53 protein-coding genes (1 of these 53 running past the window's edge) are annotated in these 57,671 nt (G+C 58.1%); 17 read left to right on the top strand and 36 right to left on the bottom strand.

The window, feature by feature from the left end:
• From H8F23_RS21575 to H8F23_RS21550, 6 genes are all read right to left on the bottom strand, one after another.
• A protein-coding gene (locus H8F23_RS21575; RefSeq protein WP_194935710.1) for a hypothetical protein crosses the window boundary here: on the bottom strand, positions 1-1,607 show its 5' portion. The gene continues 532 nt to the left of window position 1, outside the view; 1,607 of the gene's 2,139 nt are visible here — the first part of the coding sequence; the start codon lies at positions 1,605-1,607; the stop codon falls past the left edge of the window.
• The gene (locus H8F23_RS21570) at positions 1,594-2,778 is read right to left on the bottom strand and encodes a DUF3142 domain-containing protein (RefSeq protein WP_194935709.1); all 1,185 of its coding nucleotides are present in this window, start codon (positions 2,776-2,778) and stop codon (positions 1,594-1,596) included. Before H8F23_RS21570 ends, H8F23_RS21575 begins: the two co-directional genes overlap by 14 nt.
• Before the next feature lie 141 nt (positions 2,779-2,919).
• On the bottom strand, positions 2,920-4,071 hold the full coding sequence (locus H8F23_RS21565; protein ID WP_194935708.1) for an acyltransferase family protein: 1,152 nt from the start codon (positions 4,069-4,071) through the stop codon (positions 2,920-2,922).
• Positions 4,061-4,990, bottom strand: coding sequence for a class I SAM-dependent methyltransferase (locus H8F23_RS21560; RefSeq protein ID WP_194935707.1), 930 nt, complete (start codon positions 4,988-4,990; stop codon positions 4,061-4,063). The genes H8F23_RS21565 and H8F23_RS21560 overlap by 11 nt, the downstream gene beginning before the upstream one ends.
• Entirely contained in the window at positions 4,987-6,291 is a 1,305-nt protein-coding gene (locus H8F23_RS21555; RefSeq protein WP_194935706.1) for a glycosyltransferase, read from the bottom strand. The genes H8F23_RS21560 and H8F23_RS21555 overlap by 4 nt, the downstream gene beginning before the upstream one ends.
• A complete protein-coding gene (locus tag H8F23_RS21550) occupies positions 6,285-7,865 on the bottom strand; it encodes a glycosyltransferase family 4 protein (protein ID WP_228759325.1) in 1,581 nt (526 codons plus the stop codon). The genes H8F23_RS21555 and H8F23_RS21550 overlap by 7 nt, the downstream gene beginning before the upstream one ends.
• Positions 7,866-8,279: 414 nt before the next feature.
• Between H8F23_RS21550 and H8F23_RS21545 the strand changes: the two genes are divergently transcribed.
• The 4 genes from H8F23_RS21545 to H8F23_RS21530 are packed head-to-tail and all read left to right on the top strand — an operon-like array spanning position 8,280 to position 12,195.
• Positions 8,280-8,783, top strand: a complete 504-nt coding sequence (locus H8F23_RS21545; RefSeq protein ID WP_194935704.1) for an NAD-dependent epimerase/dehydratase family protein — start codon at positions 8,280-8,282, stop codon at positions 8,781-8,783.
• Entirely contained in the window at positions 8,784-9,581 is a 798-nt protein-coding gene (locus H8F23_RS21540) for an ABC transporter permease (protein WP_194935703.1), read from the top strand.
• Positions 9,581-10,834 (top strand): ABC transporter ATP-binding protein, encoded by a 1,254-nt coding sequence (locus H8F23_RS21535; protein ID WP_194935702.1) that lies wholly within the window; start codon positions 9,581-9,583, stop codon positions 10,832-10,834. The genes H8F23_RS21540 and H8F23_RS21535 overlap by 1 nt, the downstream gene beginning before the upstream one ends.
• Positions 10,831-12,195, top strand: a complete 1,365-nt coding sequence (locus H8F23_RS21530) for a glycosyltransferase family 4 protein (RefSeq protein WP_194935701.1) — start codon at positions 10,831-10,833, stop codon at positions 12,193-12,195. Before H8F23_RS21535 ends, H8F23_RS21530 begins: the two co-directional genes overlap by 4 nt.
• A 210-nt stretch (positions 12,196-12,405) precedes the next feature.
• Here H8F23_RS21530 and H8F23_RS21525 read toward each other — a convergent pair whose 3' ends face one another.
• The 19 genes from H8F23_RS21525 to mnmG form a co-directional block, all read right to left on the bottom strand.
• Positions 12,406-14,436, bottom strand: a complete 2,031-nt coding sequence (locus tag H8F23_RS21525) for a pyridoxamine 5'-phosphate oxidase family protein (protein ID WP_194935700.1) — start codon at positions 14,434-14,436, stop codon at positions 12,406-12,408.
• 45 nt (positions 14,437-14,481) lie between these two features.
• Positions 14,482-15,108, bottom strand: a complete 627-nt coding sequence (locus H8F23_RS21520) for a glutathione S-transferase family protein (RefSeq protein WP_194935699.1) — start codon at positions 15,106-15,108, stop codon at positions 14,482-14,484.
• 105 nt (positions 15,109-15,213) lie between these two features.
• A complete protein-coding gene (locus H8F23_RS21515; RefSeq protein ID WP_194935698.1) occupies positions 15,214-16,140 on the bottom strand; it encodes a LysR family transcriptional regulator in 927 nt (308 codons plus the stop codon).
• 74 nt (positions 16,141-16,214) lie between these two features.
• Entirely contained in the window at positions 16,215-18,047 is a 1,833-nt protein-coding gene (gene glmS, locus H8F23_RS21510) for a glutamine--fructose-6-phosphate transaminase (isomerizing) (RefSeq protein ID WP_194935697.1), read from the bottom strand.
• Positions 18,048-18,049: 2 nt separating this feature from the next.
• Positions 18,050-18,826 (bottom strand): DeoR/GlpR family DNA-binding transcription regulator, encoded by a 777-nt coding sequence (locus H8F23_RS21505; RefSeq protein WP_007911964.1) that lies wholly within the window; start codon positions 18,824-18,826, stop codon positions 18,050-18,052.
• Between the two features lie 160 nt (positions 18,827-18,986).
• Positions 18,987-20,354, bottom strand: a complete 1,368-nt coding sequence (gene glmU / locus H8F23_RS21500; RefSeq protein WP_194935696.1) for a bifunctional UDP-N-acetylglucosamine diphosphorylase/glucosamine-1-phosphate N-acetyltransferase GlmU — start codon at positions 20,352-20,354, stop codon at positions 18,987-18,989.
• A gap of 118 nt (positions 20,355-20,472) precedes the next feature.
• Positions 20,473-20,898 (bottom strand): F0F1 ATP synthase subunit epsilon, encoded by a 426-nt coding sequence (locus H8F23_RS21495; RefSeq protein WP_007954164.1) that lies wholly within the window; start codon positions 20,896-20,898, stop codon positions 20,473-20,475.
• Positions 20,899-20,943: 45 nt separating this feature from the next.
• Entirely contained in the window at positions 20,944-22,323 is a 1,380-nt protein-coding gene (atpD, locus tag H8F23_RS21490; protein WP_016984062.1) for a F0F1 ATP synthase subunit beta, read from the bottom strand.
• A 27-nt stretch (positions 22,324-22,350) separates the two neighbouring features.
• Entirely contained in the window at positions 22,351-23,211 is an 861-nt protein-coding gene (gene atpG / locus H8F23_RS21485; RefSeq protein WP_007911960.1) for a F0F1 ATP synthase subunit gamma, read from the bottom strand.
• Between the two features lie 50 nt (positions 23,212-23,261).
• Positions 23,262-24,806 (bottom strand): F0F1 ATP synthase subunit alpha, encoded by a 1,545-nt coding sequence (gene atpA / locus H8F23_RS21480; RefSeq protein WP_016984064.1) that lies wholly within the window; start codon positions 24,804-24,806, stop codon positions 23,262-23,264.
• 21 nt (positions 24,807-24,827) lie between these two features.
• Positions 24,828-25,364 (bottom strand): F0F1 ATP synthase subunit delta, encoded by a 537-nt coding sequence (locus H8F23_RS21475; protein WP_007911956.1) that lies wholly within the window; start codon positions 25,362-25,364, stop codon positions 24,828-24,830.
• 12 nt (positions 25,365-25,376) lie between these two features.
• Positions 25,377-25,847, bottom strand: a complete 471-nt coding sequence (locus H8F23_RS21470; RefSeq protein WP_003229781.1) for a F0F1 ATP synthase subunit B — start codon at positions 25,845-25,847, stop codon at positions 25,377-25,379.
• 59 nt (positions 25,848-25,906) lie between these two features.
• Positions 25,907-26,164, bottom strand: a complete 258-nt coding sequence (gene atpE / locus H8F23_RS21465; RefSeq protein WP_003097235.1) for a F0F1 ATP synthase subunit C — start codon at positions 26,162-26,164, stop codon at positions 25,907-25,909.
• A 133-nt stretch (positions 26,165-26,297) separates the two neighbouring features.
• Positions 26,298-27,167, bottom strand: coding sequence for a F0F1 ATP synthase subunit A (atpB, locus tag H8F23_RS21460; RefSeq protein WP_007911917.1), 870 nt, complete (start codon positions 27,165-27,167; stop codon positions 26,298-26,300).
• Positions 27,168-27,183: 16 nt separating this feature from the next.
• Positions 27,184-27,591, bottom strand: a complete 408-nt coding sequence (locus tag H8F23_RS21455) for a F0F1 ATP synthase subunit I (protein WP_003229783.1) — start codon at positions 27,589-27,591, stop codon at positions 27,184-27,186.
• A 148-nt stretch (positions 27,592-27,739) separates the two neighbouring features.
• The gene (locus H8F23_RS21450; RefSeq protein ID WP_034152184.1) at positions 27,740-28,612 is read right to left on the bottom strand and encodes a ParB/RepB/Spo0J family partition protein; all 873 of its coding nucleotides are present in this window, start codon (positions 28,610-28,612) and stop codon (positions 27,740-27,742) included.
• Between the two features lie 9 nt (positions 28,613-28,621).
• On the bottom strand, positions 28,622-29,419 hold the full coding sequence (locus tag H8F23_RS21445) for a ParA family protein (protein WP_008084406.1): 798 nt from the start codon (positions 29,417-29,419) through the stop codon (positions 28,622-28,624).
• A gap of 18 nt (positions 29,420-29,437) precedes the next feature.
• The gene (rsmG, locus tag H8F23_RS21440) at positions 29,438-30,082 is read right to left on the bottom strand and encodes a 16S rRNA (guanine(527)-N(7))-methyltransferase RsmG (RefSeq protein ID WP_150774626.1); all 645 of its coding nucleotides are present in this window, start codon (positions 30,080-30,082) and stop codon (positions 29,438-29,440) included.
• A complete protein-coding gene (gene mnmG, locus H8F23_RS21435; RefSeq protein ID WP_093429552.1) occupies positions 30,079-31,977 on the bottom strand; it encodes a tRNA uridine-5-carboxymethylaminomethyl(34) synthesis enzyme MnmG in 1,899 nt (632 codons plus the stop codon). Before mnmG ends, rsmG begins: the two co-directional genes overlap by 4 nt.
• Positions 31,978-32,547: 570 nt before the next feature.
• Here mnmG and H8F23_RS21430 point away from each other — a divergent pair.
• The 3 genes from H8F23_RS21430 (at position 32,548) to H8F23_RS21420 (ending at position 36,557) form a co-directional block, all read left to right on the top strand.
• Complete coding sequence (locus H8F23_RS21430; protein WP_194935695.1) at positions 32,548-33,054, top strand: sigma-70 family RNA polymerase sigma factor; 507 nt, start codon at positions 32,548-32,550, stop codon at positions 33,052-33,054.
• Complete coding sequence (locus H8F23_RS21425) at positions 33,054-34,001, top strand: FecR domain-containing protein (RefSeq protein ID WP_194935694.1); 948 nt, start codon at positions 33,054-33,056, stop codon at positions 33,999-34,001. The genes H8F23_RS21430 and H8F23_RS21425 overlap by 1 nt, the downstream gene beginning before the upstream one ends.
• A 120-nt stretch (positions 34,002-34,121) precedes the next feature.
• Entirely contained in the window at positions 34,122-36,557 is a 2,436-nt protein-coding gene (locus H8F23_RS21420) for a TonB-dependent siderophore receptor (RefSeq protein ID WP_194935693.1), read from the top strand.
• Between the two features lie 44 nt (positions 36,558-36,601).
• On the opposite strand, the gene mnmE is transcribed toward H8F23_RS21420, so the two are convergent.
• The 5 genes from mnmE to rpmH all read right to left on the bottom strand — a co-directional run bounded on the left by mnmE (position 36,602) and on the right by rpmH (position 40,524).
• On the bottom strand, positions 36,602-37,972 hold the full coding sequence (gene mnmE, locus H8F23_RS21415; RefSeq protein ID WP_194935692.1) for a tRNA uridine-5-carboxymethylaminomethyl(34) synthesis GTPase MnmE: 1,371 nt from the start codon (positions 37,970-37,972) through the stop codon (positions 36,602-36,604).
• Between the two features lie 79 nt (positions 37,973-38,051).
• The gene (gene yidC, locus H8F23_RS21410) at positions 38,052-39,731 is read right to left on the bottom strand and encodes a membrane protein insertase YidC (protein WP_064389679.1); all 1,680 of its coding nucleotides are present in this window, start codon (positions 39,729-39,731) and stop codon (positions 38,052-38,054) included.
• Between the two features lie 2 nt (positions 39,732-39,733).
• Positions 39,734-39,979 carry a membrane protein insertion efficiency factor YidD gene (yidD, locus tag H8F23_RS21405; protein ID WP_010465488.1) on the bottom strand — a complete coding sequence of 82 codons (246 nt, stop codon included), beginning with the start codon at positions 39,977-39,979 and terminating at the stop codon, positions 39,734-39,736.
• Entirely contained in the window at positions 39,972-40,373 is a 402-nt protein-coding gene (rnpA, locus tag H8F23_RS21400) for a ribonuclease P protein component (RefSeq protein ID WP_042704971.1), read from the bottom strand. Before rnpA ends, yidD begins: the two co-directional genes overlap by 8 nt.
• 16 nt (positions 40,374-40,389) lie before the next feature.
• Positions 40,390-40,524, bottom strand: a complete 135-nt coding sequence (gene rpmH, locus H8F23_RS21395; RefSeq protein ID WP_003213577.1) for a 50S ribosomal protein L34 — start codon at positions 40,522-40,524, stop codon at positions 40,390-40,392.
• 566 nt (positions 40,525-41,090) lie between these two features.
• Here rpmH and dnaA point away from each other — a divergent pair.
• The 6 genes from dnaA (at position 41,091) to H8F23_RS21365 (ending at position 48,226) form a co-directional block, all read left to right on the top strand.
• Positions 41,091-42,617, top strand: coding sequence for a chromosomal replication initiator protein DnaA (gene dnaA / locus H8F23_RS21390; RefSeq protein ID WP_194935691.1), 1,527 nt, complete (start codon positions 41,091-41,093; stop codon positions 42,615-42,617).
• A gap of 39 nt (positions 42,618-42,656) precedes the next feature.
• Positions 42,657-43,760, top strand: coding sequence for a DNA polymerase III subunit beta (dnaN, locus tag H8F23_RS21385; RefSeq protein WP_007911887.1), 1,104 nt, complete (start codon positions 42,657-42,659; stop codon positions 43,758-43,760).
• 14 nt (positions 43,761-43,774) lie between these two features.
• Complete coding sequence (gene recF, locus H8F23_RS21380) at positions 43,775-44,878, top strand: DNA replication/repair protein RecF (RefSeq protein ID WP_038359568.1); 1,104 nt, start codon at positions 43,775-43,777, stop codon at positions 44,876-44,878.
• A gap of 5 nt (positions 44,879-44,883) precedes the next feature.
• Positions 44,884-47,301 carry a DNA topoisomerase (ATP-hydrolyzing) subunit B gene (gyrB, locus tag H8F23_RS21375; protein ID WP_194935690.1) on the top strand — a complete coding sequence of 806 codons (2,418 nt, stop codon included), beginning with the start codon at positions 44,884-44,886 and terminating at the stop codon, positions 47,299-47,301.
• Positions 47,302-47,619: 318 nt separating this feature from the next.
• Positions 47,620-47,868, top strand: a complete 249-nt coding sequence (locus H8F23_RS21370; protein WP_194935689.1) for a type II toxin-antitoxin system Phd/YefM family antitoxin — start codon at positions 47,620-47,622, stop codon at positions 47,866-47,868.
• A 13-nt stretch (positions 47,869-47,881) separates the two neighbouring features.
• Complete coding sequence (locus tag H8F23_RS21365; RefSeq protein WP_194935688.1) at positions 47,882-48,226, top strand: type II toxin-antitoxin system RelE/ParE family toxin; 345 nt, start codon at positions 47,882-47,884, stop codon at positions 48,224-48,226.
• 80 nt (positions 48,227-48,306) lie between these two features.
• On the opposite strand, the gene H8F23_RS21360 is transcribed toward H8F23_RS21365, so the two are convergent.
• Complete coding sequence (locus H8F23_RS21360) at positions 48,307-49,026, bottom strand: response regulator transcription factor (protein ID WP_194935687.1); 720 nt, start codon at positions 49,024-49,026, stop codon at positions 48,307-48,309.
• 169 nt (positions 49,027-49,195) lie between these two features.
• On the opposite strand from H8F23_RS21360, the gene H8F23_RS21355 reads away from it, so the two are divergent.
• Positions 49,196-50,728 (top strand): sensor histidine kinase, encoded by a 1,533-nt coding sequence (locus tag H8F23_RS21355; protein WP_194935686.1) that lies wholly within the window; start codon positions 49,196-49,198, stop codon positions 50,726-50,728.
• A 168-nt stretch (positions 50,729-50,896) separates the two neighbouring features.
• Here the strand turns inward: H8F23_RS21355 and H8F23_RS21350 are convergent, their stop codons facing one another.
• From H8F23_RS21350 to glyQ, 4 genes are all read right to left on the bottom strand, one after another.
• Positions 50,897-51,676 carry a lysophospholipid acyltransferase family protein gene (locus tag H8F23_RS21350; protein WP_194935685.1) on the bottom strand — a complete coding sequence of 260 codons (780 nt, stop codon included), beginning with the start codon at positions 51,674-51,676 and terminating at the stop codon, positions 50,897-50,899.
• 83 nt (positions 51,677-51,759) lie between these two features.
• On the bottom strand, positions 51,760-52,299 hold the full coding sequence (gene gmhB / locus H8F23_RS21345) for a D-glycero-beta-D-manno-heptose 1,7-bisphosphate 7-phosphatase (RefSeq protein ID WP_194935684.1): 540 nt from the start codon (positions 52,297-52,299) through the stop codon (positions 51,760-51,762).
• Between the two features lie 4 nt (positions 52,300-52,303).
• The gene (gene glyS / locus H8F23_RS21340) at positions 52,304-54,358 is read right to left on the bottom strand and encodes a glycine--tRNA ligase subunit beta (RefSeq protein WP_093429544.1); all 2,055 of its coding nucleotides are present in this window, start codon (positions 54,356-54,358) and stop codon (positions 52,304-52,306) included.
• On the bottom strand, positions 54,355-55,308 hold the full coding sequence (gene glyQ, locus H8F23_RS21335) for a glycine--tRNA ligase subunit alpha (protein WP_003187265.1): 954 nt from the start codon (positions 55,306-55,308) through the stop codon (positions 54,355-54,357). Before glyQ ends, glyS begins: the two co-directional genes overlap by 4 nt.
• 81 nt (positions 55,309-55,389) lie before the next feature.
• On the opposite strand from glyQ, the gene H8F23_RS21330 reads away from it, so the two are divergent.
• From H8F23_RS21330 to H8F23_RS21320, 3 genes are all read left to right on the top strand, one after another.
• Positions 55,390-55,947, top strand: a complete 558-nt coding sequence (locus H8F23_RS21330) for a DNA-3-methyladenine glycosylase I (RefSeq protein WP_194935683.1) — start codon at positions 55,390-55,392, stop codon at positions 55,945-55,947.
• 40 nt (positions 55,948-55,987) lie between these two features.
• Complete coding sequence (locus tag H8F23_RS21325) at positions 55,988-56,875, top strand: lysophospholipid acyltransferase (protein WP_093429542.1); 888 nt, start codon at positions 55,988-55,990, stop codon at positions 56,873-56,875.
• 73 nt (positions 56,876-56,948) lie between these two features.
• Positions 56,949-57,188 carry a PilZ domain-containing protein gene (locus H8F23_RS21320; protein ID WP_095049573.1) on the top strand — a complete coding sequence of 80 codons (240 nt, stop codon included), beginning with the start codon at positions 56,949-56,951 and terminating at the stop codon, positions 57,186-57,188.
• Position 57,189: 1 nt separating this feature from the next.
• Here the strand turns inward: H8F23_RS21320 and H8F23_RS21315 are convergent, their stop codons facing one another.
• Positions 57,190-57,504: a tetratricopeptide repeat protein gene (locus H8F23_RS21315; RefSeq protein ID WP_194935682.1), complete on the bottom strand. Its 315-nt coding sequence runs from the start codon at positions 57,502-57,504 to the stop codon at positions 57,190-57,192.
• Positions 57,505-57,671 lie beyond the last annotated feature (167 nt).

Here is a 57,671-nt window from a genome sequence, read left to right as displayed (position 1 = left end):
CGGGCTGTCCACGCCGCGTTGTACAAGGCACTGGCGCGCTTGGTCGGCCACCACGCGGCATCAGCCTTCAGCCGTTGTTCGCCGTAGAGGCGAGCCTTGTTTTGCAGGTCGGGATTGTCGAAATAAGCCACCGCGTCGGCGTAGTGCCCTTCGCGCAACAAGCGTCGACCGAGCAGATTGCGCAGGCTGGCGGCGACCGACAGCGGCACGTAGTTGTCACGCTCCGGCTGGGTCAATGCTGGCGGCGCCGGCACGTTTTCATCGACGTAGCGTTTCAGTTCCTCAACCGTCAGCACACGTTCGGCCACGGTCGCAGCGTCGAACCAATAGGTGCTGTTGCTGCGATACAACTGCACGAAGGCTTGCAGGTATTCGCCGCGCTGCAAGGCGAGAATCGCGCTTTCGCCCTCGACCCGGCACTTCGGCTGAACGGCTTCATACGCCCAGTCCGGCGTGCGCCGGTAACCCCAGTCTTCGCTCTGCGGGAAGGCCTGCGCGGCTTTCGAATAGGCGGCGGCCGCGGCATTTTTATCGCCGTCTCGCACCGCCAGTTTCGCCCGTAGCCACCACGCCAATCCACCGTCGCCGGCGTTCTCGAGAAAAGCCTTGGCCCCAGCGTAATCGCCCTGTTGATAACTCATTGCCGCCAGACGATCAGCATTGTCGAGGCTGCCACGGGTGCTGTTTTGCAGCAGCTTGACCAGTTTCTTCTCGTTCGGCGGCTCATCGCCAAACGACCAGCCTTGGCGGCTGACCAGCGATGCCGTGACCAGTTGCTGCACGGCTTTGTGTTGCAGCAGCTCGGCCAGTTCGGCCTCGGGCAACTCCGCCAGTTCATTCATCAATTGTTTGAGCGAGGTGTAACCCACGGCCGAACCGTGCAGATTCTGTGCTTCATACAATTCGATGGCGCCGCTCCAGTCGCCCGCCGAGCGCAGCACCCGTGCCTCTTCACCAAGGCTGGCAACACCCAACTCCAGCGGATCGCTGAAACCGTCGATGCTCAGTTGCCGGGCCTGGCGGAACGCATCACGCGATTGTTCCAGCGCCTCGACCGCATCCCCGCCTTCGCTGCTCATCGCGAACCAGGTACGGCCCATCGAATACGCCGCCCACGTGCTGCGCAACGGACGCTGATCTGCCGGCAGCGCCAGCAGCTTGTTGAAATACGCGACCGCGAGTTGATGATCGCCTGTGGCAAACGCCACCGCACCGGCCACGTACAAACGGATTTCCGTCGGCAGACTGGCGCCCTGCACCTCGACCTGACGCGCATCGGTCAGGCCACGCAGTTGTTTGACCAACGCTTGCTGCTCGGCGCTCAGTCCGGCCTGCTCGGCCTTCTCCCGTGCCTCGGCGGCCGCGTTTTCCTCGCCGTACATATCGTTCGGATTGTGCGTTGCCGCGGTGACATTCTTCAGCCCGGCGATGGCTTTGCCGAGGCGACCGAGTTCGAAGTTGAAGTTGCCCTCAGGCAGATCCGCGAGGGTTTGCCCGCGATTGTCGAGCAGGCGCATGGGGAAATCCGGTCCGCAGGCCAGCGCCGAACCCAGCGGCAGGCAGAGGCTCAGGCAGAGCAGATGGCGGGGCCAGTTACGGGTCAACATGCGAACCTCCTTGATCAATATTGGCGCAACGCGCCCAACCGATGGCGCGCTGCCCACCCGCCGGCAAACGGCCGTCGCGCAGGCGGGTGAAGGTAAGCAGATCCGGGCCTTGTTGCAACGAGTAACCGGCGAGCGCATCGGCGCCTTCGCAGCTTTGTGCCTTCAGCGTGATTCGCGCTGGCCAGGCACTATCGAGGTTGCCGGCGTTGTCGAGTTTGATGTCGTAGAGACCGTCGTGTTCGCTGAGCGTCACATCGAGCTGACTGTTAAGTTGATCGCCACGGGCGACCGCGCGCAGGGTGGTCAGGCTCCAGGCACGGCGGTCATTGGCCAGCGGCAGGCGAAACCAGATCAGCCCGGCCAGATGCGCCGGCGGGTCTTCGCGCAAGGCCTTGCCGAGTTGGCTCAGTTGCAACGGATCAGCCAGCAACTCGCGGCGCTCACCACCCCGTTCAAGTTGCACCTCGCTCTCCACCACCGGCGCCCCGCCGTCATCGGGCAACAGCGCGACACCGTAGGCCGGCAGCGCCAGATAGAACGGTTTGTCCGTGATACGCGCCCAGGCTTTGGCCCACGTCAAGGCTTGATCAGGATCGAACAAACCCCGGCGCGGATCGCTGACGGCGTGGACTTGCAGCACGCTGCTGTCGACGGTTTGCAGGAGTGTTGGCAATTCTGCGCTGTCGAGCCAGGCTGGCAGTGCAGTGATACTCAGCGCTTGTGAACTCGGCAATGCCGCACGCAGATGCTGGAGGAATTGCGCGTACGCCGGCAGACGCGCATTACCCGCGTCGTGATCGATCTCGACACCGCTCAGCGTCAGACCTTGCGCCTGCCAATCGGCAAGCACCTGCAGAATCTGCGCGGTGACCTGATCCTGATCCAGCGACTTGAGCTGGCCGTCGAGACGAATCACCGCAATCAACGGACGACCATCGGCTTTCAGTAAGTGCGCATCGATCCGCGCCCGACTCCATCCCGCGTTCGGAAAGGCCTGCAGCGCCAGCACGCGCAGCGTCGAGAAGTCTTGGCGACTGTCACGCAACGCCGTCTCATGGGCCGGCGTCCATTGCCGTTGCCAGATGTAGAGTTGTTGGTCGAGGGCTGGCGCGTCCTGCTGCTTGCAAGCAGACAACACCATCAAAGCAAACAGACCGATAATAAACCGCATACCTTCCAGATCCCTGACACCACCAGGCTGCAAGGTTACACAAATCCATGTGGGAGCGAGCTTGCTCGCGAAAAGGCTGTGTCAGTCGCAGGGCTTTCGGCTAATACACCGCCTTCGCGAGCAAGCTCGCTCTCACCTCGATCAGGAGGTCACTTCAGAAGATGCGACGTTCGCTCGAGACGTTCCAAGGCGTTTCACCAGTGCGGTGCCACGGTCGCGCATTGGCATTTCGATGAAGCGGTAATTCAGTTCGCTGAGCAATACGATCAGGCCGCATGCCAACAGCAAGGTAATGATCGGGTGCCCCGCCGGGCTTGGCAGGCCTGCCCCCTGCAATCGGAAAATCACTTCGCGCACCAGAAAATACACCGGAATGTGGATCAGGTAGATGCCGTAGGAACGACTGCCCACCCACGCCATCAGCCGCTGCAAGCGGCTGGCCGGCAACAGATAATCGCGGTTGTATGAGGCGATCCACACCAGTATGGCACTGAGTATGGCGATAGCGCCGATGCGATAGTGACTGGCCGAAAAAGGGTCGGTGGCCAGGTAACTCATCAGTAACCCGACGACGATCAGTGCTGAAATCCCGACCCAGGGACGTTGTAGAACCGTCGGTTGAAAGCGTTGGTAGCTCGGTTGAACACTCCACATGGCCAACAACACGCCAAGGGCCAGCGCGTCGGTTCGCACGACCATCAGCAGCGGCGTACGCACCAGCAACAGTTGCGCGGCCACCAGCGCCAGCAACACCCAAACCAGGTGTTTGCGGCACAGCAGAATTAGCAGCGGAAACAGCAGGTAGAACTGCTCCTCCAGCGCCAGACTCCAGTAGACGAAGCTGCTGCCGTACTCGTAATGGAAGAAGGCGTCGGCAAAGCGGAAATTGGCGTACTGCAATATCCCTGCGAGCGTGGCCTGCAGATTGGCCTGTACCGTTCCGAATGCCCCGGAGCGGTTGAAAAACATGCAGAGCAACAACACCAGTGCCAGCCACAACCAGGCCGATGGCAACAGGCGAAAGACTCGACGCAACCAGAAGTTACGCGTTTGCTCCCAGTATTCCTGACGGTTGCTGCAACCTCGTAGTGCAGGAATCAGACTGCGGGCGATGACGAATCCGGAAATGGCAAAAAAAAGGTCCACGCCCCACCACGGCTGCGCCCAGGCATGAATGGATTCGAGCAGTGGCACAGGATCACGGAACAGATTGCCGGACAGGTGATGAAACAACACCCCAAGCACTGCAATGGCGCGCAGTACCTCGATATCCATGATTCTCTTACTGGTCATCCGGTCTCCCCGCATCGAGCGGTTTACGGGCAATGATCACCTGACTCTTGGGCATGAACTGGTCGAGGATCTGTTTGATCGCCAGCCCGTCTGGCCGGTCGAGCATCTCCTCCCAGGTTCTGGCCCATCCGCCCATCAAATGCGGAAAGGGTGGCTGAATGCGATCGCGCACCGCACCGCCCGGATCCTTGCCGGCAGCCTTTTCGCTGGCCCAGAAGAAAATCATCCCCATCACCCAAAAGAACCCGGTGGCTTGCCGATGTTCGATGACCAACCCGGCATCCTCGACCATCGCCTCGAAGCGCTCCGGGGTGAAAATCTGTACATGATTGGGAGACTGGTAATAACTCGCGGGGGCGATACCTTTCTGCAGATGCTCGCCAACCGGCGCCGGCACGCTGAGCAGATACAACGCACCGGGCCGCCCCATACGCGCCAGTTCGGCCATGAACGGCTCGGGCTCGTCGACGTGCTCCAACACCTCCATACACACCACTCGGCTCGCGCAACCGTCCGCCAGAGGCAAGGGCAAGCTGTTGCTGACCAGCCCCAGACTCGGCCTGGAACTCTTAGCTTCAACCTGACGCGCCAGCTCGCTCACTTTGTCGTGCTCACTGTCGGTGAAGATCACCGATGCGCCCTGACGTACCGCAAACAACGTCGCGGCACCCTCGCCACAACCGACATCGAGCAAGGTGTCCTCAGGCGTTATGGCGAAGCCCTTGAGCAATTCGCCGCTGTCATTGAGAAACCAGCCGTCCAGAACCGCATCACGCAATCCGACGTCGCGCGGCGACCAGGTGAACAAGGGTTCGGGTTCGGATTCAGGCGTCGGTTCAACCACCGGTTCGGTGACGGGTTCAACGGCTTGCGGCGCTTGCGGTTCGGCTAAAAATTGCTGGAACAATCGACGTATCATGCTCCGGCAACCTCCATGGCAAGTTCAGCGCGGCGCTCGAACAGTTGCGCAAAAAATGCCTGCAATCGCTGTTCAGTCACAGCCTGACTGCAAAACCCTCGCAGACTCTCCACGGCTTGCGCCGACAGGTGCGCATAACGCTGCGGATCGTTTTTGGCCACCGCGTAGCTGGCTCGGTAGGCCGCGCAAATCGACGCCCAATTGGCCGCGTAGCGCAGGGTCCGGTAGGCCGAGCGCGGATCGTGCGGCCAGGCCGTAAACTCCTCGGTCGCCTCGATCAGGAACGCGTTATCGGCGTTCAGATAATCGATCATCGCCGTCGTGCACGGCGCCACGGCCGGCTTGCCGCAAGACATGAATTCCATCAGCGGCAGGCACTGGCCTTCGCCGTAGGACGTATTGACCACGTAGCGCGTCGCCTGCACCAGCCGCTCGTAATCCGCGTCCGCCAGATAGCCATAGACCAATACGACGCGGCAGCGATAAGGCTGGTTTTTGTACAGATGATGAAGGATGTCGGTGAGTGCTTCTTCAGCATCGTGGTGAGTGAGTTTGAGCACCAGTGTCGCGTCATCGGTCTCACGGAACGTCGCGCAGAATGCGCTGATCATGTCCTCCCAGTTCTTGCGGCCATCGCGCGGGTTGAACACCGAGGTATAGACCACGCCTTCAAGCAACAACGTCTGCTCAGTGACAGGCGCCAGGAAATCGATGCCCGGGCCACTGCGCAAATGCACCGGGCCGAAGGCATCCAGATCGATTTCGCGACTGTCGACCAGCAGCCCTCTGATCGTCAGTCGTACCGAATCGACCACGGGTTGCCCCTGCAACTGAACGCCACGCGCGGCGAATCGATCCCAGACCGGGGCGGGTACGGCAACAATCGGGTAACCGACGCTCATCGCTTCGCGCACCGCATCGACCGTATAGGTGGAGTGAGTGATCGCGGCACCGCAGGCGGCGAGTACCGTACGCCAGTCGTTCAACGGATCGCCGGCAAACGGCTCGTTGGGGATGGTACTGAATTCCCAGGCGAATACCGGCAACGTCGGGCAGGCCAGATGCACCGGGGTGCGGTGCGGAGGCGAGAACGACAGAAATACACAAGGCTCGCCTCGGGACTGGCAATCTGCATACAGCGCATCGACTTCAGTGTTCGGGTCCAGGACCTCGATCACCCGCCCGAGGCGCTCCAGCACCGGTCGATACTCCTTGAGTACGAAGTAATAGCTGTACTCGGAACGCCCGAGGTTGCGACTGATGGTGTGCTGGTTGGTTTCCGAATGGATGATGATCAGCATGAGGCGTTATCCGTAATCGGGGCAACGTTGTCGATCGGTGATGCCAGCTCGAAAAAATCGGCGACACGCTTTTGCAACGCCGGTTGCGCGCAGTAATCGTGCATACGCTCGACCGCCGCCAGCGACATGCGCTGATACTCCAGGGGTTGTGTCTTGGCCATCCGGTAACTGTTTTCGTAGGCCTTCTTCAATGACCCCCAGTCCGGCCGACACCGTTGTGCGCGAAACAGCATTCGCGGGTCATGGGGCCAGGTGCACGCCTCTACGCTGGAGCCGACCACGAATGCCACAGATGCGTCGATGTAATCCTGCATCGCAGTGTGATCGGGAGCGATCACCGGCTTGCCGCACGCCATGAACTCCATCAACGGCAAGCACAGGCCTTCACAATGCGAAGCGTTGACGTAAAAACTCGCCGCCTGATAAAGCCGCGCATATTCAGCATCGTCCAGATAGCCGTGAATCATCACGACCCGGCAGGAAAACGGTGCCAATTGCGCCAGCGGCGTCATCAGGTGTGCGTAGACGGCCTCCAGATCGCTCTGAGTGAATTTCATCACCAGTGTGGCGTCGGGGGTGTCACGAAACGCTGCGCAAAAAGCCGTCAGGATCTGTAGCCAGTTCTTGCGCCCGTCATCGGGGCGGAACACCGTCACGTAGACCACACCGTCCACACGGGTTTGAACCTCTAATGAACTGTCCGGCATGTCTCGCGGCGGCGGTTGGACCGCTACCGGTAAAGGCTGCGGGCCTGCGATGTTTGGCAGACGCTTGCCGAGCCAGTCATGCAAAGTCTCTGGAACCAGGTCGCGAATCCCTTCCCAGTACCAGTTCTGCAGAAACCTCACGCGTGGCACTGGCGGTTCCTGCTCGTGACCCAGATTCAGCAACCACAACCGCAGGAAATGCCGGGCAATGACAAAGCGCCGCTTCAAAGTCAGCGGTGGTGGTCGCGAGGCTTCCAGCCGAGCTTCGATTTCGGCCAGTTCTTCGGGGGTCAGCGGCTCGGGCAGCAGGTTATCCGGGTGCAGGTTCATCTGGCGGGAATCAAAGATGCAACCTTTGACCGTCAACGTCGTACCCGGATTGACCGGCGCGCTGACGTGCTGCTCGCGAATCGCTGCAAAGTGCTCCCACAGCGGGGCTGGCAGGACCAACACCGGGAAGTCTTCGCCCATGGTGCGCTGGATCGCTCGGGCGGTGTGGCTGGACAGTGTGATCACGCGGCCATGTTTGGCCAGCATGCGCGTCCAGTCCTGGCGTGGATCGTTGCCCCACTGTTCATTGGGGATCGAATCGTACTCCCACGCAACAACGCAGACGGTGGGGCACTCCAGATCGATAGGGGTTTTCTGCGGTCGGGTGAACGAAAGGAAAACACTCTCCTGGCCGCTGGCGAGCAACTGTCGGTAGAGCGGATCTACCTTTGCGACAGCACTGACCACATGCACTCGCCCGAGTGTTTCGAGCAACGGGAGATAAGCCTTCAGCACAAAGTAGTGACTGGAATCGGGATGCCCCAGATTCTGGCGGATGGAACTGTCGTTGATGTCCGAGTAAAGAATGAAATTCATGGCATTCCACGATGAAACTGCCATCCCGGCAGCCTCACACTATGACGGCCAAGCGTCGAATCGGATCGATATCCGTTCTTCGTCTTCGGTCCAGTCTTGTTCTTGTTTTAGTGGTCAGTTTCACCTTTTTCACGACGATCCCGGCGAACCCGGCCAATCGTGACAAGGCGCATTCTAAACACATCCGCGAAGGGTTCGGGAACCGCCCGGCGAGAATTAATCGACTACGCTAACGAGAACTGACCGGTCACGGTTTGCCCTGTTGAAATTGCTGCGCAATTGGCACAGATTGGTCACAAACAACTACAACAACTGACTTCGCCTGTCTTTCATCCGGTTTTTCCTGCGGTCTGACAGACCTTTCCTTAAAGCCTGTGGGAAGGAGGCGCAAGTTCAAGACCAAGGGGTCGCTGTTTGAAAAAACGTCTGTTCGTCACGGATCCGAGTAGGTTCGTGGGACAACCTGTTCGGTCGCGTCTGGCATCGTCAGATTCGTCGTGGGACTTACTGCCTGTCGCGTCGACCTGCGAACTTATCCATCCGCATAGCCTCACCAATCTGCGGCCACCACTGCCTGACGCAATCATTCAATTGGCCGGGCAGACCTCCGCCTCCGAAGCATTCCGCGATCCGGCGCGTACGCTCAAGATCAATCTGCTCGCTACATTCACTCTGTTGCAGCGCCCCAAAACGCGCGGCTGTGCTCGCACATTCCTGCCTGCCGGTTCCGCTGATGTCTGCGTCCAGAACGGCTCATATCTGGCCAGTTCCAAATCGACCTTCATCGCCGCCGGCTACAAGCATCACCAGGGAAATTCCCGTGTGTTCGGTGTACCGGGCATAGAAATACGAGGCGGCGAATGCCGGGGAGTGGACAGCATTGTCGGCTTCGAAAACCCATACAGCAGGACGGTGTAAATGCTGCTTTCCGTATATCGATCGTTGCATGACTACCGTGGTTTCATCCTTGGCAGTGTGCAGAGAGAGTTCCAGGCGCGATACCGCAATTCGCTGTTCGGTGCCCTGTGGCCGATCTTCAATCCGCTGTCGATGATCGTCATCTACACCGTGATCTTTTCCCACATCATGCACACCCGCTTACCCGGCGTGGACGACAGCATGGCCTACAGCATTTACCTGTGCGCCGGTCTGTTGGCATGGGGGTTGTTTGCCGAAATCACTCTACGCAGCCAGAACATGTTTCTGGACAACGCCAACCTGCTGAAGAAGATCAGTTTTCCGAAGGTCTGTTTGCCGGTGATCGTGCTACTCAATGCGGCGATAAATTTCGCCATCATCATCGGTTTGTTTCTCGGGTTCCTGCTCATTACCGGACGCTGGCCGGGTATGGCGTTGCTGGCTCTGATACCACTGGTTGCCCTGCAAATGATGCTCTGCGCAGGACTCGGCATGGTGCTGGGCGTACTCAACGTTTTCTTCCGTGACGTCGGTCAACTCTTCGGTATCTGTCTGCAGTTCTGGTTCTGGCTGACACCAATCATTTACCCCATCAGCATATTGCCGGAGCGGCTGCAGAACCTTCTGCAATTCAACCCTCTGACCAACCTGATGACTAGCTACCAGAATGTGTTCGTGTACGGCCAATGGCCAATCTGGAGTTCGCTGCTGCCGACCTTCGTGATTGGCGTCGCGTTCTGCACAATCGGTCTGTGTCTGTTTCGCCGCCAGGTCGGTGCAATGGAGGATGAGCTCTGATGGGACATATTCGTGTTACCGGGCTGGGCAAAGCCTTCAAGCAATACCCCAGTCGCTGGAGCCGTCTGGCCGAATGGCTAACGCCTTTTTCAACGCTTCATCACCGCCAGCATTGGGTGCTGAAGGACCTGACATTCGAGATACCTGCCGGCCAAGCCGTGGGCATCGTCGGGGTCAATGGCGCGGGAAAGAGCACGCTACTGAAGATGATCACCGGCACCAACCGTCAGACTTGCGGCACCATTGAGCTGTCGGGTCGGGTCGCGGCACTGCTGGAACTCGGCATGGGATTTCACCCTGACTTTACTGGCCGGCAAAACGCTGTGATGGCTGGGCAGTTGCTCGGCTTGCATCTCGAGGAAATCACCGCATTGATGCCACAGATCGAGAGCTTTGCAGAAATCGGCGAGGCCATTGATCAACCGGTGCGCACCTACTCCAGTGGCATGCAAATGCGGCTGGCATTCAGCGTCGCCACGGCACGCCGCCCCGATATTCTGATCGTCGACGAAGCGTTGTCCGTGGGTGATGCCTATTTTCAGCATAAGAGTTTCGAGCGCATCCGCGGTTTCCGCGCGGCCGGCACCACCCTGCTGATCGTGTCCCACGACCGCTCGGCGATTCAATCGATCTGCGATTCGGCGATTCTGCTCGATGGTGGCCGCATGGCCATGCACGACACACCCGAAGCAGTGATGGATTACTACAACGCCTTGCTCGCTGAACGTGAGGGCCAGACCGTGCGCCAGGAAATACTCAGCGGCGGCCAGGTACAAACAGTGTCGGGCACCGGTGAGGCCGGCATTCTGCGTGTGCGCCTGCTGGATGAATCCGGCCGTTCCATCGAAGTCGCCGAAGTCGGCCAATCTGTAGTACTGGCAGTGGATGTCGAAGTGCGTCAGGACCTCGAACGTCTGGTACTGGGGTTCATGATCAAGGATCGCCTCGGCCAGCCCATGTACGGCATCAACACCCATCGCCAGAACCAGGCACTGGAAAACGTGCGGGCCGGCGAGCGCATCACCTATCGCTTCGCGTTTGTCATGGGGCTTGGCAAAGGCAACTACTCCGTGGCCCTGAGCCTGTCCCGACTGGACTCGCACCTGGACCGCAATTATGAATGGCGGGATCTCGGTCTGGTATTTCATGTCATCAACAATCGACGCGAAGACTTCGTCGGTTGCTCATGGCTCAACGCTCAGACCACGATCAACCGTCAAACCGAAGACAGCCTTGTCGAGCGCACACCATGAACCGCTTGCTGGTGGAATGCACCCATGTGTTTAAACACCCGATGGTCAACTCGGGGATTCAGCGTGTGGTGCGAAACGTCATTAATCAATTGCCCGCCAGCGCCGAAGGTATCGAATGCATGCCAGTGGTGGTGCTCAACGGCCAACTCTATCGCGTGCTGCAACTGGCACCGCTCAATACACCATTCTTCAACAAACTTGAAAACTTCGGTGAGCGCCTGGAGCGCCTGGCCCATCGACTCTGCCAATGGCATCAGCGGCGCGATGCACAATGCACCTCGAAACTGACGCGACGGATTTTGTATGTCGGCTACCGGCTGACCAGCTTCGGCGCGTTCGGCCTGCAACTGCGTCTGATTCGGCGGATCAATCGCTCGCAACTGCTTAAACGTTGTACCCCGTTGCAACACCAGCCAGGAGATCAACTGGTGTTGCTGGATTCGTCCTGGCACTCGGACTTTTTCGCCCAGGTCGAGCGTCTCAAACGTGACGGCGTCGGCGTGATTGCGGTGATCTATGACCTCATCCCGTTGACTCATCCACAATTTTACGAATCCCGTCTGGTCGGGGTTTTCAGCGAGTGGTTCGACTGGATCACCCGCACGGCCGATGGCTACATGGCCATTTCCGCAACCGTGCGCGATCAACTGCGTGAAGAGTTGAAATACCGAATCGGTACCGAGCGGACCGACAAATGCTGGTTCGATTTCTTTCACCTTGGCTCTGAACTCGATCTGCGAAACACCGAAGGAACCGTCGAGCCGCGCCTGAAGCAGGTGTTCATGACAACCGATCCGGTGTTCCTGATGGTGAGCACCATTGAGCCGCGCAAGAACCATGCGTATTTGCTCGACGCCTTCGAACGCGCCTGGGCCGCCGGTTCCACTGCAAGGCTGTGTATCGCCGGGCAGATCGGCTGGAAGTGTGATGCCCTGCTCGCCCGCGTGAGCAATCATCCGCAGCTTAACCGGCGTCTATTCATGTTCAACGGCCTCAGCGATACCAGCCTCGAACATGCCTACGCCCACGCCAGCGCGTTGGTGTTCCCCTCGTTCGTCGAAGGCTTTGGTTTGCCGCTGGTGGAAGCCATGCAACGCGGCTTGCCGGCGATGGGCAGCGATATTGCAGTGTTCCGAGAAATTGCTGGCGAGTTCATGGCGTATTTCGACTTGCAGGATCCGCAAAGCCTTGCCGACCTGATCAATGGCTTCCAGCGCAGCGGGAAGTTCCCCGCCGCCCGCGATGTAGCCGATTGGCAGTGGATCGGCTGGCGTGAGGCCAGCCTGCAACTTGTCGAACGCAGTGTGCGAAATATCGTGGGAGCGCGAGCGACGCCAATAAGGCGCCGAGCACGGGCATAGGCTATTGCGTTGACGAACGGCTGAACGTCTAGTGCAGCGAGCACACCGGTGAAGTGACGTTACCCGACGTCCGGCGCTAGTGCGCGTCGCTGCCGAAAGCGGCGAGGCCTGGATCCCCTCAATCAACGCCAACCTTACGACAGTTTCTGTACCTTCAAGGCGCGACGCCGACTGCTTCAAACTCAGCAAAAATTCATTGCATGAGTTTGGCTACAAATCCAGCACCAGCGGCTGATTGCTTTGCGCCGGGACCGCGCAGCAAATCAGCACATGCCCCGCTTCCGGGATATCCGCCGGCGGCTGTGGATAATTCACCGCACCGCTGACCAGCCGGGTCTTGCAGGTACCGCACGAACCACCGCGGCAACTGAACTCCGGGCGTAGCCCACGACTTTCCGCCAGCTCCAGCAAACTCCCGCCATCGGGCTGCCAGCGCGCCTCTTTCGCCGAGCGCTCGAACACCACCGGCACCGATGTGGTCGCTGCGGGCGGTTGTTCGATGACGATCGCGTCCGGATCGGCCTGACGTTTCAGTGTCGACGGGCCAAAGGTTTCCGCATGAATCTGCGCGTCGCGCACATCCAGCTCGCGCAGGGTGTCGTACAAACCTTGAGTAAACCCGCCGGGGCCGCAGAGGACAAAGTCGAGCTGGTCAAAATCCTCGGCATCCAGCAGGTTTCTCAGCACAGTGCCGTCGATGCGCCCACGCACATCAAAATCCTCGCCCTCTTGCAGATCGGCTTCCGGCTGGCTGAGCAAACGCAGCACTCGTACAGCATCGCCTGTGGTTTCGAGCAAACGATCCAGCTCCTTTCGAAATGGCTGATCCGCCAGACTGCGCGAACTCTGCAGCAGCAATGTCGGACGAATCCCTCGAGTGCGTAAGCCTTGGTAAACCACCTCGCGCAGCATCGACAGCAACGGCGTGATGCCTACCCCGGCGGCTAACAGCACCAACGGCCTGCGCTCCAGTGGCGCGACAGTGAAATGCCCTTGCGGTGCCCGCGCCTCCAGCACATCACCAACGCGAATCTGCTCATGCAGGTGCGAGGAAATCAGTCCTTCGCGTTTGACGCTAATGCGGTAAAAACCATCCGACGGCGCACTCGAAAGACTATAGGTACGGATATGCACCTCACCGTCCAGGGTGAATCGCAGTGGCAAATGCTGACCCGCGAGAAACACCGGCAAACCGGCGCCATCGGTCGGCTCCAGATAGATCGAGCGGATGTGGCGGCTCTCCGCTTCGATCTTCGCCACGCGCAGCGGCCGCCATTGATTACCCAGTGCCTGCGCCTGCAAACGCGCATCCGCCTCGGCCCAATTGCCGGTCAACAGACTGGTCGGCGACATGCCGTCGAAGCGCCAGCGCAACGCCAGAGCGGCCGGACGCCGCACCAGTTTTTCCACCTCAAATGTCCACAGCCGTTCCGCACCTTGAAAGGCTTCGATCTGCGGGTCATCGAGAAGGATCTCGGTACGCCCGCTGAGTTGCAGCAGATCACCTGTGGAAAAGTCGATGAACAGCAAGCCGGCCTTGGGATTGAGCAGCAGATTGCCGAGGGTGTTGAAATGCAGGTTGCCGGCAAAGTCAGGGATGGTCAGACGATTGCCTTCCACCCGTACGAAACCGGCCTGGCCGCCCCGGTGGGAAACATCCACCGCGCGATCGCCCTCGACATCCACATAACTGGCGACGAAGAACGTATCGGCGCTTGTGATCAGCGCGGTGGCCGCATCATCGAGACCGTGCAGATGTTCGGCCGGGCGGGTCTGTGGATCCGTCAGGGGCACCCGCTGAATCTGGCGCAGTTGAATGTATTGCGGGCAGTTGCCGAAGGCCTGATCCACGCTCACATCAAAACCGTGAGCGCTCAGGTTGCCGACATGGCCGTTGAGGCGATTGCGCCGGCGGGTGTGCAATTCGATGCCAAGCAAACCGATCGGCTCGCCATTGCGCAGTTGCGCCGGGTCATCGGCAGCAGGCTGGCTGGCGAAATGCAAATGCTCGGGATCCGGCGACCGGGCAAACCCCGGCGCACCTTCGAGCACACTGGCCCACGGCATCCCCTGCGCATCGACTGCGCCGTACAGCATGAAGGGCAGTTGCTGATAGAACTCACGGTGCTGATCCGGCATCCAGGTGCGAATCACCTTACGCCCGAAGGCTTCCATGCGTTCGGCAACGCCGACATGGGCCTGCAATTGCTGTTCGCCAGCGTGCCACGGTGAACGTTCCATCACGACCTCTCCCCTGCACCGTCGGCACAGTGTGGATTGCGAAAATCAGGCGGTGGTTTGCAGACCGGCGACGGTGCGCGGCATGCCGACGAAACCAGGCAAGGCTTCAACCCGGGCCAGCCAGGCGCGGACGTTGCCGTAGTCGTCCAGCGACACGTTGCCTTCCGGTGCGTGGGCGATGTAACTGTAGGCAGAAACGTCGGCAATGCTCGGTTCGTCGCCGGCAAGGTACGCGGTTTTGCCCAACTCGATGTCCATCACTTTGAGCAGGTTGTGCGCCCGGGTGATTGCCTCGTCCGCATTCAGTTGTGCGCCAAACACCGTGACCAGTCGCGCTGCAGCGGGCCCGAAAGCGATCGGTCCGGCGGCGGCCGACAACCAGCGCTGCACACGTGCGGCGCCGACAGGATCCGTTGGCAACCAACGGCCGTTGCCGTATTTCTGCGCCAGGTACACCAGAATCGCGTTGGAGTCGGCCAGCACCACGCCGTCGTCATCAATGGCCGGTACTTGGCCAAAACTGTTGATCGCCAGGTACGCCGGCTGCTTGTGCTCACCCTTGGCCAGATCGACAAAGATCAGCTCGGTCGGCAATTGCAGCAGGGACAACATCAGCTCGACACGGTGGGCGTGGCCGGAACGTGGAAAGTTGTAGAGTTTGATCGCTTGCATGGTCGACTCCGCTGAACAGTGGCGCCGCTGCGGGGATGAGAGCGCCGATGGAGGCCATCATCCACTTACCGCGAAAAGAACAGAATCACCAGAAACTGCAATCGATTATTTCAGCTCATGCAATAACGCTGCGTGTTTAAGCGCTGGGTGCTCACGCAAAGCCTTGGCCGTGAAATCGACGAAACTGCGGATTCGCGCTGGCGCCTTGCGCCCACCCTGATACACCACGTGGATCGGCAATGGCGCCAGCTCAAATTCGGCGAGGACGATTTCCAGCTCACCGGTGGCGATTTTGCTGGCGACTTGATAGGACAACACTCGGGTCAAGCCCAGCCCCATACAGGCTGCGGTAATCGCTGCCTGATTGGCGGTCACAATCAGACGCGGCTCAGGACGCACGCTAAGCGGTTCGCCCGCGTCGAGAAACGGCCAACTGCGCTGCTGACCGATCGCTGAAGTCGCCACCACCGGCGCGCCCGCCAACGCGTGGGGATGAGCCGGTCGGCCATATTTGGCAAAGTAGTCCGGCGAGCCGCAAATGACCCGACGCACCTCACCCACGCGAACAGCATGCTGACTGCTGTCCGGCAGATCACCGATGCGCACCGCCACATCGATCCCCTCCTCGACCATGTTGACGATCCGGTCGACCAGCACTGCGTTGATCGTAACGTCCGGATACTGCGCCAGATAACGCGCCATCAGCGGCGTCACAAACAAATCACCGAACAATACCGGCGCCGTGACCGTCAGTTGCCCACGCGGCTCGGCATGACTGCCCGCTGCCGAATCTTCGGCCTCCTGCACCTCGGCGAGGATCCTCCGGCAATCCTCCAGATAACGCTGCCCGGCTTCGCTCAAATGCACACTGCGCGTGGTGCGGATCAACAACTGCGTGCCGATGCGCAACTCCAGCGCCGCCACCGCCCGCGTGACGCTGGCAGCCGACAATCCCAGACGCCGCGCGGCAGAGGAGAAGCCTTGCTCCTGAGCGACGGTGGTGAAGATGTGCATTTCCTGGAAGCGATCCATGATGCCTCTCGAGTCAGATACAAAAATCGCAGCCGAAGCTGCGATTTTTTGTGCGTAGGTCAGCTGTGGATAACTTATTCCACCGTCACCGACTTCGCCAGGTTACGCGGCTGATCGACGTCCGTACCCTTCAGCACCGCCACGTAGTACGACAGCAACTGCAACGGGATCGTGTAGAGGATCGGCGAGAGGATGTCGTGGATGTGCGGCATCTGCACCACGTGAGTGCCTTCGCCGTTGGTCATCCCGGCTTTTTCGTCGGCGAACACGATCAGTTCACCGCCACGGGCGCGGACTTCCTGCAGGTTGGATTTGAGCTTTTCCAGCAGTTCGTTGTTCGGCGCGACGGTAACCACCGGCATGTCGTTATCCACCAGCGCCAGCGGGCCGTGTTTCAGTTCGCCGGCCGGATAGGCTTCGGCGTGGATGTAGGAGATTTCCTTGAGTTTCAGGGCGCCTTCCATTGCTACCGGGAATTGCGCACCACGACCGAGAAATAGCGTGTGGTTCTTCTCGGCGAACAGCTCGGCGATTTTTTCCACCGTGCTGTCCATGGCCAATGCTTCACCGAGACGGGTTGGCAGACGACGCAGTTCCTCGACCAGACGCGCTTCAACGCCCTCGGCCAACGTGCCGCGCACTTGACCCAGCGACAGAGTCAGCAGCAACAGGCCGACCAATTGCGTGGTGAAGGCTTTGGTCGAGGCGACGCCGATTTCGCGCCCGGCCTGGGTCAGCAGGGTCAGGTCGGATTCGCGCACCAGTGAGCTGATGCCGACGTTGCAGATCGCCAGGCTGGCGAGGAAGCCGAGCTCCTTGGCATTGCGCAACGCAGCGAGGGTGTCAGCGGTTTCGCCGGATTGCGAGATAGTCACGAACAAGGTGTCCGGCTGCACCACTACTTTGCGGTAGCGGAATTCGCTGGCGACTTCGACCTGACACGGAATCCCGGCCAGCTCTTCAAGCCAGTAACGCGCGACCATACCGGCGTGATAGCTGGTGCCACAGGCGACGATCTGTACGTTACGCACTTTGGCGAACAACTCGGCCGCTTGTGGGCCGAACGCTTGCACCAGCACCTGATCGTTGCTCAGGCGACCTTCGAGAGTGCGCTGAACTACCGCTGGCTGCTCGTGGATTTCCTTGAGCATGTAGTGGCGAAACTCGCCCTTGTCGGCGGCTTCGGCACCGTCGCTGTACTGCACAGTCTGGCGCTCGACGGCGTTGCCGTTGACGTCCCAGATCTGCACGTTATCGCGGCGAATTTCGGCGATATCGCCTTCTTCCAGGTACATGAAGCGGTCGGTGACCTGACGCAGGGCCAACTGGTCAGAGGCGAGGAAGTTCTCGCCCAGACCCAGACCGATCACCAACGGGCTGCCACTACGCGCGGCGACCAGACGATCCGGTTGTTTGGCATTGATCACCGCCAGACCGTAAGCACCGTGCAGTTCCTTGACCGTCGCCTTGAGAGCGACGCTCAGGTCTGGCTGATCCTTGAGCTTGTGGTTGAGCAGATGGGCAATGACTTCGGTGTCGGTGTCCGAAGTAAACACGTAACCCAGCGCTTTCAGTTGTTCACGCAGGGCTTCGTGGTTTTCGATGATGCCGTTGTGCACAACCGCGATATCGCCGGAGAAATGCGGGTGAGCGTTACGTTCGCACGGTGCGCCGTGGGTGGCCCAACGGGTGTGGGCGATGCCGAGACGGCCGACCAGCGGGTGTTCGGCCAGCGCCGCTTCGAGTTCGCTGACCTTGCCCGGGCGACGCATGCGCTCGAGGGTTTCGTCGTTGGTGAAAACCGCGACACCGGCACTGTCATAGCCACGGTATTCAAGGCGCTTGAGGCCTTCGAGCAGGATGGCGGTGATATTACGTTCAGCAACTGCGCCGACAATTCCACACATGCTTATTTCTCCTGACTGACAGCCGCGCAAATCACGGTGATACCGCGGGCCTGTATCTGATCGCGCGCTTCGATAGGCAGGCGATCATCGGTAATTAGGGTATGGACGCTGCTCCACGGCAGTTCCAGATTGGGGATCTTGCGACCGATCTTGTCGGCCTCGACCATGACGATGACTTCTCGCGCCACCTCGGCCATGACCCGGCTCAGTCCCAGCAATTCATTGAAAGTCGTCGTGCCGCGCACCAGATCGATACCGTCGGCGCCAATGAACAACTGGTCGAAGTCGTAAGAGCGTAGTACCTGCTCGGCGACCTGGCCCTGAAAGGATTCCGAATGCGGATCCCAGGTGCCGCCGGTCATCAACAGCACCGGTTCGTGCTCAAGTTCGCTCAGGGCGTTGGCGACGTGCAGGGAATTGGTCATCACCACCAGACCCGGCTGCTGGCCAAGTTCGGGGATCATCGCGGCGGTGGTGCTGCCGCTGTCGATGATGATCCGCGCGTGTTCGCGGATGCGTTTCACCGCCGCGCGGGCGATGGCCTGTTTGTACTTGGAAACGCTCTGCGCGGTTTCTGCGACCAGTTCCTGCGGCATGGTGATCGCCCCGCCGTAGCGGCGCAGCAACAGACCGTGGCTTTCCAGCGCGGCGAGATCCTTGCGAATCGTAACTTCGGAGGTTTCGAAGCGCTTGGCCAGTTCATCCACACTGACTTCGCCCTGCTCGTTGAGCAAGGCGAGGATGTTGTGACGGCGTTGCGGCGTGTTGCGTTTCGACATGACGACTTAAGTTTCGTTTCGAAAGATATCGGAAGCAATCAAAACCTATCGGTTCTAAATCGTCAAGCTGTCACCCAAAAAAAATCGCAGCCTTCAACATTCCCGTAGGAGCTGCCGAAGGCTGCGATCTTTTGATCTTCAAAGAACCGCTGTGGATAACTCAGCTCTTCTTGATCTTCTCCGGCCGCTTCCAGCCGTCGATATTCCTCTGCCGCGCTCGACCCACGGCCAACTGCGCGTTATCCACATTCTGCGTAATGGTCGACCCGGCGGCCGTGGTTGCACCGTCGGAGATATCCACAGGCGCGACCAGCGAATTATTGGAGCCGATGAATACGTCCGCACCCAACACGGTTTTCAACTTGTTGGCGCCGTCGTAGTTGCAGGTGATGGTGCCGGCGCCAATGTTGGTACGCGCACCGATCTCGGCATCGCCGAGATACGTGAGGTGACCGGCCTTGGCGCCTTCGCCCATGTGGGCATTTTTCAACTCGACAAAGTTACCCACATGCGCGCGTGCTTCAAGCACGGTGCCTGGACGCAGACGCGCGAACGGGCCGGCGTCGCTGCCCTCGCCCAGAACGGCACCTTCGATATGACTGTTGGCTTTGATGACCACGCCTTTGCGCAGGGTGCTGTCCTTGATTACGCAGTTCGGGCCGATCACCACGTCATCTTCGATGACCACATTGCCTTCGAGGATCACGTTGATGTCGATCAGCACATCGCGACCGACGGTCACTTCACCACGCACGTCAAAGCGCGCCGGGTCACGCAGGGTAACGCCTTGCGCCATCAACCGACGACCAGCGCGCAACTGGTAATGACGCTCGAGCTCTGACAGTTGCTTGCGATCATTGGCGCCCTGCACTTCCATTGGGTCGTGCGGTTGTTCGGTGGCGACAACCAGACCATCGCTGACCGCCATTTCGATCACGTCGGTCAGGTAGTACTCGCCCTGCGCGTTGTTGTTCGACAGGCGGCTCATCCAGTCAGCCAGACGATTGGCCGGGACAGCAAGAATGCCGGTGTTACCTTCAGTAATTGCGCGTTGCGCTTCGCTGGCATCTTTGTGTTCAACGATGGCTGCGACCTTACCGTCGGCATCACGCACGATGCGGCCGTAACCGGTCGGGTCATCCAGCTCGACGGTGAGCAAGCCCATCTGTCCAGGCACGACATGCTTGAGCAGACGCTGCAGTGTTTCGACTTCGATCAGCGGTACGTCCCCGTAGAGGATCAGCACGGTGTCGGCAGTAATGAACGGCACCGCTTGAGCGGTGGCGTGGCCGGTGCCGAGTTGCTTGTCCTGCAGGACGAAATTCAGATCGTCGGCAGCCAGTCGCTCGCGCACCACGTCGGCACCATGACCAATCACCACATGAATGCGTTGTGGATCGAGTTGCCGAGCGCTGTGGATAACATGACCCAGCATGGAGTTGCCGGCAATCGGATGCAGCACCTTCGGCAGGGCCGAGCGCATACGGGTGCCTTGGCCGGCCGCGAGGATAACGATTTCAAGAGACATGACTGGCTACCAATCCTGGGTGGTCAGCAACTGCGACCGGGTTTCGGGAATTCGGAAAAGAAAAAAGGGTAGCCGAGGCTACCCTTTTTTATCAATCGCACAACAAGCGGCTGACGGATTAACCGCCAAACTTCTTGCGGATCTGCTGGACGGTGCGCAGCTGAGCTGCAGCCTCGGCCAGACGTGCGGACGCAGCTCCGTAGTCGAAATCTGCGCTCTTCTCGTGCAGAGCAGCTTCGGCAGCCTTGAGAGCTGCCTGGGCTTGAGCTTCATCCAGGTCGGCGGCGCGTTGCACGGTATCGGCAAGCACCTTGACCATGTTCGGCTGAACCTCGAGGAAACCACCGGAGATGTAGAACACCTCGGCTTCCCCGCCTTGCTTGATCAGGCGGATCGGACCTGGCTTCAGATTAGTGATCAGCGGCGCGTGACCCAGAGCGATACCAAGATCACCCAGTGCACCGTGCGCAATCACCATCTCGACCAGGCCGGAAAAGATTTCCCCTTCCGCGCTGACGATATCGCAATGGACTGTCATAGCCATCTGATTGCCTCAACCTAAATTAGCGCCCGTTGCCGGGCGCCGGGATTACAGTTTCTTGGCTTTCTCGATCGCTTCTTCGATGCCGCCAACCATGTAGAACGCTTGTTCTGGCAGGTGGTCGTAGTCACCGTTGAGGATGCCTTTGAAGCCAGCAATGGTGTCTTTCAGGGAAACGTATTTACCCGAAGCACCGGTGAAGACTTCAGCCACGAAGAACGGCTGCGACAAGAAGCGCTGGATCTTACGAGCACGGTTTACCAACTGCTTGTCGGCTTCCGACAGCTCGTCCATACCCAGGATCGCGATGATGTCCTTCAGCTCTTTGTAACGTTGCAGAACGTACTGAACGCCGCGAGCGGTGTCGTAGTGGTCCTGGCCGATTACGTTCGGGTCCAGCTGGCGCGAAGTCGAATCCAGTGGATCTACCGCTGGGTAGATACCCAGGGAAGCGATGTCACGGGACAGAACGACGGTGGCGTCCAAGTGGGCGAAGGTGGTCGCTGGCGATGGGTCGGTCAAGTCATCCGCAGGTACGTATACCGCTTGGATCGAAGTGATCGAACCTTCCTTGGTCGAAGTGATACGTTCTTGCAGAACGCCCATCTCTTCAGCCAGGGTCGGCTGGTAACCTACTGCCGAAGGCATACGGCCCAGCAGTGCGGATACTTCAGTACCGGCCAGGGTGTAACGATAGATGTTGTCGACGAACAGCAGAACGTCGTTACCTTCGTCACGGAACTTCTCGGCCATGGTCAGGCCGGTCAGTGCTACGCGCAGACGGTTACCCGGCGGCTCGTTCATCTGACCGTAAACCAGTGCCACTTTGTCCAGAACGTTGGAGTCCTTCATCTCGTGGTAGAAGTCGTTACCCTCACGAGTACGCTCACCCACACCGGCGAACACGGAATAACCGCTGTGCTCGATGGCGATGTTACGGATCAGTTCCATCATGTTTACGGTTTTGCCTACACCGGCACCACCGAACAGACCGACTTTACCGCCTTTGGCAAACGGGCAAACCAGGTCGATAACCTTGATGCCGGTTTCCAGCAGGTCGTTGCCGCCTGCCTGTTCAGCGAACGAAGGCGCTGGACGGTGAATGCCCCAACGCTCTTCGGTGTCGATCGGGCCAGCTTCGTCGATCGGGTTACCGAGGACGTCCATGATCCGGCCCAGGGTCGCTTTACCGACCGGTACGGAGATGGCTGCGCCGGAGTCGGTAACTTCCAGACCGCGCTTCAAGCCCTCGGTGGAACCCATCGCAATGGTACGAACCACGCCGTCGCCCAGCTGTTGCTGAACTTCCAGAGTGGTGCCGGCATCGCTTTTAACTTTCAAAGCGTTGTAGATGCTCGGTACGCTGTCGCGTGGAAATTCCACGTCGATAACGGCGCCGATGATTTGAACGATACGTCCGCTACTCATAGCTGGATCCTCTGAATATTTGAACCGTTAAACCGCGGCAGCGCCGCCGACGATTTCCGAGATCTCTTGGGTGATCGCAGCCTGACGCGCCTTGTTGTAGATCAGCTGCAAATCGCTGATCAAATCACCGGCGTTGTCGGTAGCGTTCTTCATCGCGATCATCCGCGCAGCTTGTTCAGCCGCGTTGTTCTCGACCACCGCCTGGTAGACCTGCGACTCAACGTAGCGGACCATCAAGCCGTCAAGCAGCTCTTTGGCATCCGGTTCGTAGAGATAGTCCCAGTGGTGCTTGAGATCCTGATCCGGGGTGGCCACCAGTGGAATCAACTGCTCCACGGTAGGCTGTTGCGTCATGGTATTGATGAACTTGTTGGACACCACGGACAGGCGGTCAATACGGCCGTCCAGGTAGGCATCCAGCATCACCTTGACGCTGCCGATCAGATCATTGATCGACGGCTCTTCACCCAGGTGGCTGATAGCTGCAACGACGTTACCGCCGAAGTTGCGGAAAAAGGCCGCACCCTTGCTACCAACAACACACAGATCAATCTCGACGCCGTTTTCGCGGTTTACCGCCATGTCCTTGACCAGGGCCTTGAACAGGTTGGTATTCAAGCCGCCGCACAGACCACGGTCACTGCTCACCACAACATAACCAACGCGCTTGATTTCGCGGTCGATCATGAACGGGTGGCGGTATTCCGGGTTGGCGTTGGCCAGATGCCCAATAACCTGGCGGATACGCTCCGCATAAGGACGGCTAGCAGCCATGCGCATTTGTGCCTTGCGCATTTTGCTGACCGCCACTTTTTCCATGGCGCTGGTAATCTTTTGCGTGCTTTTGATGCTCGCAATCTTACTGCGAATCTCTTTTGCGCCTGCCATGTAACACCTATCAGGTTAGCAAGCGGGAGCCTCGCGGCTCCCGCTGCGGCTTACCAGGTTTGGGTGGCCTTGAACTTCTCGATACCGGCTTTCATGCCAGCGTCGATTTCGTCATTGAAGTCACCTTTAACGTTGATCTTGGCCATCAAATCGGCGTGATCGCGGTTGAAGAAAGCAATCAGCGCTTGTTCGAAGCTGCCGATCTTGGCGATTTCAATGTCAGTCAGGAACCCACGCTCAGCGGCATACAGCGACAGCGCCATGTCAGCGATCGACATTGGTGCGTATTGCTTCTGCTTCATCAGCTCGGTAACGCGCTGACCATGCTCAAGTTGCTTACGGGTCGCTTCGTCCAGGTCAGAAGCGAACTGGGCGAATGCCGCCAGTTCACGGTACTGAGCCAGAGCGGTACGGATACCACCGGAGAGCTTCTTGATGATCTTGGTCTGAGCGGCACCACCCACACGGGATACCGAAACACCGGCGTTCACTGCAGGACGGATGCCCGAGTTGAACATGGCCGATTCCAGGAAGATCTGACCGTCGGTGATGGAAATCACGTTGGTCGGAACGAACGCGGAAACGTCGCCAGCCTGGGTTTCGATGATCGGCAGTGCGGTCAGGGAACCGGTTTTGCCGGTCACTGCGCCGTTGGTGAACTTCTCTACGTATTCTTCCGAAACGCGGGATGCGCGCTCCAGCAGACGGGAGTGGAGATAGAACACGTCGCCTGGGTAAGCTTCACGGCCTGGTGGACGGCGCAGCAGCAGGGAAATCTGGCGGTAAGCCACTGCTTGCTTGGACAGATCGTCATAAACGATCAGCGCGTCTTCACCGCGGTCGCGGAAGAATTCACCCATGGTGCAACCGGAGTACGGTGCCAGGAATTGCAGCGCAGGAGATTCCGAAGCACTGGCAGCCACGATGATCGTGTTGGCCAGGGCGCCGTTTTCTTCCAGCTTGCGAACCACGTTGGCGATGGTCGATTGTTTCTGACCGATAGCTACGTAGACGCAGAAAATGCCGCTGTCTTTCTGGTTGATGATCGCGTCGATCGCCAGAGCGGTTTTACCGATCTGACGGTCACCGATGATCAGCTCACGCTGGCCACGGCCGACAGGGATCATGGCATCGACAGCCTTGTAGCCAGTCTGTACAGGCTGGTCTACCGACTTACGCCAGATCACGCCCGGTGCAACTTTCTCGACCGCGTCGGTCTCGGTGTTGCCCAGTGGACCTTTGCCGTCAACAGGGTTACCCAGTGCGTCGACTACGCGACCCAGCAGTTCCTTACCAACCGGAACTTCGAGGATGCGGCCGGTGCACTTGGCGCTCATGCCTTCAGCCAGAGACTGGTAAGCGCCGAGTACAACGGCACCTACGGAGTCTTGCTCCAGGTTGAGGGCCATACCGTAGACGCCGCCCGGAAACTCGATCATCTCGCCGTACATAACGTCGGCCAGACCGTGAATCCGCACGATGCCGTCAGATACGCTGACGACAGTGCCTTCGTTACGGGCTTGGGAGGTCACATCGAGCTTGTCGATGCGGCCCTTGATAATTTCACTTATTTCGGAAGGATTGAGTTGCTGCATTGCTCTGCTGCCCCTTCAAACTCAAGATTTCAATGCTTCGGCAAGTTTCGCGATTTTGCCGCGAATCGAGCCATCGATAACCAGGTCGCCGGCGCGGATAACGACACCACCTATAAGGGCAGCATCCTCCGCAACTTGCAGGCGCACTTCCCGGTTGAGTCGTGCACTGAGAACCTTGGCGAGTTTGTCTTGCTGTTCTTGGTTCAATGCAAAAGCACTGGTCACTTCAACGTCTACCGACTTCTCTTGTTCGGCCTTGTACAGGTCGAAAAGAGCGGCAATCTCCGGCAGAAGCGGGAGACGGTCGTTTTCGGCAACGACGTTGATGAAGTTCTGTGCCTTGGCATCAAACTTGTCGCCGCACACGTCAATAAACGTGGCGGCCTTTTCTGCGCTCGTCAGTCGCGGGGCCTTGAGCACGCGCTGCATGGTGTCATCTTGTGACACCGCTGCAGCCAGGCCGAGCATGGCTGACCAATTGGCCAGTTGCTGGTGGGCCTGAGCGTGCTCGAAGGCCGCCTTAGCGTAAGGTCGGGCCAACGTGGTCAGTTCTGCCATGATCGCCCTCGCTTAGATTTCAGCAGCCAGTTGGTTAACCAGCTCTGCGTGCGCGTTTTGATCGATTGTGGCACCCAGGATCTTCTCGGCGCCGCCGACAGCCAGCAAACCCACTTGGGCGCGCAGCTTGTCTTTGACACTGTTCAGTTCCTGTTCGATCTCGGCTTGAGCCTGAACCTTCACACGGTCAGCGTCGACACGGGCCTTTTCAACGGCCTCTTCGACAATCTGGTTACCGCGTTTCTTGGCTTGCTCGATGATTTCAGCTGCCTGAGCTTTCGCTTCGCGCAGTTGCTGACCCGCTTTTTCTTGGGCCAACTCCAGGTCGCGAGCTGCACGGCTGGCAGCGTCCAGACCATCAGCGATCTTCTTTTGACGTTCGTGCAGAGCAGCGATGACCGGAGGCCATACATACTTCATGCAGAACAGTACAAAAATCAGGAACGCAACGGACTGGCCAATCAGGGTCGCATTAATGTTCACGCCAACACCTCGCAGTTACGTTGTCCATCACATCAAATTACTCGGAAGAATCCGGGTAATTAGCCAGCGATCTGACCAACGAACGGGTTCGCAAAGGTGAAGAACAGAGCGATACCAACACCGATCATGGTTACGGCGTCGAGCAGACCGGCAACGATGAACATTTTAACTTGCAGCATTGGAACCATTTCTGGCTGACGCGCTGCGCCTTCCAGGAACTTGCCGCCCAGCAGGCCGAAACCAATTGCGGTACCCAGTGCGCCCAGGCCGATCAACAGTGCAACAGCGATAGCGGTTAGACCAACTACAGTTTCCATCTTTCCTCCCGACTTTTACGTCGTATGGTTTAGGTTTTTTAGATTAAAGCGGTAAAACAAATCGTTTCAGGTGCCCTGTGAAGAGCCCCTTCCCGTTTGACCGGGAAGGACATCAGACTAGTCGAGACTGGCCTTAATGGTTTTCTTCGTGCGCCATCGACAGGTAGACGATGGTCAGCATCATGAAGATGAACGCCTGCAGCGTGATGATCAGGATGTGGAACACAGCCCACGCCCACTGCAGAACAACGCCCAGGCCGCTCAGCCAGAGCAGGCCGCTGCCGAACATCACAGCGATCAGAATGAACACCAGCTCGCCGGCATACATGTTGCCGAACAGACGCAGAGCCAGAGAGATCGGCTTGGCGATCAGGGTCACGAATTCCAGCAGGAAGTTCACCGGGATCAGCAAGGCTTGAACGAAGATGTTCTTGCTGCCGAACGGGTGCAGGGTCAGTTCGCCGATGAAGCCGCCGAAGCCCTTGACCTTGATGCTATAGAAAATGATCAGTGCGAAAACCGAGAACGCCATGCCCAGGGTCGCGTTCGGGTCGGTAGTCGACACGGCGCGGAACGGGATGTGGTGGTCACCGGAGATCAGGATGGCCAGCTGAGGAATCCAGTCGACCGGTACCAGGTCGACGGCGTTCATCAGGAACACCCAGACGAAGATGGTCAGTGCCAGCGGTGCAATCACCGGGCTACGGCCATGGAAGCTGTCTTTCACGCTGCCATCGACGAATTCGACCAATACTTCAACGAAGTTCTGCAAAGCACCCGGCTGACCCGAAGTCGCTTTCTTTGCCGCCATGCGGAAAAGAAGTACGAAGATCAGACCCAACGCGACCGACCAGCCGAGGGTATCGACGTGGAAAGCCCAGAAGCCCATTTCTTTGGCTTCTGCTGCGGTATGGGCAAAGCCCCAGCCGCCGTTAGGTAGCTGACCGAAGGTCAGGTTCTGCAAGTGGTGCTGGATATAGCCCGAAGCGGTTGTTTCTGCCATGGTTGCCTCAAACGCCCTAAGGTCTCGAAAGTCTTGTTCTCATCAGCAGGGGAGCGAACCAGCTGACCGACTGAGTCAGCACGAACGCGCCGAATACAGCTATCGGCGCCAATGGCTTCACACCTGCAAACACCAGTGCAAAGAGCACTGCCGTCAAAATCAGTTTGCCTGCCTCACCGGCGTAAAAAGACCGGACGATGGACTGGGCTGCTCGGGCGCCGGAAAACCGAAATGCCTTGTGAGCGAAATAAACATTGGGCAGCAAGGCTATCAGGCCTCCGCAAAGTCCCGAGTATCCGGCAACGACTCCGTGCCATTGCCAGAGCGCCAAAGCGGCAATGAGCAAAATGACAAATTGAGCCATTAACACCGGAAAAACCGCCAGGCGATGGAACGGCAGGCGGTTTGGCTTGCGGGTTTCCATCACGTTTGCTCTCCAATGGTCGGCTGCCAGAATTCAATAACTTGGCATAATTTGTGCCGACAAAATGCGCGCAGAGTATAGGGGCGGTTCTGCCCCTATTCAACTGTCAGGTAGTGATTTCCGACTGCGCGCTACATGAGGAAATGTTTCAGCGGATGTGTGCGAGCACACCTTGAAGCTCATCGAGGGAGTTGTAACCGATCACCAACTGGCCCTTTCCCTTCTTCCCATGGCGAATCTGCACCGCAGAGCCTAGGCGCTCGGCCAGACGCTGTTCGAGGCGGGCGATATCCGGGTCGGGTTTGGTCGCTTCCACAGGCTCCGGTTTGCCACTCAACCACTGACGAACCAGTGCCTCAGTTTGGCGCACGGTGAGACCGCGTGCGACAACATGTCGCGCCCCTTCCACCTGCTGATTGTCCGGCAGACCGAGCAAAGCACGGGCATGTCCCATTTCCAGGTCGCCGTGGGACAGCATGGTCTTGATGACTTCCGGCAGTGCAATAAGCCGCAACAGGTTAGCCACAGTGACGCGGGACTTACCCACAGCCTCGGCGACCTGCTGCTGCGTCAGCTGGAATTCCTGCTGCAAACGCTGCAGGGCCACCGCTTCTTCGATCGGGTTGAGGTCTTCGCGCTGGATGTTCTCGATCAGCGCAATGGCGATCGCGGTTTCATCCGGCACATCGCGGACCATCGCCGGGATGGTTTCCTGCCCGGCCTGTTGACTCGCGCGCCAGCGGCGTTCACCGGCAATGATCTCAAAGCGGCCACCGCCAATCGGGCGCACCACGATCGGCTGCATCACGCCTTGCGCCTTGATCGACGCTGCCAGTTCTTCCAGCGCCTGCGGATCCATGTCGCGGCGCGGTTGGTATTTGCCGCGCTGCAGCAGATCCAACGGCAAGTGCTGCAGTTCGCGGGTATCAGCTTGCGCCGCTTGTTCTTCCAGCGCGCTGACGGTCGGACCACTCAGCAGTGCATCCAGTCCACGTCCGAGACCTCGTTTCTTGACGGCCATGGGGATTCCTTAAGTTGCCTGAGCGGCGGCGATGCGTGAATTTTTGCGCTGACGACGAACCATCTCGCCGGCCAGGGCCAGATAAGCCAGGGCACCGCGCGATTGCTTGTCGTAGGCCAGCGCCGGCATGCCGTAGCTCGGCGCTTCGGCCAGGCGGATGTTGCGCGGGATCACCGTGTCGTACAGCTGATCGCCGAAGTGTTCCTTGAGCTGCGCCGAAACGTCGTTCATCAGACTCAGGCGCGGGTCGTACATGGTCCGCAGCAGGCCTTCAACTTTCAGGTTCGGATTGAGCAATTCGGCAATGCGCTTGATGTTATCCACAAGGTCGCTGAGACCTTCGAGCGCAAAGTATTCGCACTGCATGGGGATAATGACCCCATCAGCGGCGACCAGTGCGTTCAGAGTAAGCATCGACAGCGACGGCGGGCAGTCGATCAGAATGTAATCGTAGTTTTCACGGATCGGCGCCAGCGCGCTGCGCAGACGGCTTTCCTTCATCTGCATTTCCAGCAGCACCACTTCGGCCGCCGTCAGATCGCGGTTGGCCGGCAGCAGTTGATAACCGCCGTGCTCGGAATAGTGCATGGCCTGGGCCAGATCGCATTCACCGATCAGCAGGTCATAGACCGAGTTTTCCAGGCCGTGTTTATCCACACCGCTACCCATGGTGGCGTTGCCCTGTGGATCGAGATCGATCAACAGCACCCGGCGCTTGGTCGCGACCAGCGATGCTGCGAGGTTGATGCAGGTGGTGGTCTTGCCCACACCACCCTTTTGGTTCGCTATCGCGAATACCTTAGCCATTCTTGCTTGTGTTCCCAATCATGCCGTGCGGCGCAGTATCAGCAGATGGCGTTGGCCTTGGCAACCGGGTACGGCCAGGGCGTGTTCGCTATCGAGTTTGAAGTCTGCCGGCAATGCTACCAGCTCATCGGCCGGATGAACGCCCTTCATTGCCAGCCAGCGTGTATCGGCGTCGCCTAAGTGGCGAGTCCAGTTGGTGAAGTTTTCCATGCTGCTGAACGCCCGGGAAATGATCCCGTTGAACGGCTGGGCAGGCTGGAAGGCTTCGACACGACTGTGGATAACTTGCAGGTTATCCAGTTTCAGTTCGAGTTTGACCTGGGTCAGAAAGCGGGTTTTCTTGCCGTTGCTGTCCAGACAGGTCACTTGCGCGTCCGGATACAGGATCGCCAACGGGATCCCCGGCATGCCGCCGCCGCTGCCGACGTCAAGCCAACGGCCGTTTTCGATGAACGACATGACGCTGAGACTATCGAGCAAGTGGCGCGAAACCATTTCGTCCGGATCACGCACGGCGGTCAGGTTGTAGGCCTGGTTCCATTTGATCAACAGGGCCAGATAACCCAGCAGCAATTCGTGCTGGGCTTCAGTGAGGTTGACACCGAGCTCGCGGGCTCCTGTGGATAACTCTTCGGCGTGTTGCGAAGTGACCTTAGAACTCAAGCGCTTTGCTCCAACTGACGGCCCGCGCCGCGTTTTTTCAAATGAATCATCAACAGCGAAATCGCTGCCGGGGTCACACCCGGGATCCGCGAAGCCTGACCCAGCGTCTCTGGTCGAGTCGCGCCGAGCTTGCTCTGGATCTCCTTGGAGAGACCGGAAATGTTGGTGTAATCGATATCCACAGGCAATTTCGTGTCTTCACTGGCGCGCAGACGGGCGATTTCGTCCTGTTGACGGTCGATGTAACCGGCGTATTTGGTCTTGATCTCAACCTGTTCGGCGACCTGTGGATCTTCGGCGCCATTGCCGGTCACTTCGACCAGACCAGCGTAGTCGATTTCCGGACGGCTCAAGAGGTTGAGCAAGTTGTATTCGTGAGTCAGCGGCGTGCCGAATTTCTCGGCAATCGCATCGCCCTGCTGCGTGTTCGGGCGAACCCAGGTGCTTTTCAGGCGCTGCTCTTCCAGCTCGATGCTTTCGCGTTTCTTGCAGAAGGCTGCCCAACGCGCGTCATCGACGAGGCCGAGCTCGCGACCTTTTTCGGTCAGACGCAGGTCGGCGTTGTCTTCACGCAGGATCAGGCGGTACTCGGCGCGGGAAGTGAACATGCGGTACGGCTCTTGGGTGCCGAGGGTGATCAAATCGTCGACCAACACGCCGATGTACGCTTCATCGCGGCGTGGGCACCAGGCTTCTTTGCCCTTGGCGCGCAGTGCGGCGTTGGCACCCGCGAGCAAACCTTGGGCGCCAGCCTCTTCGTAACCGGTGGTGCCGTTGATTTGTCCAGCAAAGAACAGACCGCCGATGACTTTGGTTTCCAGGCTGTACTTCAGGTCGCGCGGATCGAAGTAGTCATACTCGATCGCATAACCAGGACGCACGATGTGTGCGTTTTCCATGCCGCGAATCGATTGCACGATCTGCAATTGCACGTCGAACGGCAAGCTGGTGGATATCCCGTTCGGATACAGCTCATGGGTGGTCAAACCTTCCGGTTCGATAAACACCTGATGGCTTTCCTTATCGGCGAAGCGGTGGATCTTGTCTTCGATCGACGGGCAATAGCGCGGGCCGATGCCTTCAATCTCGCCGGCAGCGGAATACATCGGCGAACGGTCGAGGTTCGCCGCGATGATTTCGTGGGTGCGGGCGTTGGTGTGAGTAATCCAGCAGCTGACCTGACGTGGATGCTGTTCTTTGTTGCCCATGAACGACATCACCGGGATCGGCGTATCGCCCGGTTGCTCGGTCATCACCGAGAAATCCACAGACTTGCCATCAATACGCGGCGGTGTGCCGGTTTTCAGGCGACCGACACGCAGTGGCAGTTCACGCAAACGGTGAGCCAGGGCAATCGACGGCGGATCACCGGCGCGACCGCCGGAAAAATTCTGCAAACCTATGTGGATAAGTCCGCCGAGGAACGTACCGGTGGTCAACACCACGGAATCGGCGAGAAACCGCAGACCCATTTGCGTGACAACACCACGGACTTGTTCCTGCTCGACGATCAGGTCGTCAGCGGCTTGTTGAAATATCCACAGGTTCGGCTGGTTTTCCAGAATTTCGCGGACCGCGGCTTTGTACAGAATCCGGTCAGCCTGCGCACGGGTCGCCCGAACGGCTGGGCCTTTGCGGCTGTTCAACACGCGAAACTGGATGCCACCCAAATCGGTAGCGGTGGCCATCGCGCCGCCGAGGGCATCGATTTCCTTGACCAGATGGCTTTTGCCAATGCCACCGATGGCCGGGTTGCAACTCATGGCACCGAGGGTTTCCACGTTATGCGTCAGCAACAGGGTTTTTGCCCCCATACGTGCTGAGGCCAGTGCTGCCTCGGTACCGGCATGACCGCCGCCGATGACGATCACTTCAAAACGGGAAGGGAAATCCACCACGCACCTCGTGCCTGCTTAAGTAGGTAATTCAGGAATAGTTTGAGATCAGGTTTCTGAACCTGGTCGACAAGTATAGGGACTTCGCCCTTCCTAAAGAACCCTTTGCACAAAATTTAACCAGCTGTGGAGAACTCGAGGTTAAAAGAATAAAAAAGAGAGAAATTTATAAAACCTTTGTTTTTATGTTTATTTCTACTGAGCCTACTTTCTGTGGATAGATCGCTACAGGCCTTTATATTCAATATGTACAGACTTTCAAAACCCTGTGTTCATGTGCCAATGAAGGCCTTGGATAACCGATTTAAGCCTGTGGATGAAAGGGGGTGTTATCCACAGAGGGGGTTATATCCAGTTTTGAGGCCCTGTTATCAACTGCCCTTAGTGGCAGTTATTCACAGGGCTTAATCCACAGAAATTCGCCAAAACGGCTTTTCCAGGGCGCAAAAAAAGCGTCACCGAAGAATCGGTGACAAGCAGCAAAGCAATTGAGGGAAGTGAAAGGGCTATTGTGAGAGAACGTAACAGAGGCTAATAATAGCCATTATCATTAACTCGTCAGTTTCTCCTATGTCCCTACCCGCCCATCAAGCTGCGATCGAGCACATCTACGAGCAACACCATTCGTGGCTATATGGATGGCTCAAGGGCAGATTGCATGACGCCTGCGATGCGGCCGATGTAGCGCATGACACGTTTGTGCGGATTCTGGCGGCCCGGAATGCCACACAGATTCGCGAGCCACGGGATTATCTGGCGACCATCGCGCGCGGCCTCGTCATTGATCGTTATCGCAGGCAGGCTATCGAAGCCGCTTATTTGCAGGCCCTGGCAGTTCGGCCGCAAGCCACCGCCATCAGCGAGGAAGACAAGGCGCTGATCATCGAAACCCTCGTCGCTGTGGATCAAGCCTTGGCGGGGCTCGGTGCCAGAAGCCAACAGATCTTCATGCTCTCGCAGATCGACGGCCTGACTTATCAACAGATCGCTCTGCAGTTAAAGGTTTCATTGACCACGGTGAAGAAACACATGATCCGCGCCCTGACGGAGTGTGCCCTGATCATGGCGCAGCATTGATGGCCATCGCCCCCAACCGCCAGGTGTTCGAAGCTGCAGCCAGTTGGTACGTACAGTTTCAGGCCGATTCTCCGACCCTCGCCGAACAGAAGGCCTGGCAGCTGTGGATAGATAGTGATCCCGCGCATTTGGCGGCCTGGAACCAGATGGAACAATTGCAGCGCCACCTCGGTATCTTGCCGCAGGATCTGAAACGTCGTGCGCTGAATACGGGTCAGCAGCGCCGCCAAGTGCTGAAATTGTTGCTGCTCGCAGCGGGGACGGGGGTCGTCGGCTGGAATGTTCAGCAACACACATCCCTGGGGAATGTCTGGGCCGACTATAGGACCGGGGTTGGTCAGCGCCGCAACATCGCGTTGGCCGACGGCAGCCAGATTGAACTCAACACTGACACCGCAATTGATGTGTCTTTTGATGCGGCACATCGACTGATTCGTTTGCGCTCGGGTGAAATCCTCATTCAAACCGGCAAGCTTGGCGATCAGCGGCCCTTTTTCGTCGAAACCCGTGATGGCCGGATTCAAGCACTCGGCACCCGTTTCTCCGTCCACCAGCTATCGGGCTCTACCCGAGTTGGAGTACTGGAGGACAGGGTCAGTGTTCAGCCCGCTGATGCATCAACGGCCGCAAGAATTCTGCAGGCAGGCGAAGGCGCGGATTTTGATCGTCAGCACATCGGGCTCATTCATTCCTTCAATTCCTCTCAAGTGGCATGGATCAACGGCCAATTGATCGTCCTCAATGCGCGCCTGGGCGATGTCATCGACGAATTGGGCCGCTATCGCAGCGGCGTTTTACATTGCGATGCGCGTGCCCGGGAGCTGCGGATATCCGGGACATTCCGCCTCAGTTCCACCGACGCAGTGCTGGCCAATCTTCAGGCCTCGCTGCCGATCAACGTGCGCTATTTCAGCCGTTACTGGGTCTCGATCAGCCACAACGCTTGATTGAAACACCACCTGAGGAAAAATAAATCGACAACAGGGTTATCTTTTTTTGCCCTGACCCGGCCCTACAGGTAATCGCGATAAACGCGGCTCTTCGTCACCTTCAGGGCTTATCCACACATGCCTCTTCCCACGTTTCGTCAGCGTTTTTCCCTTCACTGCATTGCTTACAGCCTACTGATGACCAGCGCCGCGTCCTGCCTGGTGATTAGCCCTAACGCCGTCGCTGCATCGGTAGCCCAGCGTTATGCGATTGCAGCGGGCCCGCTGGACAATGCATTGAGCCAGTTCGCCTCAGCCGCCAACGTGATTCTGTCGTTCTCGCCGCAACAGACCAGCCGTTTGCGCAGCGCCGGGCTGAGCGGCAGCTTCACCGTCGACCAAGGATTCGCCCAACTGCTGCAAGGCTCAGGTTTGCAAGCCGTACCGCAGGCGCCGGGCAGCTACATTCTGCAGGCACTGCCGAACGGTGATTCACTGGAACTGGCCCCGACCAACATCAATGGTGAGTTGGCTAACCCGATGAATCTGGATTACGCGGCGGACATCGGATACAAGGCGCAGAACAGCCGAATCGGTACAAAAACCAGTACGCCGTTGTCGGAAACGCCGCGTTCCGTGTCAGTCGTCACGGCCCAACGCATGAAAGATCAGAAATCTCAGACACTCACTGAAGTACTCGGCTACGTGCCGGGGATCTTTGCCCCACCGTTCGCCGCCGGCGACAGCCTCGCCGGGGACCTGTTCTACATTCGCGGTTTCAACGCCACCGATTACGGCTACGGTCTGTTGCGCGATGGACTACGCGTACAGGGCAATCGCTATGACACCAGCACCGAGCCTTACGGTCTTGAGCGGGTGGAAATTTTCCGTGGTCCTTCCTCATTGCTCTATGGGGAGAACGCGCCGGGAGGTCTGGTCAATCTGGTGAGCAAACGCCCGACCGCCGCACCACGAGGCGAAGTGCAATTAGGTTATGGCTCGAACAACCGTCGGCAGATCGGCGTCGACGTGTCAGGGCCACTCAACGACAGCGGTAACATTCTCGGGCGCGTTGTCATGCTCGGGCGCAAGTCGGACACCCAGACCGATCACGTCCCGGATGACCGCATTTACATCGCCCCTTCGCTGACCTTGAATTTTGACGATTTCAACACCCTGACCCTGCTGGCCAACTACCAGAAGGATCACACCAACATGGAACTTGGCCTACCGGCCGCCGGGACTTTGCTGACAAACCCCAACGGCAAGTTATCCAAAGGCACCATGCTCGGCGACCCGGACTGGAACACTTTCGAGCGGGAAACCTGGAACACCGGCTACGAGTTCAGCCACTCGTTCAACGACGACTGGCAGTTCCGCCAGAACTCGCGCTACATGCAATCGCGCATCACCCGTCACGAAACCTGGCCAGGCAACCTCAACAACGCCGGGTTCGGCACGCGTCTGAACATGACCGCCTATGATCGCTACAACAAATCGATGGTGTATTCGCTGGATAACCAACTGGAAGGCAAATTCCAGGTCGGCGGTCTGGAGAACACCGTGTTGTTCGGCGCCAGCTATGACCGCACTTCGTTCAATCAGGACTGGAACGCCGGCATCGTCGGGCCGATCGATGTGTATAACCCGGTTTACCTGCGCGACCCGACCACGCCGATTGCGGTGCAAAACACCTTGCTCGAGCAGCAGATGAAGGGGGTTTATGCACAGATCCAGAGCAAGTATGACCATTGGCTGTTTCTGCTCGGTGGCCGTCAGGACTGGGTCGACAGTGATTTCCGCGACAAGGTGGCCAAGGGCAGCAACATCAACTCCGAGGACAAGAAGTTCACTTATCAGAGCGGCGTGATGTACCAGTTCGACAACGGCATGACGCCGTATGTCAGCTATTCCACCTCGTTTGTACCGGTACAGCAGATTTCCAATGCCGGCGCGCCGCTCGACCCAATCACCAGCAGCCAATACGAAGTGGGCCTGAAATACGAGCCGATCGGCTGGGATACCGCGTTCACTGCGTCGGTGTACGACCTGCGCAAAAAGGACGACACCTACTTCGACTCGACCACGTCGACTTATCGTCAGGTGGGCGAAAGCCGTTCCAAAGGTGTGGAACTGGAACTGAACAGTAACCTGACCCAGAACCTCAATGTCACGGCGGCCTACACCTACACCGATGCGCGCATTACCAAGGATGCCGCGACGTCATTGGTCAAAGGCCATCAAATGACCGGCGTGCCGCGTAATCAGGCCTCAGTCTGGGCGAAATACCGTTTCCTCGATGGCGACCTGAAAGGTTTGTATGTGGGGGGCGGTGTGCGTTACTTCGACAGTGCCTTCGCCTACACCTCGCCTTCTCTATACGGGAAGCTGGATGCCGGCGACGTCACCTTGGTGGATGCGGCAATCGGTTATCAGATCGATACGCATTGGAGCATCGACCTGAATGCGAAGAACCTGTTCGACAAGGAATATGTGTCGGGATGCAACGATGCCGGCCGCTGTTACTGGGGAGAAGATCGCACCTTACTCGGAACGGTTTCGTACAACTGGTAAAACGAAAAAGGGGCTGTGGATAAATTGTCCACAGACCCTTTTTTTCATTTGCCGATACAGAAACTGGAAAAGATCCTTCCCAACAGATCATCAGAGCTGAAAGCCCCGGTGATTTCACCCAGCGAATGCTGGGCCTGGCGCAAGTCTTCGGCGAGCAACTCTCCAGCGCCAGCCAAGGTCAGCTGGGCGCGGCCGTGTTCCAACGCCGCACTGGCGTGGCGCAAGGCTTCCAGATGTCGGCGACGTGCGCTAAAGCTGCTTTCCGACGTCTGCTCGTAACCCATGCAGGCCTTGAGATGATCGCGCAGTAGATCCAGACCTTCACCGGCCGATTTGGCGCTGAGACTGATCGTCACATGCCCGTCTTCGCTGGTTTCCAAAACAATGGCTTCGCCCGTTAGATCAGCCTTGTTGCGGATCAATGTAACTTTGGCCGGATCCGGCCGGGTTTCGAGGAATTCCGGCCACAGGGCAAACGGATCCAGCGCTTCCGGCGCGGTCGCATCGACCACTAGCAACACCCGGTCGGCTTCCCCGATGGCTTTCAATGCCCGTTCAACCCCGATCTTTTCTACATGATCATCGGTATCACGCAGCCCCGCCGTGTCGACAACATGCAGCGGCATGCCATCGATGTGGATATGTTCACGCAGGATGTCGCGGGTGGTGCCGGCAATCTCGGTAACGATCGCCGCTTCGCGACCGGCCAATGCATTCAACAGGCTGGACTTGCCAGCATTCGGACGACCGGCAATCACCACGGTCATGCCATCGCGCAACAACGCCCCCTGCCCGGCTTCCCGCAGTACTGTGGATAACTCATCGCGCACTTTGTCGAGCATGCTCAGCACATGGCCATCGGCGAGGAAGTCGATTTCTTCTTCCGGAAAGTCGATGGCGGCTTCGACGTAGATGCGCAGGCCGATCAGTTGTTCGGTCAAGTTATGCACACGCTGGGAAAACGCACCTTGCAAGGAACGCAGAGCATTACGCGCAGCCTGTGCAGAACTGGCTTCGATCAAATCGGCAATCGCCTCGGCCTGGGCCAGGTCTAGTTTGTCATTGAGGAAGGCACGTTCACTGAATTCACCAGGACGGGCCAAACGGCAACCCAACTCCAGGCAACGCTTGAGCAACATATCCAGAACGATCGGGCCGCCGTGGCCTTGCAGTTCCAGCACGTCTTCGCCGGTGAACGAGTTTGGCCCCGGGAAATACAGCGCCAGGCCCTCATCGAGCACTTGCTGGTCATCACTCAAAAAAGGCCCGTAATGGGCGTAACGCGGTTTCAGTTCGCGGCCGCTTATAGCTTTGGCTGCAACGCTGGCCAGCGGCCCGGAAATACGGACGATGCCCACACCACCACGACCTTGAGCGGTGGCGACAGCGGCGATGGTTTCACGAGGTACGCTCATTAACCGGAATCCAGACAAAAATGACAGATAGCAAAACGCCCCACTAGGGGGCGTTTTGAGTGGTTATCCACAGTGTAAATCAAGCGGCTGCTTTGGTAGCCCGTTCGATCTTACGTGTGATGTACCACTGTTGAGTGATGGACAGGCAGTTGTTCACAACCCAGTACAGCACCAGACCAGCCGGGAACCACAGGAAGAAGAAGGTGAAGATGATTGGCATCATTTTCATGACCTTCGCCTGCATCGGATCCGGAGGAGTCGGGTTCAGCTGCTGCTGGATAAACATGGTTGCGCCCATGATGATCGGCAGAATGAAGAACGGATCCTTGATCGACAGGTCAGTGATCCACAGCATGAATGGCGCCTGGCGCATTTCCACGCTTTCCAGCAGAACCCAGTACAGCGAAAGGAAAACCGGCATCTGCACGAGGATCGGCAAGCAGCCGCCCAGCGGATTGATCTTCTCTTTCTTGTACAGCTCCATCATGGCTTGCGACATTTTCTGCCGGTCATCGCCATGTTGTTCTTTCAATGCAGCCAGTTTCGGTGCAACGGCACGCATGCGCGCCATCGATTTGTAGCTGGCAGCCGACAGAGGGAAGAAAAGACCCTTGATCAGCATGGTCAGGAAGATGATCGACCAGCCCCAGTTACCGACAATGGCGTGGATGTGTTGCAGCAACCAGAAGATTGGCTGGGCAATGAACCACAGAATGCCGTAGTCGACGGTCAGTTCCAGACCTGGGGACAACTCTTTCAGCACAGCCTGGCTTTTCGGACCGGCGTACAGCACAGCGCTGGTTTCAACTTTTGCACCCGGAGCAGCGGTCAGTGTAGGACCGGTGTAACCGATGATGTAGTTGCCTTTGCTGTCTTTACGGGTCTGGACGATGTTGTTTTCGCCCTTGGCCGGAATCCACGCGGTCACAAAGTAGTGTTGCAGCCAGGCTACCCAACCACCGGTGACGGTTTCTTTCAGCTGCGCCTTGTCCATGTCCTTCATGGACACTTTCTTGTACGGCTCCGAACTTGTCCACAGGGCAGCGCCCAGGTAAGTCGCGGTACCAGTAGCAGTGGTGGACGAAGGGTCAGCGCTGTTATCACGCTTCAACTGGGCAAACATTGCGCCGTTCCAGGGCTGAGCGCTCTGGTTATCCACAATGTAGGAAACGGCTACGTCGTACAGGCCACGTTTCAGAGTGAAACGCTTGATGTAATTGACGCCGTCCTTGCTGAATTTCAGGTCGACGACCAGTTGGTCCTGACCGTCAGCCAGTTGATAAGTCTTCTTCTCCGAAGAGTAGACCGGACGACCGGCCGGATTTGCGTCCGGGCCATTGGTACCGATCAGACCGCTTTGTGCCAGATAAACACGTTCGCCGCCGTTATCGAACAGCTGGAACGGAACATCAGGACGATCCTGACGACGTGGATACAGAGGCAAGGTCAGTTGAGCGACATCGCCACCTTGTGGATCGATCGCGAGATCGAGCACGTCGGTTTTGATCTGGATCAGGTCCTTGCTGGCGGCTACCGGGGTTTCGGCAGGTGCGCTGGTATCGCTAGCGGCACGCGGAATATCGTCACTGGCGGCAGCATTATTGCCAGTGGCGGTATCCGGCAAACCGGATGTAGTCGTACTGGAAGCAACATTCTGAGTCGGCAGGGCAGCCTGACCATAGTCCTGGTTCCATTTAAGGACCATAACGTAGGCCACGATTGCCAGGGCGACGATCAGGATCGTGCGTTTGATATCCATGATTACTCGGCCATCGAAGAAGAACGGGAGGTAGGGATAGGTGGAACCGGGTCATAACCACCGGGATTCCACGGATGACAGCGACCTAAACGACGAAAGGTCAGCCAGCCACCGCGCAGAAGGCCATGATTTTCGATGGCTTCATACGCGTAGCAGGAACAACTGGGGTAGAAACGACAGTGACTGGCCATCAAAGGACTAATGGCATAGCGATAAAACTGGATCGGAACGAGGGCCAGTTTACGCATCTGGACTGTCTACCCCTACAGTTTCGGTTTTGACTTCTGGAACTGGCTTGCTGCGTGCCAGACGCTTCCAGAGCTTGCCGAAATGCTGAATCAATTCGGGGTTTTCTACATCGCCCAGACCTTTGCGCGCGACGATAACGATGTCCCAGCCGACCAGTGAATCCTGGTGCAGACGGAACGATTCGCGCATCAAACGTTTGAGGCGATTGCGCTCAACGGAGAGCTTTACGCTCTTTTTCCCGATAACCAGCCCGAGACGGGGGTGATCAAGATCGTTGTTGCGTGCAAGGAGCAGGAGATTTTTCCCCGGAACCTTGCCGGTAGGGGAGTCAAAGACTGCCTTGAAATGCCGGGGGGTAAGCAGACGCTTTTCCCGACTGAAGTCCTGACTCACCTCCAGTACCGGATTATCAAACTGCCAGACGCGCACGACCTTTGGCGCGGCGACGCGACAGGACAGCACGGCCGTTCTTGGTAGCCATGCGAGCACGGAAACCGTGGGTACGGGCGCGTTTGATAGTGCTTGGTTGGAAAGTACGTTTCATGTCGTGTTACCTGGTTCGTCCACAACGGGCCGGAATGGCCCCCGTTTTAAGAGACCGGGGATTCTAGAGAAAGCAAGCCTTCAGGTCAATTTCCAACCAACGTTTCCTTATAAATAGATCTCAAGGTGTTCTTTGCCTGATCACCTGCTCGCCATACATAAAAATAAAGAAGGGAATTATTTAAAGCTTTTCTGTAAAGCTTATAAAAGCTAGGCACGCCTTCTTCTGTGGATAAGTTACAGAAGCCCATGTTTTACCTGCTGTACAGAGAATGACAACTACAGTGGAAAACCGTGATCAGCCTGTGCTGCACTATCGGATAACCTGTGCGTGGAATGGGCTGTTATCCACAGGCAGGTTATCCACCGAGTTCAACCCCCAGTTGTCCAGTGCCCTTAGAGGCGGTTATCCACAGAGCTTATTCACACACCGTTGGTCGCTTTTTCATCGGTTAACACATTGATAAATCATGGTCACCGGGCAACCTGCATGTGGATAAGTGGACCGCTCGCCGCTACAATGGCCGCTTGTTTTTGCCTCACCGGCTTTCAACTTAGGGGATATCCGTGTCAGTGGAACTTTGGCAGCAGTGCGTGGAGCTTTTGCGCGAGGAGCTGCCTGCCCAACAATTCAACACCTGGATCCGTCCACTACAGGTCGAAGCCGAAGGCGACGAGTTGCGCGTCTACGCACCGAACCGTTTTGTGCTGGACTGGGTCAACGAAAAGTACCTGGGCCGCGTCCTTGAACTGCTGGATGAGCATGGCAACGGCACGGCGCCGGCGCTCTCCTTATTAATAGGCAGCAAGCGCAGCTCGGCACCGCGTGCCGCACCGAATGCACCGCTGGCCGCCGCACAGGTTTCCCAGGCTCAGGTCAATGCCGCACCTGCGAACGTGCCGGCACCGACGCAGACGCCCGCACCGACGGCCAAGCGCTCGACGCAGAAAAGCCCTGAAGTCAGCGATGAACCGTCTCGCGACAGTTTCGATCCGATGTCCGGTGCCGCTTCGCAGCAAGCCCCGGTTCGCGCCGAACAGCGCACCGTGCAGGTAGAAGGTGCGCTCAAGCACACCAGCTACCTGAACCGCACTTTCACCTTCGAAAACTTCGTCGAAGGTAAATCCAACCAGCTCGCCCGCGCGGCGGCCTGGCAAGTGGCGGACAACCCCAAGCACGGTTACAACCCGCTGTTCCTTTATGGTGGCGTCGGCCTGGGTAAAACCCACTTGATGCATGCGGTGGGTAACCACCTACTAAAGAAGAACCCGAATGCCAAGGTTGTGTACCTGCATTCCGAGCGCTTCGTGGCCGATATGGTCAAGGCGCTGCAACTGAACGCGATCAACGAGTTCAAGCGTTTCTACCGTTCGGTGGATGCTTTGCTGATCGACGACATTCAGTTCTTCGCCCGCAAAGAGCGCTCGCAGGAAGAGTTTTTCCACACCTTCAACGCTCTGCTTGAAGGTGGCCAGCAGGTCATTCTCACCAGTGACCGCTATCCGAAAGAAATCGAAGGCCTTGAAGAGCGCCTCAAATCCCGCTTCGGCTGGGGCCTGACGGTAGCTGTCGAGCCGCCGGAACTGGAAACCCGCGTGGCGATCTTGATGAAAAAGGCCGACCAGGCCAAAGTCGACTTGCCGCACGACGCCGCGTTCTTCATCGCCCAGCGTATTCGTTCCAACGTCCGTGAGCTGGAAGGTGCGCTGAAACGCGTGATCGCCCACTCGCACTTCATGGGCCGCGACATCACCATCGAGCTGATTCGCGAATCCCTGAAAGACCTGTTGGCGTTGCAGGACAAACTGGTCTCTGTGGATAACATTCAGCGCACCGTCGCCGAGTACTACAAGATCAAGATCTCGGATCTGCTGTCCAAACGCCGTTCGCGTTCGGTGGCACGTCCGCGTCAGGTCGCCATGGCGTTGTCCAAGGAGCTGACCAACCACAGCCTGCCGGAAATCGGCGATGTGTTTGGCGGCCGCGACCACACCACGGTGTTGCACGCCTGCCGCAAGATCAACGAACTTAAGGAATCCGACGCGGACATCCGCGAGGACTACAAGAACCTGCTGCGTACACTGACCACTTGATGAACACCAGCGCAGCTTATTAAGGCAAGGGACTAGACCATGCATTTCACCATTCAACGCGAAGCCCTGTTGAAACCCCTGCAACTGGTCGCAGGCGTCGTCGAGCGCCGACAGACCTTGCCGGTACTCTCCAACGTGCTGCTGGTTGTCGAAGGCCAGCAACTGTCGCTGACCGGTACCGACCTCGAAGTCGAACTGGTTGGTCGTGTGCAACTTGAAGAGCCGGCTGAAACAGGTTCCATCACGGTGCCTGCGCGCAAGCTGATGGATATCTGCAAAAGCCTGCCCAACGACGCGCTGATCGACATCAAGGTCGACGAGCAGAAGCTGGTGGTGAAGGCTGGCCGTAGCCGCTTCACCCTGTCGACTCTGCCGGCCAACGATTTCCCGACCGTTGAAGAAGGTCCGGGCTCGCTGACTTGCAGTCTTGAACAAAGCAAACTGCGTCGCCTGATCGAACGCACAAGCTTCGCCATGGCCCAGCAGGACGTACGTTATTACCTCAACGGCATGCTGCTGGAAGTGTCCGAAGGCATCATCCGCGCCGTGGCCACCGACGGTCACCGTCTGGCCATGTGCTCGATGAAGGCCGATATCGGCCAGCCAGATCGCCATCAGGTGATCGTGCCGCGCAAAGGTATTCTGGAACTGGCGCGTCTGCTCACCGAGCCGGACGGCAATGTCAGCATCGTGTTGGGCCAACATCACATCCGCGCCACCACCGGCGAATTCACCTTCACCTCGAAACTGGTTGACGGCAAGTTCCCGGACTACGAACGCGTTCTGCCAAAGGGCGGCGACAAGCTGGTATTGGGCGATCGCCAGGCCTTGCGTGAAGCGTTCAGCCGTACCGCGATTCTGTCCAACGAGAAGTACCGTGGTATCCGTCTGCAACTGGCCAGCGGTCAGTTGAAGATCCAGGCCAACAACCCGGAGCAGGAAGAAGCGGAAGAAGAAGTGGGCGTTGAATACAACGGCGGCTCCCTGGAAATCGGCTTCAACGTGAGCTATTTGCTCGACGTGCTGGGCGTGATGACCACCGAGCAGGTTCGTCTGATCCTGTCCGACTCCAACAGCAGTGCACTCGTGCAAGAGTCCGACAACGACGATTCGGCTTACGTTGTCATGCCGATGCGTCTGTAATCAGCTGACCCTGGATGTCCTTAAGTCGTGTTTCGGTCACCGCGGTGCGCAATCTGCACCCGGTGACCTTCTCCCCCTCCCCCCGCATCAACATTCTTTACGGCGCCAACGGCAGCGGCAAAACCAGTGTTCTGGAAGCCATTCATCTGCTGGGGCTTGCCCGTTCGTTTCGTAGCACGCGGCTGTTGCCGGTCATTCAGTACGAGCAACTCGCCTGCACCGTGTTCGGTCAGGTCGAATTGGCTGAGGGTGGGCACAGTGCGTTGGGGATCTCGCGCGATCGTCAGGGCGAGTTCCAGATACGCATCGACGGCCAGAACGCCCGCAGTGCTGCGCAGCTGGCGGAGATCCTGCCACTGCAGTTGATCAACCCCGACAGCTTCCGCTTGCTTGAAGGTGCGCCGAAGATTCGTCGACAGTTTCTCGACTGGGGCGTGTTCCACGTCGAGCCGCGCTTTATGGCCACCTGGCAGCGGTTGCAGAAGGCCCTGCGCCAGAGAAACTCTTGGCTGCGACATGGTACACTTGACGCCGTTTCGCAAGCGGTTTGGGACAGGGAACTGTGCCAGGCCAGCGCTGAAATCGATGAATACCGCCGCGCCTACATCAAAGCCTTGAAACCAGTCTTTGAACAAACCTTGAGCGAACTGGTTGAGCTTGAAGGTTTGACGCTCAGCTATTACCGAGGCTGGGACAAAGACCGGGAATTGAGCGCCGTACTGGCTGGATCCGTGCAACGGGATCAGCAAATGGGTCATACCCAGGCCGGACCGCAACGGGCTGATTTGCGTCTTAGATTGGGCGCTCACAACGCCGCGGACATCTTGTCCCGGGGTCAGCAGAAGTTAGTGGTCTGTGCACTACGGATTGCCCAAGGGCATTTGGTCAGCCAGGCCCGTCGCGGTCAGTGTATTTATCTGGTGGATGACTTGCCGTCCGAGCTGGACGAGGGTCATCGTCGCGCGCTGTGCCGTTTGCTGGAAGACTTACGCTGCCAGGTGTTCATCACCTGTGTAGATCACGAATTATTGAGGGAAGGCTGGCAGACGGAAACGCCAGTCGCTCTGTTCCACGTGGAACAGGGCCGTATCACCCAGACCCACGACCATCGGGAGTGAAGGCATTGAGCGAAGAAAATACGTACGACTCAACGAGCATTAAAGTGCTGAAAGGCCTGGATGCCGTACGCAAACGTCCCGGTATGTACATTGGTGACACTGACGATGGCAGCGGTCTGCACCACATGGTGTTCGAGGTGGTCGACAACTCGATCGACGAAGCCCTCGCCGGCCACTGCGATGACATCAGCATCATCATCCACCCGGATGAGTCCATCACCGTTAAAGACAACGGCCGTGGCATCCCGGTAGACGTGCACAAAGAGGAAGGCGTTTCCGCCGCCGAGGTCATCATGACCGTCCTCCACGCTGGCGGTAAGTTCGACGACAACTCCTACAAGGTCTCCGGCGGTCTGCACGGCGTAGGTGTGTCGGTAGTGAACGCACTGTCCGAAGAGCTGGTCCTGACCGTACGCCGCAGCGGCAAGATCTGGGAACAGACCTACGTCCACGGCGTACCTCAGGCTCCGATGGCCATCGTTGGCGACAGCGAAACCACCGGTACCCAGATCCACTTCAAGGCTTCCAGCGAAACCTTCAAGAACATTCACTTCAGCTGGGACATCCTGGCCAAGCGCATTCGTGAACTGTCCTTCCTCAACTCCGGTGTCGGCATCGTCCTCAAGGATGAGCGCAGCGGCAAGGAAGAGCTGTTCAAGTACGAAGGCGGCCTGCGTGCGTTCGTTGAATACCTGAACACCAACAAGACTGCGGTCAACCAGGTGTTCCACTTCAACATCCAGCGTGAAGACGGCATCGGCGTGGAAATCGCCCTGCAGTGGAACGACAGCTTCAACGAGAACCTGTTGTGTTTCACCAACAACATTCCGCAGCGCGACGGCGGTACCCACCTGGTGGGCTTCCGCTCGGCCCTGACGCGTAACCTGAACAACTACATCGAGCAGGAAGGTCTGGCGAAGAAGCACAAAGTCGCCACCACCGGTGATGATGCCCGTGAAGGCCTGACCGCGATCATCTCGGTGAAAGTGCCGGATCCGAAGTTCAGCTCGCAGACCAAAGACAAGCTGGTCTCTTCCGAAGTGAAGACCGCGGTCGAACAGGAAATGGGCAAGTACTTCTCCGACTTCCTCCTGGAAAACCCGAACGAAGCCAAGCTGGTGGTCGGCAAGATGATCGACGCCGCCCGTGCCCGTGAAGCGGCGCGCAAGGCCCGTGAGATGACCCGCCGCAAAGGCACGCTGGACATCGCCGGCCTGCCGGGCAAGCTCGCTGACTGCCAGGAAAAAGACCCGGCGCTGTCCGAACTGTATCTCGTGGAAGGTGACTCCGCGGGCGGCTCTGCCAAGCAGGGACGTAACCGCAAGACCCAGGCGATCCTGCCGTTGAAGGGCAAGATCCTCAACGTCGAGAAAGCGCGTTTCGACAAGATGATCTCTTCCCAGGAAGTGGGCACCTTGATCACCGCGCTGGGCTGCGGCATCGGTCGCGACGAATACAACATCGACAAGTTGCGTTATCACAACATCATCATCATGACCGATGCTGACGTCGACGGTTCGCACATCCGTACCCTGCTGCTGACCTTCTTCTTCCGTCAGTTGCCGGAGCTGATCGAGCGCGGTTACATCTACATCGCCCAGCCGCCGCTGTACAAGGTCAAGAAAGGCAAGCAAGAGCAATACATCAAAGACGACGACGCCATGGAAGAGTACATGACGCAGTCGGCCCTGGAAGATGCCAGCCTGCACCTGAACGAAGAGGCACCAGGCATTTCCGGTGAAGCTTTGGAGCGTCTGGTAAACGACTTCCGCATGGTGATGAAGACCCTCAAGCGTCTGTCGCGCCTGTACCCGCAAGAGCTGACCGAGCACTTCATCTACCTGCCGGCCGTGAGCCTGGAAATGCTTGGCGACCACGCCAAGATGCAGGACTGGCTGGCCCAGTACGAAGTCCGTCTGCGCACCGTCGAGAAGTCCGGCCTGGTCTACAAGGCCAGCCTGCGTGAAGACCGTGAGCGTGGCGTGTGGCTGCCGGAGGTCGAACTGATCTCCCACGGTCTGTCGAACTACGTCACTTTCAACCGCGACTTCTTCGGCAGCAACGACTACAAAACCGTCGTCACCCTTGGCGCTCAACTGAGCACCCTGCTCGACGACGGCGCGTACATCCAGCGTGGCGAGCGCAAGAAGGCAGTCACCGAGTTCAAGGAAGCCCTCGACTGGCTGATGGCTGAAAGCACCAAGCGCCACACCATTCAGCGATACAAAGGTCTGGGCGAAATGAACCCGGATCAGCTGTGGGAAACCACCATGGACCCAAGCGTGCGTCGCATGCTGAAAGTCACCATCGAAGACGCCATTGGCGCAGACCAGATCTTCAACACCCTGATGGGTGATGCGGTCGAACCTCGCCGTGACTTCATCGAGAGCAATGCGTTGGCGGTTTCGAACCTGGATTTCTGATCCCGGTTTGCGTCAAAACAAAAAAGGCCAATGCAATCGCGTTGGCCTTTTTTGTTACACAAAGCCGCCATTGATCGGCTGGTCAATTTACATCAACTCTTCTAGGTTCTTGAGTGGCAAAACAAACGGAGCATTTGCTAAAAAACTTGACTTAATTGTAAAAGAGAGGGCTTTTATCGGTCTTGTTTTGGTCTGAATTTAGTGTATGGTGGTTGGTGTTGGGGCAATTTCGCCTCGAAGGTTCTGGGCAGCATTAAAACAGAGCCATCAGCGTTAGTTGGCGTCCGGGACGGACGTCACAAAGGAGGGTTTCCACTCATGCGAGTCGAAACAATAAGTTTTTTGAAAAAACACGCATCCGACCTGCCATTAGATGAGCCAATGGTCGTCACGCAAAATGGTGTTCCTGCCTATGTTGTGGAGTCTTATGTTGACCATAAGCGCCGTGACGAAGCAGTTGCCCTTGTGAAAATGCTCGCAATCAGTTCTCGCGAATATGCCCAAGGCAAACATTGTTCTACTGATGAGCTGAAAGCCCGTTTGAGCAGGAGGTTTGCCCACAAATAATATAGGAGCCTAAATGACCAAGTTCACCGTTCGTTACACCGAAATCGCTCAACAAAGCATCGAAGACCAGATTGAACATCTGGCTGATTATCACGGGCTGCAGTCTGCTTTCCAGCGGGTTGATGCCGTCGTTGACATCATCACAGATAAACTCGCGTCCACCCCCTACGGTTATCCCGTCAGCCCTCAGATGAGCGAGCTGGGTGTCATGCAATATCGTGAACTTAATACAGACGATTACCGCGTTTTCTACGAGATCTTGGATGAAGATCAGACTGTCGCCGTTGGTCTGGTCTTAAGAGGTAAACAGAGTGTCGAGCGGGCCCTCGTTCGTTATTGTTTACTCAAAGCATTCTAGCTCTGACGTTTCCCGTTATGAGCGGACTGCTTTGTTGTCCCGGCGCTTAAGTGCCGGGTTGAAGCTGCGAACTTTAATTTCTATTCGGACCCCGTCGCCACACTTTCCAACCGATACCCATACCCATAAATCGTCAACAACTGCCAACCCCGATCCGCCGTCAGCCCCAACTTGTTACGCAGCCGATAGATATGCGTATCCAGCGGTCGCGACGACGCCATCTCCTCATGCGGCCAAAACCGTTCGTACAGATAATCCCGCGACAACGGCCGGCCCAAATTGCTGAACAGACAACGGGCAAGTCGATACTCCCGCTCGGTCATGACGATAGGTTTGCCCTCACGGGTGACGGTCAGCTCTGCATCATCAAACGTCAGGTCATTGAAGCTCAGCACTTCGGTCGCCGTGCTGCGTGGCTGGCTATGCCGGCGTAGTACTGCGGCGACTCGGGCTTTCAGTTCATTGGGGCGGAACGGTTTACTTACATAATCGTCGGCGCCAGCGTTCAAGGCTTGGACGATATCGCTCTCGCCATCGCGACTGGTCAGCATGATCGCGGCCGGTGGCGCTTCCATGTGTTCGCGGGTCCAGCGTAGCAAGGCCAGGCCGGTGAGGTCGGGCAGTTGCCAGTCGAGGATCAGCAGGTCGAAGGTTTCCCGGCGTAGCTGTCGTAACAGGTCTTCGCCACGCTCGAAGCTGTGCAGTGACCACGGCTGTTCGCCGGCATCGGCCATTTGCTGCAGGGTTTGCTCGACCCGGCGCAGTTCGGCGGGTTCGTCGTCCAGTATCGCAACGCGCATACGCGGTGGTTCCTTGTTGCTTGGGCAGTTGGGCGTCAACCATAGTCGCTTGGTCATCACCTTGAAAGTAAGCGGCCCGCCGTTGGTCGACGTCCGCTATGATTCTTCGAGTCTACGTCTCAGACCTGTGGCCCATGAAACCATTCACCCTGCCCTGCCCCTTTTCCCCATGAACAATCATCGTCGGCGTGAAAGCCGAGAGCCGAGCCAGGTGCAGCGACTGTTTCGACAGTTGGTGCGCGAGTGGTTGTGGATAAGTCTAGTGCTGTTGCCGCTGACCGCGTTGTTGTCGTATCGCGCGCAGGTCAACCTGCATGATGTATCTCCCGTTACCGGGGCATTGTTATCGGTAGGGCTGGTGGCCAGCGTGCTCGGGCTGCTGCTGTGGCGACCACGATGGGCACTTTGGCTGACGTTGGTGGGCATGGCGTGCGTGCTGTTGATCAGTGCCGGACTGGCGGAAACGCGCCGCTGGTGGTCGCCGACACCGGCGGTGCTGGGGATGTTATTCGGCTATTTGATCTGGAACTGGCGACGCCTGAGCGTAGTGCTGACTTATTTCGGCTGGGAGCTGGCACGACTGGACAGCGAGCCGAAGGTATTCCCCGAACGCCGTCGCGCGCAATTCACCGGGGCTGATCGCTTGCAGGGCCAGATCATGGCGCTGGAACAGGCTATGAGTCGCACCCGTGATACCCGGCGCTTTATTGCCGACGGTCTGGAGTACTTGCCCGTCGCCACACTGATCAGCGATCCCAAAGGCCAGATCCTGCTGGGCAATCGCAAGGCTCGCCAGCTATTCGATCACAATCTGGTGGGGGACGACGTCCTCGATCAACTGGCCAGCCTCGGTTACCCGGAGTTGTCCACAGAGTTGCGCCCGTCACTGTCGGCCATTCAGCTGTTGGAGTTTTGCGATCACAAGGAACGCAGCCTGCGCCTGGAGCGTGCCGCCCTGCTGCCGGTGGACGGAGACACGCCGATTGGTTGGCTGCTCAGCCTCACCGACCTCAGCGCCGAACGTGCCGCCGAGGAACAACGCGGGGTATTGCTGCGCTTTCTTTCCCACGACTTGCGTGCTCCGCATTCGGCGATCCTCGCCCTGCTCGATGTTCATCGCCATCAGGCCGGGGCGGACTCGCCGTTGTTCGAACAGATTGAGCGGCAGGTGCGTCGCGCGCTGGATCTCACCGATGGTTTCGTCTTGCTGGCGCGGGCCGAGTCCGAGACCTATCAGTTCCAGCCGAGCCTGTTCGCTATGTTGGTGCTGGACGTGCTGGATCAGGCGTTGCCCATCGCCCAGCAGAAACGCATCGAACTGCTGCACGACATGGATGAGCAATCCCAAGAGCGTCTGATCATGGCTGACCAGGGATTACTGACGCGTGCGCTGTTCAACCTGCTGGAGAATGCGATCAAGTACAGCCCGGCAGATACCACGATTGAACTGCGAGTCAGTTGCCAAGGAGAGTGGCTACGTTGCGAACTGACCGATCAAGGTAAAGGCATCGCCGAACAAGAGTTGCCTGATCTGTTCAGTCAGTACCGACGCTTTTCCTCGGCACAAGGGATCGACGGTGTAGGCCTCGGCTTGTCGATGGTCAAAGCGGTGGTCGATCACCATGGCGGTAAAATCGAATGCCGCAGCGTGGTCGCTCAAGGCACCACATTTCTGTTCGAATTACCGCTGATCGCCGAGTGAACAGGCACAAAAAAACCGGCTATATCAGCCGGTTTTTTTACATCCGGAAAAAACTTATGCACGTTTTACGGCGTTTTATGAGCTTGAGAAATATATAAGTAAATCAATAACTTAATTTGAATATTCAAGCGTTTTCAACAAAACCGTACACAGGTTATCCACAAAATCTCAGACAGCGATCTGATCATTGGCGGCCGGTGCCTGCGGAGCCGGCGGCAGTGAGCCCATTTCCCGTTGAGTCTTCTCGTTCCACGCTTGCACGCGGTCGTTCAGATCAGCAATGGCGCGTGGGCCAGTGCCTTCGGCATACATCGGTTCACCGATAACCACGGTGATCACCCCGGACTTCTTGCCCCAGCCGATTTTCGGCCAGAATTTGCCGGCATTGTGTGCAATCGGCAGGACCGGAAGCGCCGCATTCACCGCCAAAGCGCTACCACTGCGGGAGAACTTGCCGACAGTGCCGTAAGGAACGCGTGTACCTTCCGGGAAGATCAGCACCCAAACGTTGTCCTTGAGCAGTTCGTCACCTTTGGCGGCGACTTGTTTCAGCGCCGCTTTCGGGTTGTCGCGATCAATCGCGATCGGCCGCAACATGGCCATGGCCCAGCCGAAGAACGGCACGTAAAGCAGTTCGCGTTTGAGCACCTGGCTCAACGGCGAAAAATAAGCGGAGAGAAAGAACGTCTCCCAAGTGCTCTGGTGGTTCGACTGAATCACGCAGGGCCGGTCAGGTACGTTTTGCGCGCCTTTGATTTCGTAACGGATACCGAGGAACACCTTGGTCAACCACAAGGCGCAACGGCACCAGTACACGTTGATAAAACGATAACGCGCCTTGAACGGCAAAAACGGCGCGATAAAAAAACTCAAGCTGCACCACAGCAGGGAGGTGGTGCCTAGCAGCAGGTAAAAGAGAAAAATCCTGATGGCCCGCAGTATCGACATAGTGACGTTTACCGTTACGGGGCAATGCCCGAATGTTCAAGCGCACTCCCGATCAATCCCTGGTCAGGAACTTCAGAAGTACTCTAGTTGTGGATAAGTTCTGCGGCAATCGCCGCCAGATCGTCAAAAATCAGAGTGCCAACCGGCAGGGTTTTGCCCTGAGTCTTTGCGCCCTTTCCGGTCTTTACCAAAACTGGCTGTGAATCGACGGCTTTGGCAGCTTCCAGGTCACCAAGGCTGTCGCCGACGAACCAGACATTGGCCAGCGTCACGTTGTAATGCGCCGCGATGGTTTTCAGCATCCCCGGTTTCGGCTTGCGACAATCGCAGCCTTCGTCCGGCCCATGCGGGCAATACACGATCAGCCCGACTTCACCACCCTGCTCCGCGACCAGCTCGCGCAGGCGCGCGTGCATAGCGTCGAGGGTGGCGAGGTCGTAATAGCCACGAGCAATGCCCGACTGGTTGGTGGCCACCGCCACCGTCCAGCCAGCCTTGCTCAACTGCGCAATCGCCTCGATCGAGCCGGGCAACGGAATCCACTCCGCCACTGACTTGATGTAAGCGTCGGAGTCGTAATTGATCACTCCGTCCCGATCGAGAATCAGCAGTTTCAACAGCAATCCCTCAACCCAGCAGCGAAATGTCGGCAACGCCGAGGAACAGACCACGCAGACGCGCCAGCAGCGCGTAACGGTTGGCCCGCACATTGGCGTCGTCGGCATTGACCATCACCGCGTCGAAGAACGCATCGACGGGCTCACGCAATGCCGCCAAGCGTGCCAGCGATTCGTTGTACTGACGCGCTGCCGCCATTGGCTGCACCGCTTGATCCGCTTGCTGGATCGCCGAGTACAGCGAGAACTCGTTGGCGTTGTCGAAGTACTTGGCTTGCACCTCGGTCGGTACCGCGCCTTCGAGTTTGCTCAACAGGTTCGACACACGCTTGTTCACCGCCGCCAGCGCTGCTGCTTCCGGCAGTTTGCGGAAGGCTTGCACTGCTTGCACACGCTGGTCGAAGTCCAGCGCCGAACCCGGCTTCAGGGCACGTACCGACAGGTAAGTGGCGACTTCAACGCCTTCGTCTTCGTAACGCGCACGCAGACGGTCGAAGATGAATTCCAGCACGGACTCGTTGAGGCCGGCAGCCTTGACCTTGGCGCCGAACGCAGTCACGGCGAAAGCCACGGCGTCGTTCAGGTCGAGGTCGAGTTTCTTCTCGATCAGGATACGCAGCACACCCAGTGCCGCTCGGCGTAGGGCATACGGGTCTTTGCTGCCGGTTGGCAGCATGCCGATACCGAAGATCCCGACCAGGGTGTCGAGCTTGTCAGCGATCGCGACGGCCGCACCGGTCAGGGTCGCCGGCAATTCAGCACCGGCACCGCGTGGCATGTACTGCTCGTTGAGCGCCAGCGCGACGTCTTCCGGCTCGCCGTCATTGAGGGCGTAGTAGTAACCGGCGACACCTTGCATCTCCGGGAATTCGCCGACCATTTCGGTAGCCAGGTCGCACTTCGACAGCAGACCAGCGCGCGCAGCCCACGAGGCGTTGCCGCCAATGCGTGCGGCGATGTACGCAGCCAGTTTCGATACGCGTTCGGCTTTGTCGTAGACGCTGCCGAGTTTTTCCTGGAACACCACGTTCTTCAGGCGATCGTTGAAAGCTTCGAGCTTCTGCTTCTTGTCTTGCTTGAAGAAGAACTCGGCGTCGGTCAGGCGTGGGCGAACCACTTTCTCGTTACCGGCGATGATCTGCTGCGGATCTTTGCTTTCGATGTTGGCCACAGTAATGAAACGTGGCAGCAACTTGCCGTCGGCATCCAGCAGGCAGAAGTACTTCTGGTTGTCCTGCATGGTGGTGATCAGGGCTTCTTGCGGCACGTCGAGGAAACGCTCCTCGAACGAGCAGACCAGCGGCACCGGCCATTCGACCAGCGCGGTCACTTCGTCGAGCAGTGCCGGCGGAACGATTGCCGTGCCTTCCTGACGGGTGGCCAGCTCTTCAGTGCGTTTGCTGATGATCTCGCGACGCTCGTTGGCATCGGCCAATACATAAGCGGCACGCAGGTCGGCGAGGTAGCTCGACGGCGAGCCGATGCGCACGCTTTCCGGGTGATGGAAGCGGTGACCACGGGAATCACGGCCAGCCTTCTGCGCGAGGATGGTGCAGTCGATGACCTGGTCACCGAGCAGCATCACCAGCCATTGGGTCGGACGCACGAACTCTTCCTTGCGCGCACCCCAACGCATGCGTTTCGGGATCGGCAGGTCGTTCAGCGAGTCTTCGACGATGGTCGGCAGCAGGCTTGCGGTCGGCTTGCCGGCGATGCTCTGGCTGTAGCGCAGTTTCGGGCCGCTCTGATCGATTTCGCTCAGATCGACGCCGCACTTCTTGGCGAAGCCGAGAGCTGCTTGCGTTGGATTGCCGTCAGCGTCGAACGCCGCCTGACGTGGCGGGCCGTCGAGGTTGATGCTGCGATCCGGTTGCTGGGTAGCCAGCGCGGTGATCAGCACAGCCAGACGACGCGGTGCGGCGTAGACAGTTTTAGTCTCGTAGCTCAGGCCAGCGGCTTGCAGGCCCTTGTCGATACCCGCGAGGAACGCTTCAGCCAAGGTGTTCAGGGCTTTCGGTGGCAGTTCTTCGGTGCCCAGTTCAACCAGAAAATCTTGCGCACTCATTGTGCTGCCTCCAGCTTGGCCAGTACTTCGTCACGCAGGTCCGGGGTCGCCATCGGGAAGCCCAGTTTGGCGCGCGCCAGCAGGTAGGCTTGCGCAACGGAACGCGCCAGGGTGCGTACGCGCAGAATGTATTGCTGACGCGCGGTCACCGAGATCGCCCGGCGCGCATCCAGCAGGTTGAAGGTGTGCGACGCCTTCAACACCATTTCATAGCTCGGCAACGGCAGCGGCTGGTCGAGTTCGATCAGGCGCTTGGCTTCGCTTTCATAGAAGTCGAACAGTTCGAACAGTTTGTCGACGTTGGCGTGTTCGAAGTTATAAGTGGACTGCTCCACTTCGTTCTGGTGGAACACGTCGCCGTAGGTCACCTTGCCAAACGGACCGTCAGCCCAGACCAGGTCGTAGACCGAGTCCACGCCTTGCAGGTACATGGCCAGACGCTCGAGACCGTAAGTGATCTCGCCGGTCACCGGGTAGCACTCGATGCCGCCCGCCTGCTGGAAGTAAGTGAACTGAGTCACTTCCATGCCGTTGAGCCAGACTTCCCAGCCCAGACCCCAGGCGCCGAGGGTCGGCGATTCCCAGTTGTCTTCGACGAAGCGAATGTCGTGGACCAGCGGGTCCAGGCCAACATGCTTGAGCGAGCCCAGATACAGTTCCTGGAAGTTGTCCGGGTTCGGTTTCAGGACGACCTGGAACTGATAGTAGTGCTGCAGACGGTTCGGGTTTTCGCCGTAACGGCCGTCAGTCGGACGGCGGCTTGGCTGCACGTAGGCGGCGTTCCAGGTTTCCGGGCCGATGGCACGGAGGAAGGTCGCGGTGTGGAAAGTGCCGGCGCCTACTTCCATATCGTAGGGCTGAAGTACCACGCAACCTTGCTCGGCCCAGTATTGCTGGAGCGCGAGGATCAAGTCTTGGAAGGTACGCACGGCTGGCGTAGGCTGGCTCACGAAATTCACCTGTTTCTTGGGCTGCGATTTAAAGAGCGGGAGTATACCCGATTCAGTCGCACCTCCACCCCCTGGAGCCTTATGCCACGCTGCTTTTGGTGTACCGAAGATCCGCTGTACATGGCTTATCACGATCAGGAGTGGGGCACGCCGCTACGCGATGCGCAGGGTTTGTTCGAGTTGCTTTTGCTCGAAGGGTTCCAGGCCGGGCTGTCGTGGATCACCGTGTTGCGCAAGCGCGAGCGTTATCGCGAGGTGTTGTTCGGCTTCGACGTACAGCGCGTGGCGCAGATGAGCGACGCCGAAATCGACGAATTGATGCTCGACCCGGGGATCATCCGCAACCGTCTCAAACTCAACGCCGCCCGCCGTAATGCGCAGGCCTGGCTGGCGCTGGAGGACCCGGTGGCGTTTCTCTGGTCGTTCGTCGGTGATCAACCGATCATCAATCATTTCAAGGATCGCAGCGAAGTCCCGGCGATCACCCCTGAAGCGTTGGCGATGAGCAAAGGCTTGAAAAAGGCCGGATTCACGTTCGTCGGCCCGACCATTTGCTACGCACTGATGCAGGCCTCGGGCATGGTCATGGACCACACTCAGGACTGCGACCGCTACGCGCAGCTCGTCAACGCCGGTTAGAATGGCCGCCTCGCGCACCGCACAAGATCAGGAGTGACCTGTGGAAAAGTTTAAAGGCGCCTTGCTGGTAGGCGCTCTGCGGCTGTTTGCCCTGCTGCCATGGCGGGCCGTGCAGGCCGTGGGTTCGGCGATTGGCTGGATCATGTGGAAAACCCCCAACCGTTCCCGCGAAGTGGTGCGGATCAACCTTGCGAAATGTTTTCCACAGATGGATGCCGCCGAACGTGAACGTCTGGTCGGCCAAAGCCTGAAAGACATCGGCAAGTCGCTGACTGAAAGCGCCTGCGCGTGGATCTGGCCGGCGCAGCGCTCGATCGATCTGGTGCGCGAAGTCGAAGGTCTCGACATCCTCAAGAATGCCTTGGCCTCGGGCAAAGGCGTGGTCGGCATCACCAGCCACCTGGGCAACTGGGAAGTGCTCAACCACTTCTATTGCAGCCAGTGCAAACCGATCATTTTCTACCGTCCACCGAAGCTCAAGGCTGTGGATGAGTTATTGCGCAAACAGCGCGTGCAACTGGGCAACAAAGTCGCTGCTTCCACCAAGGAAGGCATCCTCAGCGTGATCAAGGAAGTGCGCAAAGGTGGTGCAGTGGGCATTCCTGCTGACCCGGAACCGGCCGAATCCGCCGGGATCTTCGTGCCGTTCTTCGCCACTCAAGCGCTGACCAGCAAATTCGTGCCGAACATGCTCGCCGGTGGCAAAGCGGTCGGTGTATTCCTGCATGCGCTGCGCCTGCCCGACGGTTCCGGCTACAAAGTGATCCTCGAAGCCGCGCCAGAAGCCATGTACAGCACCGATACCGCCGAATCCTGCGCCGCGATGAGTAAAGTCGTCGAGCGTTACGTCGCCGCGTACCCGAGTCAGTACATGTGGAGCATGAAGCGCTTCAAGAAACGCCCGCCGGGCGAAGAGCGCTGGTATTGAGCTGATTGGCATGATCTGTGGATAACCTCACTGGCGAGGTTATCCACAACCGTTCATCAAAGGGCGCAACAAGATGTCCGAACAACGCAAATCCTTCCGCATCAAGATTACCCACGACAGCTTTGGCGAATGCCTCGGGCAGACGCGCAACCTGTCGCCTACCGGGGTGTTTGTGCAGCATCCGGTTTTGGCTTCTTTGCCCAAAGGCGCAGTGGTTTACGGCGAGGTGCAGGGTTTACCCACAGGCGCGCCGCGGGTGCGGATGGAAGTGGTGACGGTGGATGCCGACGGGATCGGTCTTCGCTACCTTTGACTTATAGTGCCTGACGATCAAGCTTCTTCAGAAACACCGTCATTTCCTTTTCGGCCTGCTTGTCGCCATGGGCGCGGGCCGCTTCCAGACCTTGTTCCCACGCCTGACGTGCGGCGGCGTGATCGCCTAGCGCAAGTTGCGCCTTGCCTAACAGTTTCCATGCCGCCGAATACTTCGGATCGAAGCCGACACAACGTTCAAAGTGCTCGGCGGCCTTGGCGTTTTCACCCAGATCCAGATAACCCTTGCCCAGGCCGAAGCGCAGCAGAGAGTTATCCACACCCTTGGCGAGCATTTTTTCCAGGGAGTCGAGCATTTATGCACCCTCGTTAATGTGATCGTTCCCACGCGGAGCATCACTAGTGTCCGGTAAAAACTGAAGGGGGAGCTTGCTCCCCCTTGCTGTGCCTGCTTCCTGAGCAATAATCAGGTTTTTCAGACTCGATTTTCGCCTATGTTCAGTAGCACCCGATTTGCGCAGAT

Source organism: Pseudomonas neuropathica, assembly GCF_015461835.1.
GTDB lineage: Bacteria > Pseudomonadota > Gammaproteobacteria > Pseudomonadales > Pseudomonadaceae > Aquipseudomonas > Aquipseudomonas neuropathica.
This window is presented reverse-complemented; position numbering and strand designations above follow the sequence as displayed.

Coding starts and splice junctions, on each gene's coding strand:
- H8F23_RS21570 (WP_194935709.1), bottom strand. CDS start 2,778: ATGCGGTTTATTATCGGTCTGTTTGCTTTGATGGTGTTGTCTGCTTGC.
- H8F23_RS21565 (WP_194935708.1), bottom strand. CDS start 4,071: ATGACCAGTAAGAGAATCATGGATATCGAGGTACTGCGCGCCATTGCA.
- H8F23_RS21560 (WP_194935707.1), bottom strand. CDS start 4,990: ATGATACGTCGATTGTTCCAGCAATTTTTAGCCGAACCGCAAGCGCCG.
- H8F23_RS21555 (WP_194935706.1), bottom strand. CDS start 6,291: ATGCTGATCATCATCCATTCGGAAACCAACCAGCACACCATCAGTCGC.
- H8F23_RS21550 (WP_228759325.1), bottom strand. CDS start 7,865: ATGAATTTCATTCTTTACTCGGACATCAACGACAGTTCCATCCGCCAG.
- H8F23_RS21540 (WP_194935703.1), top strand. CDS start 8,784: ATGCTGCTTTCCGTATATCGATCGTTGCATGACTACCGTGGTTTCATC.
- H8F23_RS21535 (WP_194935702.1), top strand. CDS start 9,581: ATGGGACATATTCGTGTTACCGGGCTGGGCAAAGCCTTCAAGCAATAC.
- H8F23_RS21530 (WP_194935701.1), top strand. CDS start 10,831: ATGAACCGCTTGCTGGTGGAATGCACCCATGTGTTTAAACACCCGATG.
- H8F23_RS21525 (WP_194935700.1), bottom strand. CDS start 14,436: ATGGAACGTTCACCGTGGCACGCTGGCGAACAGCAATTGCAGGCCCAT.
- H8F23_RS21520 (WP_194935699.1), bottom strand. CDS start 15,108: ATGCAAGCGATCAAACTCTACAACTTTCCACGTTCCGGCCACGCCCAC.
- H8F23_RS21515 (WP_194935698.1), bottom strand. CDS start 16,140: ATGGATCGCTTCCAGGAAATGCACATCTTCACCACCGTCGCTCAGGAG.
- glmS (WP_194935697.1), bottom strand. CDS start 18,047: ATGTGTGGAATTGTCGGCGCAGTTGCTGAACGTAATATCACCGCCATC.
- H8F23_RS21505 (WP_007911964.1), bottom strand. CDS start 18,826: ATGTCGAAACGCAACACGCCGCAACGCCGTCACAACATCCTCGCCTTG.
- glmU (WP_194935696.1), bottom strand. CDS start 20,354: ATGTCTCTTGAAATCGTTATCCTCGCGGCCGGCCAAGGCACCCGTATG.
- H8F23_RS21495 (WP_007954164.1), bottom strand. CDS start 20,898: ATGGCTATGACAGTCCATTGCGATATCGTCAGCGCGGAAGGGGAAATC.
- atpD (WP_016984062.1), bottom strand. CDS start 22,323: ATGAGTAGCGGACGTATCGTTCAAATCATCGGCGCCGTTATCGACGTG.
- atpG (WP_007911960.1), bottom strand. CDS start 23,211: ATGGCAGGCGCAAAAGAGATTCGCAGTAAGATTGCGAGCATCAAAAGC.
- atpA (WP_016984064.1), bottom strand. CDS start 24,806: ATGCAGCAACTCAATCCTTCCGAAATAAGTGAAATTATCAAGGGCCGC.
- H8F23_RS21475 (WP_007911956.1), bottom strand. CDS start 25,364: ATGGCAGAACTGACCACGTTGGCCCGACCTTACGCTAAGGCGGCCTTC.
- atpE (WP_003097235.1), bottom strand. CDS start 26,164: ATGGAAACTGTAGTTGGTCTAACCGCTATCGCTGTTGCACTGTTGATC.
- atpB (WP_007911917.1), bottom strand. CDS start 27,167: ATGGCAGAAACAACCGCTTCGGGCTATATCCAGCACCACTTGCAGAAC.
- H8F23_RS21455 (WP_003229783.1), bottom strand. CDS start 27,591: ATGGAAACCCGCAAGCCAAACCGCCTGCCGTTCCATCGCCTGGCGGTT.
- H8F23_RS21450 (WP_034152184.1), bottom strand. CDS start 28,612: ATGGCCGTCAAGAAACGAGGTCTCGGACGTGGACTGGATGCACTGCTG.
- H8F23_RS21445 (WP_008084406.1), bottom strand. CDS start 29,419: ATGGCTAAGGTATTCGCGATAGCGAACCAAAAGGGTGGTGTGGGCAAG.
- H8F23_RS21430 (WP_194935695.1), top strand. CDS start 32,548: ATGTCCCTACCCGCCCATCAAGCTGCGATCGAGCACATCTACGAGCAA.
- H8F23_RS21425 (WP_194935694.1), top strand. CDS start 33,054: ATGGCCATCGCCCCCAACCGCCAGGTGTTCGAAGCTGCAGCCAGTTGG.
- H8F23_RS21420 (WP_194935693.1), top strand. CDS start 34,122: ATGCCTCTTCCCACGTTTCGTCAGCGTTTTTCCCTTCACTGCATTGCT.
- mnmE (WP_194935692.1), bottom strand. CDS start 37,972: ATGAGCGTACCTCGTGAAACCATCGCCGCTGTCGCCACCGCTCAAGGT.
- yidC (WP_064389679.1), bottom strand. CDS start 39,731: ATGGATATCAAACGCACGATCCTGATCGTCGCCCTGGCAATCGTGGCC.
- yidD (WP_010465488.1), bottom strand. CDS start 39,979: ATGCGTAAACTGGCCCTCGTTCCGATCCAGTTTTATCGCTATGCCATT.
- rpmH (WP_003213577.1), bottom strand. CDS start 40,524: ATGAAACGTACTTTCCAACCAAGCACTATCAAACGCGCCCGTACCCAC.
- dnaN (WP_007911887.1), top strand. CDS start 42,657: ATGCATTTCACCATTCAACGCGAAGCCCTGTTGAAACCCCTGCAACTG.
- recF (WP_038359568.1), top strand. CDS start 43,775: ATGTCCTTAAGTCGTGTTTCGGTCACCGCGGTGCGCAATCTGCACCCG.
- H8F23_RS21370 (WP_194935689.1), top strand. CDS start 47,620: ATGCGAGTCGAAACAATAAGTTTTTTGAAAAAACACGCATCCGACCTG.
- H8F23_RS21365 (WP_194935688.1), top strand. CDS start 47,882: ATGACCAAGTTCACCGTTCGTTACACCGAAATCGCTCAACAAAGCATC.
- H8F23_RS21360 (WP_194935687.1), bottom strand. CDS start 49,026: ATGCGCGTTGCGATACTGGACGACGAACCCGCCGAACTGCGCCGGGTC.
- H8F23_RS21355 (WP_194935686.1), top strand. CDS start 49,196: ATGAACAATCATCGTCGGCGTGAAAGCCGAGAGCCGAGCCAGGTGCAG.
- H8F23_RS21350 (WP_194935685.1), bottom strand. CDS start 51,676: ATGTCGATACTGCGGGCCATCAGGATTTTTCTCTTTTACCTGCTGCTA.
- glyS (WP_093429544.1), bottom strand. CDS start 54,358: ATGAGTGCGCAAGATTTTCTGGTTGAACTGGGCACCGAAGAACTGCCA.
- H8F23_RS21330 (WP_194935683.1), top strand. CDS start 55,390: ATGCCACGCTGCTTTTGGTGTACCGAAGATCCGCTGTACATGGCTTAT.
- H8F23_RS21320 (WP_095049573.1), top strand. CDS start 56,949: ATGTCCGAACAACGCAAATCCTTCCGCATCAAGATTACCCACGACAGC.
- H8F23_RS21315 (WP_194935682.1), bottom strand. CDS start 57,504: ATGCTCGACTCCCTGGAAAAAATGCTCGCCAAGGGTGTGGATAACTCT.